This window comes from Actinocatenispora comari (genome assembly GCF_017312725.1).
GTDB classification, from domain to species: domain Bacteria; phylum Actinomycetota; class Actinomycetes; order Mycobacteriales; family Micromonosporaceae; genus Actinocatenispora; species Actinocatenispora comari.
Genome location: NZ_BOPO01000006.1, coordinates 170,999 through 224,751, shown reverse-complemented (window position 1 = coordinate 224,751; position 53,753 = coordinate 170,999). Strand labels below are relative to the sequence as shown.

General features: G+C 70.4%; 50 protein-coding genes and 1 pseudogene (1 of these 51 cut by a window edge). 40 read left to right on the top strand and 11 right to left on the bottom strand.

Annotated elements, in window-relative coordinates; translation table 11 throughout:
* On the top strand, positions 1–723 hold a 723-nt coding region (locus tag NUM_RS03900; RefSeq protein WP_207123146.1), incomplete at its 5' end, for a hypothetical protein.
* 164 nt (positions 724–887) lie between these two features.
* Positions 888–1,616, top strand: a complete 729-nt coding sequence (locus tag NUM_RS03895) for a helix-turn-helix domain-containing protein (protein ID WP_207123145.1) — start codon at positions 888–890, stop codon at positions 1,614–1,616.
* A gap of 65 nt (positions 1,617–1,681) precedes the next feature.
* Here the strand turns inward: NUM_RS03895 and NUM_RS03890 are convergent, their stop codons facing one another.
* The 4 genes from NUM_RS03890 to NUM_RS03875 are packed head-to-tail and all read right to left on the bottom strand — an operon-like array spanning position 1,682 to position 5,547.
* Positions 1,682–2,224, bottom strand: a complete 543-nt coding sequence (locus NUM_RS03890) for a GTP-binding protein (RefSeq protein WP_225918308.1) — start codon at positions 2,222–2,224, stop codon at positions 1,682–1,684.
* 52 nt (positions 2,225–2,276) lie between these two features.
* A complete protein-coding gene (locus NUM_RS03885; protein WP_207123144.1) occupies positions 2,277–2,636 on the bottom strand; it encodes a DUF742 domain-containing protein in 360 nt (119 codons plus the stop codon).
* Between the two features lie 4 nt (positions 2,637–2,640).
* Positions 2,641–3,072 carry a roadblock/LC7 domain-containing protein gene (locus tag NUM_RS03880; protein WP_207123143.1) on the bottom strand — a complete coding sequence of 144 codons (432 nt, stop codon included), beginning with the start codon at positions 3,070–3,072 and terminating at the stop codon, positions 2,641–2,643.
* A gap of 39 nt (positions 3,073–3,111) precedes the next feature.
* Positions 3,112–5,547, bottom strand: a complete 2,436-nt coding sequence (locus NUM_RS03875) for a sensor histidine kinase (protein WP_207123142.1) — start codon at positions 5,545–5,547, stop codon at positions 3,112–3,114.
* A gap of 504 nt (positions 5,548–6,051) precedes the next feature.
* On the opposite strand from NUM_RS03875, the gene NUM_RS03870 reads away from it, so the two are divergent.
* Positions 6,052–6,993, top strand: coding sequence for a nitrilase-related carbon-nitrogen hydrolase (locus NUM_RS03870; RefSeq protein WP_207123141.1), 942 nt, complete (start codon positions 6,052–6,054; stop codon positions 6,991–6,993).
* A 141-nt stretch (positions 6,994–7,134) separates the two neighbouring features.
* On the opposite strand, the gene NUM_RS03865 is transcribed toward NUM_RS03870, so the two are convergent.
* Positions 7,135–7,782 (bottom strand): prepilin peptidase, encoded by a 648-nt coding sequence (locus NUM_RS03865; protein WP_207123140.1) that lies wholly within the window; start codon positions 7,780–7,782, stop codon positions 7,135–7,137.
* A gap of 44 nt (positions 7,783–7,826) precedes the next feature.
* Positions 7,827–10,238 (bottom strand): ATP-binding protein, encoded by a 2,412-nt coding sequence (locus NUM_RS03860; RefSeq protein WP_207123139.1) that lies wholly within the window; start codon positions 10,236–10,238, stop codon positions 7,827–7,829.
* 579 nt (positions 10,239–10,817) lie between these two features.
* On the opposite strand from NUM_RS03860, the gene NUM_RS03855 reads away from it, so the two are divergent.
* From NUM_RS03855 to NUM_RS03790, 14 genes are all read left to right on the top strand, one after another.
* The gene (locus NUM_RS03855; RefSeq protein ID WP_207123138.1) at positions 10,818–12,020 is read left to right on the top strand and encodes a 3-deoxy-7-phosphoheptulonate synthase; all 1,203 of its coding nucleotides are present in this window, start codon (positions 10,818–10,820) and stop codon (positions 12,018–12,020) included.
* Complete coding sequence (locus NUM_RS03850) at positions 12,008–13,054, top strand: 2-keto-3-deoxygluconate permease (protein WP_207123137.1); 1,047 nt, start codon at positions 12,008–12,010, stop codon at positions 13,052–13,054. The genes NUM_RS03855 and NUM_RS03850 overlap by 13 nt, the downstream gene beginning before the upstream one ends.
* Positions 13,055–13,289: 235 nt before the next feature.
* The gene (locus NUM_RS03845) at positions 13,290–13,661 is read left to right on the top strand and encodes a hypothetical protein (RefSeq protein WP_207123136.1); all 372 of its coding nucleotides are present in this window, start codon (positions 13,290–13,292) and stop codon (positions 13,659–13,661) included.
* A gap of 452 nt (positions 13,662–14,113) precedes the next feature.
* Complete coding sequence (locus NUM_RS03840; protein ID WP_207123135.1) at positions 14,114–14,575, top strand: hypothetical protein; 462 nt, start codon at positions 14,114–14,116, stop codon at positions 14,573–14,575.
* Positions 14,576–14,729: 154 nt separating this feature from the next.
* Positions 14,730–15,302, top strand: a complete 573-nt coding sequence (locus NUM_RS03835) for an SAF domain-containing protein (protein ID WP_207123134.1) — start codon at positions 14,730–14,732, stop codon at positions 15,300–15,302.
* A 41-nt stretch (positions 15,303–15,343) separates the two neighbouring features.
* The gene (locus NUM_RS03830) at positions 15,344–16,264 is read left to right on the top strand and encodes a hypothetical protein (protein ID WP_207123133.1); all 921 of its coding nucleotides are present in this window, start codon (positions 15,344–15,346) and stop codon (positions 16,262–16,264) included.
* Positions 16,261–17,667 (top strand): CpaF family protein, encoded by a 1,407-nt coding sequence (locus NUM_RS03825; RefSeq protein ID WP_207123132.1) that lies wholly within the window; start codon positions 16,261–16,263, stop codon positions 17,665–17,667. The genes NUM_RS03830 and NUM_RS03825 overlap by 4 nt, the downstream gene beginning before the upstream one ends.
* 6 nt (positions 17,668–17,673) lie before the next feature.
* Positions 17,674–18,585, top strand: coding sequence for a type II secretion system F family protein (locus tag NUM_RS03820; protein WP_207123131.1), 912 nt, complete (start codon positions 17,674–17,676; stop codon positions 18,583–18,585).
* Positions 18,582–19,472: a type II secretion system F family protein gene (locus tag NUM_RS03815; RefSeq protein WP_207123130.1), complete on the top strand. Its 891-nt coding sequence runs from the start codon at positions 18,582–18,584 to the stop codon at positions 19,470–19,472. Before NUM_RS03820 ends, NUM_RS03815 begins: the two co-directional genes overlap by 4 nt.
* A gap of 124 nt (positions 19,473–19,596) precedes the next feature.
* On the top strand, positions 19,597–19,830 hold the full coding sequence (locus NUM_RS03810; RefSeq protein ID WP_207123129.1) for a hypothetical protein: 234 nt from the start codon (positions 19,597–19,599) through the stop codon (positions 19,828–19,830).
* Positions 19,831–19,905: 75 nt separating this feature from the next.
* Positions 19,906–20,310: a TadE/TadG family type IV pilus assembly protein gene (locus tag NUM_RS03805; protein WP_207123128.1), complete on the top strand. Its 405-nt coding sequence runs from the start codon at positions 19,906–19,908 to the stop codon at positions 20,308–20,310.
* A gap of 95 nt (positions 20,311–20,405) precedes the next feature.
* Positions 20,406–20,795 carry a TadE/TadG family type IV pilus assembly protein gene (locus NUM_RS03800; protein WP_207123127.1) on the top strand — a complete coding sequence of 130 codons (390 nt, stop codon included), beginning with the start codon at positions 20,406–20,408 and terminating at the stop codon, positions 20,793–20,795.
* The gene (locus NUM_RS03795; RefSeq protein WP_207123126.1) at positions 20,792–21,271 is read left to right on the top strand and encodes a pilus assembly protein TadG-related protein; all 480 of its coding nucleotides are present in this window, start codon (positions 20,792–20,794) and stop codon (positions 21,269–21,271) included. Before NUM_RS03800 ends, NUM_RS03795 begins: the two co-directional genes overlap by 4 nt.
* A gap of 18 nt (positions 21,272–21,289) precedes the next feature.
* Positions 21,290–24,523, top strand: coding sequence for a BTAD domain-containing putative transcriptional regulator (locus NUM_RS03790; RefSeq protein ID WP_207123125.1), 3,234 nt, complete (start codon positions 21,290–21,292; stop codon positions 24,521–24,523).
* 962 nt (positions 24,524–25,485) lie between these two features.
* Here the strand turns inward: NUM_RS03790 and NUM_RS03785 are convergent.
* On the bottom strand, positions 25,486–27,168 hold the full coding sequence (locus NUM_RS03785) for a tyrosine-type recombinase/integrase (RefSeq protein WP_207123124.1): 1,683 nt from the start codon (positions 27,166–27,168) through the stop codon (positions 25,486–25,488).
* Between the two features lie 92 nt (positions 27,169–27,260).
* Here NUM_RS03785 and NUM_RS03780 point away from each other — a divergent pair, with 92 nt between their 5' ends.
* On the top strand, positions 27,261–28,217 hold the full coding sequence (locus tag NUM_RS03780) for an NYN domain-containing protein (protein WP_207123123.1): 957 nt from the start codon (positions 27,261–27,263) through the stop codon (positions 28,215–28,217).
* 64 nt (positions 28,218–28,281) lie between these two features.
* Here NUM_RS03780 and NUM_RS03775 read toward each other — a convergent pair whose 3' ends face one another.
* Positions 28,282–29,205 (bottom strand): hypothetical protein, encoded by a 924-nt coding sequence (locus NUM_RS03775; protein ID WP_207123122.1) that lies wholly within the window; start codon positions 29,203–29,205, stop codon positions 28,282–28,284.
* 135 nt (positions 29,206–29,340) lie between these two features.
* Here NUM_RS03775 and NUM_RS03770 point away from each other — a divergent pair, with 135 nt between their 5' ends.
* Complete coding sequence (locus tag NUM_RS03770; protein WP_207123121.1) at positions 29,341–30,120, top strand: hypothetical protein; 780 nt, start codon at positions 29,341–29,343, stop codon at positions 30,118–30,120.
* A 461-nt stretch (positions 30,121–30,581) separates the two neighbouring features.
* Here the strand turns inward: NUM_RS03770 and NUM_RS03765 are convergent, their stop codons facing one another.
* From NUM_RS03765 to NUM_RS03755, 3 genes are all read right to left on the bottom strand, one after another.
* A complete protein-coding gene (locus NUM_RS03765) occupies positions 30,582–30,917 on the bottom strand; it encodes a hypothetical protein (protein WP_207123120.1) in 336 nt (111 codons plus the stop codon).
* On the bottom strand, positions 30,910–31,719 hold the full coding sequence (locus tag NUM_RS03760; protein WP_207123119.1) for a DNA-methyltransferase: 810 nt from the start codon (positions 31,717–31,719) through the stop codon (positions 30,910–30,912). Before NUM_RS03760 ends, NUM_RS03765 begins: the two co-directional genes overlap by 8 nt.
* Positions 31,720–31,813: 94 nt before the next feature.
* Complete coding sequence (locus NUM_RS03755; protein ID WP_207123118.1) at positions 31,814–32,401, bottom strand: hypothetical protein; 588 nt, start codon at positions 32,399–32,401, stop codon at positions 31,814–31,816.
* A gap of 285 nt (positions 32,402–32,686) precedes the next feature.
* Between NUM_RS03755 and NUM_RS03750 the strand changes: the two genes are divergently transcribed.
* The 21 genes and pseudogenes from NUM_RS03750 to NUM_RS03655 all read left to right on the top strand — a co-directional run.
* A complete protein-coding gene (locus NUM_RS03750; protein ID WP_207123117.1) occupies positions 32,687–33,463 on the top strand; it encodes a hypothetical protein in 777 nt (258 codons plus the stop codon).
* A 395-nt stretch (positions 33,464–33,858) separates the two neighbouring features.
* Positions 33,859–34,347 (top strand): pilin, encoded by a 489-nt coding sequence (locus tag NUM_RS37085; RefSeq protein ID WP_225918306.1) that lies wholly within the window; start codon positions 33,859–33,861, stop codon positions 34,345–34,347.
* Positions 34,348–34,349: 2 nt separating this feature from the next.
* The gene (locus tag NUM_RS03740) at positions 34,350–35,402 is read left to right on the top strand and encodes a type IV secretion system protein (RefSeq protein WP_207123116.1); all 1,053 of its coding nucleotides are present in this window, start codon (positions 34,350–34,352) and stop codon (positions 35,400–35,402) included.
* A gap of 124 nt (positions 35,403–35,526) precedes the next feature.
* Complete coding sequence (locus tag NUM_RS03735; RefSeq protein ID WP_225918312.1) at positions 35,527–36,570, top strand: PrgI family protein; 1,044 nt, start codon at positions 35,527–35,529, stop codon at positions 36,568–36,570.
* Between the two features lie 74 nt (positions 36,571–36,644).
* Positions 36,645–38,462 carry a VirB4 family type IV secretion system protein gene (locus NUM_RS03730; protein WP_225918311.1) on the top strand — a complete coding sequence of 606 codons (1,818 nt, stop codon included), beginning with the start codon at positions 36,645–36,647 and terminating at the stop codon, positions 38,460–38,462.
* On the top strand, positions 38,459–40,936 hold the full coding sequence (locus tag NUM_RS03725) for a type IV secretion system DNA-binding domain-containing protein (RefSeq protein WP_207123113.1): 2,478 nt from the start codon (positions 38,459–38,461) through the stop codon (positions 40,934–40,936). The genes NUM_RS03730 and NUM_RS03725 overlap by 4 nt, the downstream gene beginning before the upstream one ends.
* Positions 40,937–41,256: 320 nt before the next feature.
* Positions 41,257–42,069, top strand: a complete 813-nt coding sequence (locus NUM_RS03720) for a replication-relaxation family protein (RefSeq protein ID WP_207123112.1) — start codon at positions 41,257–41,259, stop codon at positions 42,067–42,069.
* A gap of 139 nt (positions 42,070–42,208) precedes the next feature.
* Positions 42,209–42,982, top strand: coding sequence for a hypothetical protein (locus tag NUM_RS03715; protein ID WP_207123111.1), 774 nt, complete (start codon positions 42,209–42,211; stop codon positions 42,980–42,982).
* 325 nt (positions 42,983–43,307) lie between these two features.
* Positions 43,308–44,033 (top strand): hypothetical protein, encoded by a 726-nt coding sequence (locus NUM_RS03710; protein ID WP_207123110.1) that lies wholly within the window; start codon positions 43,308–43,310, stop codon positions 44,031–44,033.
* A gap of 158 nt (positions 44,034–44,191) precedes the next feature.
* Complete coding sequence (locus tag NUM_RS03705) at positions 44,192–44,908, top strand: hypothetical protein (protein WP_207123109.1); 717 nt, start codon at positions 44,192–44,194, stop codon at positions 44,906–44,908.
* Positions 44,909–44,923: 15 nt separating this feature from the next.
* Positions 44,924–45,469 (top strand): annotated as a pseudogene (locus NUM_RS37900) (DUF3560 domain-containing protein); the annotation flags it as partial.
* Between the two features lie 93 nt (positions 45,470–45,562).
* Complete coding sequence (locus NUM_RS37075) at positions 45,563–46,495, top strand: hypothetical protein (RefSeq protein ID WP_225918314.1); 933 nt, start codon at positions 45,563–45,565, stop codon at positions 46,493–46,495.
* Between the two features lie 286 nt (positions 46,496–46,781).
* Positions 46,782–47,138: a hypothetical protein gene (locus NUM_RS03695; RefSeq protein WP_207123107.1), complete on the top strand. Its 357-nt coding sequence runs from the start codon at positions 46,782–46,784 to the stop codon at positions 47,136–47,138.
* A gap of 113 nt (positions 47,139–47,251) precedes the next feature.
* Complete coding sequence (locus NUM_RS03690; RefSeq protein ID WP_207123106.1) at positions 47,252–47,809, top strand: hypothetical protein; 558 nt, start codon at positions 47,252–47,254, stop codon at positions 47,807–47,809.
* Between the two features lie 172 nt (positions 47,810–47,981).
* Entirely contained in the window at positions 47,982–48,668 is a 687-nt protein-coding gene (locus tag NUM_RS03685; RefSeq protein WP_207123105.1) for a GGDEF domain-containing protein, read from the top strand.
* Positions 48,669–48,888: 220 nt separating this feature from the next.
* On the top strand, positions 48,889–49,806 hold the full coding sequence (locus NUM_RS03680) for a hypothetical protein (protein ID WP_207123104.1): 918 nt from the start codon (positions 48,889–48,891) through the stop codon (positions 49,804–49,806).
* Positions 49,807–49,809: 3 nt separating this feature from the next.
* Complete coding sequence (locus tag NUM_RS03675; protein WP_207123103.1) at positions 49,810–50,304, top strand: hypothetical protein; 495 nt, start codon at positions 49,810–49,812, stop codon at positions 50,302–50,304.
* A 186-nt stretch (positions 50,305–50,490) separates the two neighbouring features.
* The gene (locus NUM_RS03670; protein ID WP_207123102.1) at positions 50,491–51,582 is read left to right on the top strand and encodes a M23 family metallopeptidase; all 1,092 of its coding nucleotides are present in this window, start codon (positions 50,491–50,493) and stop codon (positions 51,580–51,582) included.
* A 114-nt stretch (positions 51,583–51,696) separates the two neighbouring features.
* A complete protein-coding gene (locus NUM_RS03665; RefSeq protein ID WP_207123101.1) occupies positions 51,697–52,392 on the top strand; it encodes a hypothetical protein in 696 nt (231 codons plus the stop codon).
* A gap of 134 nt (positions 52,393–52,526) precedes the next feature.
* The gene (locus tag NUM_RS03660) at positions 52,527–53,222 is read left to right on the top strand and encodes a hypothetical protein (protein WP_207123100.1); all 696 of its coding nucleotides are present in this window, start codon (positions 52,527–52,529) and stop codon (positions 53,220–53,222) included.
* 225 nt (positions 53,223–53,447) lie between these two features.
* On the top strand, positions 53,448–53,753 hold the 5' portion of the coding sequence (locus NUM_RS03655) for a hypothetical protein (RefSeq protein ID WP_207123099.1). Its footprint extends 87 nt past the window's final position; 306 of the gene's 393 nt are visible here — the first part of the coding sequence; it begins with the start codon at positions 53,448–53,450; its stop codon lies off the right edge, out of view.

Sequence of the window (53,753 nt, the reverse complement as noted above, 5' to 3'; positions counted from 1 at the left end):
GCACAGCTGCCCGAGGCAGTCGCGGCCGAACAACTCACGATGACTCTGTCCTATGTCCAGGGCATGCGGGTCAAGCTGGGCCTGGGCGGAGCGGTGGAGCAGCGCGTGCGCGCTGCTGGGTACGCCGGCGTTGAGGACGCCATCCGCGCCACCGCACAGCTGCCCGAGGCAGTCGCGGCCGAACAACTCACGATGACCCCGTCCCGGGTCCATAACATCCGGGCCATGCTGGGGCTGGCGGGACCAGCGATAGAGCGACGAGTCCGGGCCTTGGGTTACCGCAGCGTCAGAGACGCGATCCGCGCCACCGCGCACCTGTCCCCCAAGGAAGCCGCGGAGGCGCTCACCATCTCGTCGGAGTATGTGCGAGCGCGGCGTGACGACTGGGGCTTGACCATCAGTGAGGATGTCGCCGTCCGAGCGTACGGCTTTGCCGACGTACAGGACGCGATCCGTGTCACCTCGCCTTTATCGGCCATCGAGGCGGCCAAGCGCCTGCCGCTTTCAGCCTCACGGGTGCGAGCGCTGCGTGTCGAGCTGGGGCTGACTGGCTCAGTTGGCGAGCGTCGAGTCCGAGCGCTTGGTTTCGCTGACGTCGAAGATGCGATGCGAAAAACCGCGAACCTGCACTACATGGACGCCGCGGAGAGGCTCGGCTATGCGCCATCCACTGTGATTCAATACCGTCGAAGGTTCGGGATCAGCAAGGGGCGCAAGCGATAGGCGTTCGCATCCGGGCGGGGCACTGAAGCCAGCGTTCTACCGGCGAGGTGGGTTTGCGCAGGGCCGAGAAGCCCAACGCTGAGCCTTGACATTGCGGGACGGTCGCCAAGGTCGCTGCCATTGTCGGCTACGGTGGGCGCCGACGCGAAGTGAGGAGACGGTCCGTGGCCCGCTACACGGTCAGCCACTTTCAGCCCGAGGCGCTGCGTGCGGAGCGGCAGAAAGCAGGGTGGACACAGACGTCGCTGGCGAAGGCCGTGGGCAGGAACCGTTCGCAAATCGCACGATGGGAGTCTGGCGACCAGACACCTGGCGTAGAGGTCATCCGAGCGCTTGCTCGAGCTCTGCAGATCAGCCCAGGACTTTTGGCTCCCCTCCCAATCGATCGTCCCGTGAGACTGTCGGATCTACGGGTCGCAGCACAGCTGACTCAGAAGCAGACCGCCTGCGGGCTCGGAATCGCTCATGGCACTTACGTCAGGATCGAACGAGGCGTCACCGGGCGCATCACCGATGAACGCATCAGAAAGCTTGCTGCCTTGTTCCACACGGACAAGGAAACGATCGTTGCAGCGCTGAACATCCGGCCGCTCTGGTCTGGACGCAGCACGGTGAGATGGTCAGTCGACGATGAGCCGAGCGCCGACAGTGACCCGCTGATCACCACTGGCTCCGGTCCGGATGGTCGGCGGTGGGTGCTCAACGTCGATTTCGGCGCAGGCGTGAGGATCGACGAGAACGGCAAGATCCGAGATCGAAACGGCGCGCAGCGAGCGCTGACGCCGTCGGAGGCGCGCGCACGCGCGAACGCGCTTCGGGCCGCTGCCTCATGGGTAGAGTCGGGCCGGCTAGCGCAGTTCGAGCAGGACGAACAGGAACACCAGCCCGGGTAGACACCGGGGCTTCGAGCCGCCGGCGTGTCTGCCTCCACATCGGACCAACCGGCCATAGCGCCGGGCTAAGGGACCGCCATCGGCGCCCTGTTCAATGCATGATGCACCAGTGCGATCAGCGCTTGCAGGCTGCTGCCGCGTCGCCGGGCGTCGAACCGGATGATCGGGATCTGCGAATCAAGGTGCAGCGCAGCACGTACCTCCTCGGGCTCGTACTGGTGATCTTGCGGGAACTCGTTGATCGCGACAACGAAGGTGATCCCGCGTTGTTCGAAGTAGTCGATGGCGGCGAAACTGCTGTCGAGCCGGCGCGTGTCCACCAGCACGACGGCACCGATCGCACCGCGTGCCAGTTCGTCCCACATGATCCAGAACCGGTCCTGCCCAGGGGTACCGAACAGGTACAGCACCAGGTCTTCATGGACGGTGATGCGGCCGAAGTCCAGGGTCACCGTGGTGGTCTTCTTACCCTCGATACCGGCCAGATCGTCGACCGCGGTCCCAGCTTCGGTGAGCAGTTCTTCCGTTGTCAGGGGAGGGATCTCGCTAACCGACTTCACCAGAGTCGTCTTGCCGGTGCCGAAGCCACCAGCGACGACCACCTTCACCGACTGAGGGTCCACCTCGTCGTGGGGGTTCACCTTGTGTCGTCCTTTCGCCCTACATCGCCTTCAAGCCGTGCAGCACTTCCAACAGCACAGCCCGGGACGGGCCCGCCTTGGCAGAGGACATCGTCACCACTCCATGGTCGACGAGGTCGCTGAGCAGTTGTCTGGCCACGACCAGGGGGATGTGGAGGAAGGCCGAGACCTCGGCCATCGACAGCCAGCGTTGGCAGAGCGCGGCGATCTGGCGTTGCTCGGGCTCCAGCGCCCGAAGGTCGAGATCTGCCGCGGCAACCTTGAACTGAGTGGCCACGTCCAGCTGGCGGTGGGTCGGGCTGACCCGACCGCCAGTTAAGGCATACAGCCGGCCGACCCGGCCGGCGTCCTCGTCCACCCACTCCTCGTCGTTGGCCATCGCGTCAGTCCCTTGCCACGGCATCCGGCGGGAATCGACCTGCCGGCACGACACCGCGATCGGCCGCCTGCAGGTACTGGCCGACCCGGTCGACGAGGCGATTCATCTCGAAGGTGATTGTCCCCATGTCCACCTCCGACGAGGTGTAGGCAGCGAGATAGGCGTTGTGGCCGGCGTCGGTGATCAGCAGATAGCTGTCGGAATACTGCACGACTATCTGCTGCACGGGGCCAGAGCCGAAGATCAGCGCGGGGCTTTTGGCCACCGAGTACTGGGAACTGACGGCCGCAGCGAGAGAGTCCGCCTGGTCCTTGCTCAGTGTGTTTGACCGTTGCAGCAGCAGCCCGTCGCCGGAGACCACCGCGGTATGGAGCGTGCCCGGCACCGAATCGACCAGCTCGTTGAGCATCCACTGCAGGTCAGGGTTGTTGATCATGGTGAGTGCGTGTCGCCTCCGTTCCTGTGATTCCGGGTTTCAGGACTGCCGCCCGGACCGGCTGCCTCGCTGGAAAGCGCTGTAGATGTCTCGTGTCGCTTCTGGCGTTGGGCGCTGGCTGGTGATGCCGCCGCCGGGCTCAGGTTGTTCGGCCACCCGCAGCTGCGGCGCCATGTGGCGGCCCCGTCGACGCTCGGGCAGGGCCGGTCGCGTGTTGTCGTCCGCTGACGAGTGGTGCGCCGGCTGCTCGACCGTTGACGACCGTCCATCGAGCACATCGGCTGGACCATCCGCATGCGAGGGGTCAGGTGTGGTCCCGCTTGCCGGGCCGGCTGCGGCGCCAGGCATAGCAAGCGATCCCGGCGGGACGGGTAGGTGCCCCATGCTCGGCTGGGGTGACCCGTCGAGGCGTACCGATGGTGGGCCGCTACGCCGGGGGGCCGGGGTAGTCGGCCAGGGCTGCGTCGGCCAGTTGGAACTGTTGTCGACCGCTGCCGCTTGGTACGGCAGGGGCGGGAGCGGGTTTGGTGCTGGCGTCGGGTCGGGTGCCGCGGGCTGCTCAGCAGATCCGGATTCAGCCGAGTCCTGACGAGCATTCAGCGCGTTGGCCAGCAGTGCAGAAGGCAGCAAGACGACTGCGGTGACCCCTCCGTACGGTGACGGCTTGAGCTGGACCCGGATCCCGTGATTGCTGGCCAGCTCACCGATCACCCAGAGTCCGAGCTTTCGCAAGTCTGGCAGTGACGTCACGTCGAACTCGGCTGGCGTTTGGAGGCTGTGATTGACCCGGTCGAGATCTTGATCGGACATCCCCAGACCGCGGTCTTCGACCTCGATGGCGACACCTTGCCCGACCGTGAAGCCACGAACCACCACGACGGACTCCGGTGGCGAGAACGTCAAGGCGTTGTCGAGCAACTCCGCGAGCAGATGGCTGGTGTCTGCCACGGCGCTGCCGTCGAGGCTGACTTCGGGTGCTGACTCCAGTTTGATCCGCGAGTACTGATCGGTCTCCGACATCGCCTGACGCAGCACCTTCAGCAACTCGACCGGATGCCTCCACCGGCGGCCGGGCTGGCCACCGCCGAGGATGATCTGGTTTTCGATGTTGCGTTGTGCCTGGGTGACGTCGTGGTCGAGGGCGAACCAGCGCGTCATCTGCTCGGGATCCTCTTCTTCCTGCTGCCAGCTATCCAGCTGGTGCAGAGCGTGCTGCAGAGGCCGAAGGCTGCGCCGTGCGATGCCCTGGAGCGCTGCCTGGACGGTAGCGTTGGTCTCCGACACAGTGACGGCAGAGCGCACCGCTTCGCGGTTCGCGGCGTTCATCGCCGCCGCGACCTCGCCAAGCTCGTCGTCCCCGAACTTCAGGGCGGGTAGGTGTTGCTCGACATCGACATGCTGGCCTGCCCGCAACGCAGCCAGGATGCTCGGCAGCTGTTGGTTGACCATCTGGTTGGCCGTGTCCCGCAACCGGGCCAGCCGAGAGGTGACCCACGCGACTGCGAGGCGGCGGGACAGATACAGCGCCGCAAGGATGATGACGACCGCGACTCCGAAGCCGACGAGCGCCCACATCAGCTGCGAGTTGGCGTCCGTGTGCGCCTTGCCGGAAACATCGGCTGCCTCGGTGACTGCGAGCGCGACCAAGGCCGTCGAGACTTCTCCCGCGCTCGATCTCCACTGTTCCAGTGCGTTGGCTACGTCGGAGGGCGGGCCGCCTGACCAGGGGCCGTGAGCCAGCATGGTCGATTCGGCGCTGCTGAGCGTCTTCCACGATGTGCTCTTGACCAGGCGCGTGGCCTGGCTGCGCACCTCGGGGTAGAGGTTTGGGATCAGGTTGGTCAGCTCGGAGTGGTAGGACCCGACAAGCGAGCTGAACTGGAGGAAGTTCGCCCGGCTGAGCGTCCCGGACGCTTCAGCGCTGGACGCCAGGGCGGTAGCTCGCGACATCCAGTCACTGGTGCGGAACATCTGCGTCGCGCTGATGCCGCCTTGCGACGCTGTGGCGTCGGGCACGACCCGAGCCTGGGAGTCAAAGAGGCTCGACGCCGCATCCAGCAACTGGTTGTAGTAGTCAAACACGTCCCGTTCACTGATTGTCCGCTGGTCGATCCGGCTGCGCGTGGCCGGAAGTTGCTGCAGGGAGCGGGTCAGTGTCGCCATCCGCTCCTTGATCTGTTGCGGGGCGAGCTTGAGCGCCGAGTCCGCCGCGGTCTGCATCGCGGCGAGTGACGTGTCGGCACGGCGGCGTTCCTTCAGCAGCGCGTCGTGCTGCGTGCCTGGCTTTGCCAGCTGTTGCATGCTGAGCAGCCGTTCTTGCTGTAGCGCCGATAGGCCGGTGACCGCGGGGATGGACACGTGCTGCACGCTCACCGCGATCTGCTGCGTGACGAACGCGTTGTAGACCTGCGGAACAGCGAAGACCATCACGAGAATCCCGACCAGGATGGTCGGGGTGGCAACCAGCCAGATCACCCGCCGCTGCAGGCGGCGTGACTGCCGACGCCGGTCGCGCGTGGGTGGCGTCGGTGTTGCGGGGCTGTCGGCGGCTTGCGTAACCACGGTGCTGGTGCTCCAGACGTTGATCGCCCTCGGGTGTGTCCTGTCGGCATTCGGTACTGGCGAGCTCTACATCTTGACGCAAAGACTAGACATAGATCTCGTTTCGGGGCCGCACGGGTTGTGCGGTGAGGAGCCAGACATTAGTAGCCGCGGCGCTGGCGGTACAGGTGCGGTCCTTGCCAAGATGAGCTCATCGCACACAGGGCAGACTACCCGGATATGAGCAGAGGCATCGATGCAAGGCAGGCGACCGGTAATCAGGGCAAACTAGACTACCGCCCAGTAGGCCCGCTGATGGTCGCGGACGCCTGCGCGTACCGCTTTTCCGGCCATTGGTTGGCGAGCGCAGCGGTGTGCACGTCGGCCTCAAGATCGCGGTAGCGTCTGCCGCCACACGACCCCTCAAGGAGCATGCCGATGAGTATTCCGCCACCCCCGTACAAGGCTGCCGCGGTGCAGGCGGAGCCGGTCTGGAACGACCTGAGCGGCGGCGTCGCCAAGACCATCGATCTGATTGCCGAGGCACATCAGCAGGGTGTGTCTTTGCTGGCGTTTCCGGAGTTGTGGATCCCGGGGTACCCACTGTGGATTTTCTTGGGTCACCCGATGGGTGGGCTGCCGAACCTGGGGCCGGCGCTGATGGCCAGTTCGCTGGAGGTGGGCGGTGCTGCCTGGCAGCAGTTGTCCCAGGCGGCGGTCGACAAGCAGGTGACCGTGGTGCTGGGTGCGAGCCTGGTCGACCACGGGCGCGTGTTCATGGGGCAGGCCTTCTTCTTCGCGGACGGGAGCGCCGCGCGATGGAGGGAGAAGATCGAGCCCACGTCGTTTGAGAAGACGCTGTTCAAGGCTGGCGACGAGGCCGGCGTCGCGGTCCACGACGTACCCGGCATCGGTCGGCTGGGCGCGCTGCAATGTTTCGAGCACTTGCAGGCCGAGAACCGGATGCGGCTGCAGGGCCAGTATGAGCAGGTCCATGTCGCCTCCTGGCCGGTGCTGGCGGGCCCGGCGCCGGAGACCTACATCCTGTCGGTGGATGCCAACCTCGCGGTCAGTAAGAGCTACGCGATCGAGAACGGCGCGTGGACCCTCGCGCCGATGGGCATGTTGTCTGACAGGGCTGCCGCGCAACTGGCGGCTGGGGATCCCGCCCGGCAGGCGATTCTCGCGGGTGCGGGTCAGGGCTACGCGCAAGTGTTCGCCCCCAACGGGATGCCTGTCGGCGCGCCACTCAAGCCCGACGAGGAGGGCCTGGTCATCGCCGAGATCGACCTGAACCTCATCTCCGGCGCGAAGCTCTTCTACGACCCGATGGGCTCCGAACGGTCCCGTCAACTCCGGCAGGAGATCGCCACTATCTGAAAATTTGCCATCTGGGGGCGCTCGGCGTGCACGGGCGCTCTCGCCAACTCGGCTCGACGGAAACGGCGGACGCGTTAGCTTTCAACCCCTGGCCCACTCGCCATAGCGGATGGGCTACTGGCCCGGCGGTTCGGTTCGTTGCTAGGTCAGATAGGCGATCACGGCGGCGGCGCACAGTGCAGGGCCCGCCGGGATTGTCGCGCGAAGGCTCCGGGTGCCGATGAGCGCGATCAGAGCGGTGGCCAGGGTAAACCCGACGGCGGCCAGGACGAAGACGGCGAGGTGGTGGAGCCCGAGCCAGGCTGTCACGGCGGACAGGATCGCGGCGAGTTTGATGTCTCCGGCGCCGATTCCTGACCGTGCGACCGCCAGCAGGACAGCTGCCCCGGCGATCGCGGCGCCGGTGACGATGGCTCGGATCAGGGCGGTCAGTGAGTCGGGCAGGTGCAGCGCGACGGCGGTGGCCGCGGTGACAGACCACACGAGCAAGATCGGCGCGATCAACAGATCGGGCAGCCGCCGGGCGCGCAGATCGCTGATCGCCAGGGCGGTTCCGGCGGCGATGGTGGCGAGCGCGACTGGCAGCGGTGGCGTGGCGTCGAGCCGTATCGTGGCCAGCGCGCCGAGGCACAGTGCCACGGCGCAGCCGGCGGCCGGCCAGCCAACCGGGGCGGCGGCCCGGTCTGGCCCGCGGGGAGCCGCCGGTTCGACCGTGCCCGCCGCGACGGCCAGCGGACAGCAGCAGACGGCGGTGACGGCCGCGCACAAGGCCATCACAGGCCACGACACGTTCTCACGCTACGGCTCGGTGATTGGTGTACAGGGCAGATCGGTCAGGATCGTGTCGGTGTAGGGGCGGTGGGCGCGGCGGTGAGGTGATCGGGCCGCAGCTGCTTGCGGTTGCTCAGGCCGAGGAGGCGCAGCACGTCGCCGACGTGGGCTTCCGCGGTACGCACGCTGATCCCCAGTTCGGTGGCGATGTCGCGGTCGGTGCGGCGGTGGCCGCTGGCGTCGGGCAGCATCAGCTGGGCCACTTCGTGCTGCCGTTGGGTGAGGGTGCTGCTGGGCGTCGGCCTGCGGGGTAGCCGGTCGGCGAGCGCGTACTCGACGGCGTAGTGGTAGCGGCGGCGCCCGTCAGTCAGGGCGCGGTTGAGGGCACGCGTGTCGAGGACCTCGGAGACACGGGTGAGGATCCTGTTGTGGATGGCGGCCAGCGGTGCCAGGCCCTCGATGCGCACGCCGATCTCGTCGCGGCGGTGCTGGGCGGCGGCGGCGAGCCACGCAGCGCGTCTGGCCTGCCGTCTGCTGGGGTTGGCGGCATCCAGGCTGTCGGCGCTGATCGCGGCCGACATCAGCAGCGCCCAGGTCAGACCCCACACGTCACCGATGTCGGACATCAACATCAGCGCACGGCGGCACCTCTCGTTGGCCTGCTCGTAGCGTCCATCGACCAGCGCGGCGAATGCCCCGTCCCACTGCGCCCAGCTCTCGGTCCAGGGGGAGCCGGCCGCCTGGGCGTCGGCAAGGAAGATGGACGCAGCGTCCTCGGCGCGCGGGTCGTTGAGCGCACTCAGCGCCATCGACCACATGAGGGTGACCATGAGGCGATCGCCGCACGAGGCCGGGTCGCCGTCGAGGGCGGTGCGGGCGGTGGTGAGGATGTCAGCGGTCTGGGGGTCGGGGTCGCTCAGGCCCAGGGCGCGGGCGGCGCCGTCGGCATACAGCAGGGGCGGGGACGGGTCGAGGTGCCACTGCTTGTGCAGCTGGTAGCAGTTGGTGATCAGCTCGAACGCCCGGTCGGTGGCGCCTTGGGTGAGGGTGATCCACGCGTCGCCGGCCATCGCGGCGGCCAGTTGCAGGGCCTCGTCGGCGGTGGCGACGGTGTCGGGGCCGCCGGCGTCGAGGACACGATCGGTCAGCACCCGCGCGGTGCCCAACCAGCCGAACAGAAACGGTGCTCGGGTCCGGGTCATGTCGGTAACCAATGCGCGTGCGGTGGCCAGGTCGGCATCGGCGAGGGCGTAGTCGACGGCGGTCTTGATGTGGTCGAGGTCGTCGTTGACGGTGCGCAGGATCGCGATCTCGTCCTCTGAGGCGTAGTGCGTGGCCGCGTGGGCGAGCCGGGCGCGGTAGTGGCCGCGATAGGCGGCCCGTGCGGCGGGGGCGTGGCCGGATGTCGCGAGGTGCTCGGCCGCGTAGGCGCGTGCGGTGGCCAGCAACCCGAGCCGCGGGGTCCCGGTGTGGTCGAGATCGGCGGTCAAGATGCGCTTGTCGCGCAGCCCCTCGACGGCCCGAGCCACGGCGAGGCGATCCAGCCCGCCCTCGGTGCACACGTCGACGATCGTGGGCAGGTCGGTGGCCTTCGGGAACAGGCTGATCCACTGCCACACCAGCTGCTCCGCCGAGCTGCACAGCAGCCACGACCAGTCGTAGATGCGGCGCAAGGTGCTGTGGCGATCGTCGCTGGGGTCAAGGTCGACCACGACCTCCCACGGGTTGGTCGTGACCGCTTCGATCAGCTCATCCAGCCGCATCGTCGCCGCCCAGCGACTGATGATCTCCACGGCCAGCGGCAATCCGTCGACCGCATCGACCAGCGTCGCGACCTGTCCAAGGTCCAGCCCACCAGCCATCTCGCTGCCCCGCTGCGGAGCGTCAGCGTCGGTGGACGAGCCGTCGGTGAGCGGGGCATAGGTGGACCCGCCGGCGTGTGCGTAGGCGAGAAACACCGCCACCGCGTCGTCGGTCGGCAGCGGCGCAAGATCCAGCACGTGTTCGCCGGCCTCTGGTAGGTGCAAAGGCTGCCTGCTGGTGGCAAGGATCCGCAGCGTGGGGACCGCCGCCAGCAGCGCGGTCACGGCCTCACGCACCGCTGCCATCAGGTGTTCGCAGTTGTCCAGCACCAGCAGCGCGGCGTGGCCACTTAGGTGGCGGGCCACCACGTCCAGACCGGATTGCTGGTGGTACAACTGCACGCCCCGGGCGATCGAGGTCCACAACTGCTCGACCGTGGTCTGCTGCGGCAGCGCCGCGAGCTCCACCATCCACGCGCCGCCCGGCATCGACTCGGCGATCCGGCGCGCGACGCGGATCGCCAGCCTCGTCTTGCCGACCCCGCCAGTACCCGTCAGGGTCACCAGCCGATTGCGGGACAGCACCGAGACGGCGCGCTGCTCGTCCTCGGCTCGGCCGATCAGCGGTCCATAGTCCAGTGGCAGGGCAACCGATCGGCCGATATCAGACACAGAGCTAACGATAAACCACTGTGTCGTTACTTTGCGCGACCTCAAGATGCCGGAAATTAGGATAATTGCGTCAATCAACTCTGGCGCGGGATGACGCGGGATGCGTCCTCGCTGGATTCGGGCTGGAACTTTGTCATCCAGATGTGCGACAGCCCGTCCATGACGGCCAATGTCATTGCAATGAGTAACAGTTCACTGAATTTGGTCACAGCGTGTTGCTGGTCTACGGAGTTTGGCGTGCCCTGTACGGAGATCGTTGGCCCGGTGTCCTGACTGGTACGGCCTCGATCGAGACCACGCCATGTCTCGTGCACTACGGAGAGGCACCACTGTCCGTATCTCTACGGATGCTTTCCGAAGTCGCAGTCGGCGACGCTGGGCATCGGTCGCTCGGACCGACCTCGAGCGGCCAGCACCAAGACCATCGCACCCATTCGGGCACAGCAGCGCTCCCTGCACGCGCGTGCCCGGATCCCCACCGCGAGATCGGGCCGTCGGATCCGCCCAGCCCCGGTCCGACGCCCGGTCCCGCGCCCCCGGGGGATGACAGCGCCAGCACCTCGGAAAGGGGAAACCTCGATGACCACCACGCCAGCACCAGCGGCCAGGCCGACAGCGATCGTGCGGGACGGGATGCTGCCCACTCCGGCGCAGCTGGCCAGCGGCATACCCCTGGGCATCCGTACCTCCACCCTGGTCGCCGACACGCGCCGGCAGATCATCGACATCCTCACCGGCGTCGACCGCCGGCTGCTGGTGGTTTGCGGGCCCTGCTCGCTGCACGACCCCAACGCAGCGATCGACTACGCCCAGCGGCTGCAGCTGATCGCCGAGGTGTTCACCGACGACCTGCTGGTCGTGATGCGCGCCTACGTGGAGAAGCCACGCACCTCGCTGGGGTGGAGGGGCATGGTCGCCGATCCTGGCCTGATCGGGACCGGGGAGCTGCGCAACGGGCTCGTGCTGGCCCGCGCCACCCTGCTCGGGATCCTGCGCGAAGGCATGCCCACGGCTACCGAGTTCGTCGATCCCACCGTCGCGGCCTACCTGCACGACACCGTGTGCTGGGGCGCGATCGGGGCCCGCACCGTGGAGAGCCCGACTCACCGGCAGCTCGCCGCGACGCTGTCGATGCCGATCGGGTTCAAGAACCGCCTCGACGGGGCGATCCCACCAGCCATCAACGCCGCGGTCACCGCAGGCACCGAAGACCACGTCCTGGCACTGGATTCCACCGGAACCCCTAGGAACCGACTTGCTGCGGGAAACCCGTGCCCGCATCTGGTGCTGCGCGGCGGTGAGTCCGGCCCCAACTACGCCCCGAGCATCGTCACGGGCGTCGCTGAGCAGATGCGCGAGCATGGGCTGCCGGCGCTGCCGGTCGTGGATGCCGCCCACGGCAACAGCCACAAGGATCCCGGCCAGCAGCAAGTCGTGCTCGCCGAGCTGGCTGGCCTGATCGAGGATCCGGCCTACCCGGTCGCCGGGGTGATGATCGAGTCCAACATCGTCGGCGGCCGGCAAGACGTCGATCCCGGCCTCCCCCACGCTCTGGTCTACGGCCAGTCGATCACCGACGCCTGCATCGGTCTGGACGACACCCGCCCCCTGTTGACCCGCCTCGCCCAAGCGTCGCTGCGCAGGCACCTGCAGATCAAGGCACGAGCGCGCCGCAACCAGACCGACAGGCGCAGCACCCGCGCCGCTGTGCCCTCCCGCCGCGGCGACAGCACGGGCCCCGACAGCGTGGGCATCACGGCGGTGCCGTCGTGCGCGCGGTGAGCGCGCTGCGCCGGTTGCCCGGCGCCGCGGTCCTGCTCCCACTCACGGCAGGGATGGCCGTGGCGGCGGTCTCCGGCGGCCGGAGTGGACTCGGACCGTTCACCACGGGCATGTCCGGCGGCGCGATCAGCTACGTCAGCTTGCTGTTGGTGTGCATCGGCGCCCAGATCAGCCCTGGCAGCCTGCGCCCGGTCGCGTCCCGCATCGCTGTCGTGCTCGCCGGAGCGACCCTCATCCCCGGCGCCGCCGCCCTCGCCTACGCCCGGCTCGCCGGGCGAGACGGCATCGATGGAGTCTCGTCGCTGGCGGTGGCCGCTGCCGCGGTCTGTACCAGCAACGCACTTTGGCTTGTGCTCGCACGTCGCTACGGCAGCGACACCGATGCCTGGGGCGGCGCCGTCGCCTCCATCCTCAATTCCGCGCCGATCGCGCCGATGCTGATCCTCGCCGCGGTGTCCCGCCACCATGCGCTGCCCTGGTGCGGCATGATCGACGCCCTCGCACCCCTGGCCCTCGGTGTGGTGGTCGGCAGGCTGGCGCCTGTTTGCAGGACCGCGCTGGCCGGCGCGATTCCGGTCCTGGTCATTGCCCTGTCGTTCGGCCTGGGCACCCAGGTCCACCTACGGAACCTGGGCGGACAGCTGGTCGCCGGCGCCGCGCTTGGAGCAGCCGCAGCGATCGTGTCGGGAGGATTGGTCGCTCTCGGATGGCGCTTTGTGCTTCACCGCCCTGCAACGGTGGGATTCGGGGCCGCCGCCTGCACAGTCACGGTCCCGCTCACCCCTGCCATCGTGGCCGCTGCGGACCCCCGCTGGGCGCCGCTGGTACCGGCAGCGACCGCGCAACTCGCCGTCGCGTTGATCGTGTCCACCCTCGCCGCGCCCGCACTGACTGCCGCCGCCCACGCCTGGACACTGCGCGCCCACCACCGGCCCGCGCACCTCGCCGGCCACCCACGGCCCGCTGTCCGCACGGCCGTGGTCGCGCGGACAGCACGCGGTCTGCCTGACCTGATACCGATAGACCACACCTGACACAGCCGTGACATCTACAAGGAGCGTTTCGATGAGGGTCGCAATCACGAGAACGACGAGCATGTCGCTTACGGCAGCCGTTGTGTTGGCCGCGGGACTACTGGGCGGATGCTCCAGCCATCGTTCGGACGCGTCTTCGTCTACACCCGGCAGCAGCGGCCACTCAACAGCCTCCACGCCCAGCCGGGCGGCTCGTGTCTCTGCCGAGAGCGCCGCGCTAGCAGCGTACCGCGGAATGTGGCATGCGTTCGTCCATGCCAGTCACACGTCAAACCCGCAAGATCCGCAGCTGCCCCGCTACACGTCGGGCAACGCACTGAAGATCATCACGGCGGATCTGAGTAAGAGCCGACGCAGCCACCAGATTGGCAAAGGCAATGTGGCCCTGCACCCCACCGTGACCGGAGCGAGACCGGCGTCTGCTCCTACTGAAGTCGAGATCCGGGACTGCCTCGACGACAGCAACTGGCTTGAATACAAGGAATCCGGTGGCCTCGTGGATGACGTTCCGGGCGGCAAGCACCGCGTGGAGGCTCTTGTAACGAGCAAATCCGGGACCTGGACGGTGACGGCCTTCGCGCTGCATGGAGTGGGAACATGCACCTGAGACGAGCCACCTTGATCGGACTTGGGGCCGTCGTGTTGGCCGTGTCCGTACCAACTGCCGCGGCAGCGCAAGGCGTGGCCGGCGGAGTCGACTGCCGACAGGTCTGGACTGGGTGCAACATCCATGCTCACGTGGATGGACACGACGGCCGCTCCGTAGCCGGCGGTGACGGCGGTGCCTCGGCAGGACAGTCTGCCGCTGGGGACACGCGCTGTGAGAACCCGTCGCATCAGCAGATCCCTTGCAACGACGCCAAACTGGGGTCGGTGGGGTCGGATGGCTGCTACTACAAGCCGACGACGCGTCCAGCGGGGCGGAAGCAGCCGTCGGGTCAGGGTGGCTGGTACACCAAGACCTGTACGGGCAACGGTGTATCGGGGCGGGAGTCGTTGTCGCATCCGGTGTGGCGTGCGGGTTCCACGGGTGGGCAGCCGTTGCTGTCTCCAGAGCAAGTGGCGCAGCTGGCTGTGCGCCGGTTGAACCTGCCGAAGCCGGTGATCGCCATGAATCCGCGGGGTACGGTGCGCGGGTTGGTGGGCGTTCCGGTGTGGCTGTGGGTGCAGGCCTGGCCGACGAAGACGGCTTCTGCCAGCGTTCCGGGCGTCTCGGTGACCGCCACGGCCCACCCCATGCAGGTCGTCTGGTCCAGCGGCGATGGCGGCCGAGTGGTGTGTGCAGGCCCGGGTACCCGCTGGCAGGCGGGTAATGACCCGAGGATGGCGTCACCGGACTGTGGGCATGTGTTCCGGGAGGCGTCCACCTCGCAGCCCGGGCATCGCTTCTCGGTGACCGCGACGATGCGGTGGCAGGTGAGATGGCAGGGCGCGCACCGGTCGGGCACGGTTCCTAGTTTGTCCACATCGGACTCGACGTCGGTTGAGGTTGCCGAGTCACAAGCGGTCAATACGCGCTGATCACCAGAACAGTCCTCTGTGGATGTTCGGGTCGTTGTTGGGGGATGTCATGGTCGACATGGACACATCACAGCTCAACGCTCGCCTCAATCATCACGCGGCGGCCGGGCCGTCCTCCGGGCGGAACGGTGTGCGCCGTCGAGGGTGGCTGCGGATGTTGCTGGCTGCCGTGCTGGTGGCTGCCGGCGCAGTGGTGGTGGCGGTCGTGCTGGGCGCCCAGAATCCGCGTGGCGCGGTGGTGGCCGCGGCGAGGGATATCGATGCGGGGCAGACGATCACGTCGTCTGATGTGCATCGGGTGCAGGTTGATGCAGACTCCTCGGTCTCCCTGATCGCTTGGGCGCAGCGCGACCAGTTGGTGGGGCACACGGCGGCGGTGCCGGTGGTCTCCGGGCAGCTGATGAACGCCGGGCTGGTGGGAGCTTCGCGCTGGCCGGGCGCGGGGTATGCGGTGGTGGCCGTGTCGGTCAAGGCCGGGCAGGCGCCGCCGCGGCTGCCGGTCGGGCAGACGGTGCAGGTGTTGTTCACCGCGGCGCCGAACCTTCAGGCGGGTACGCGGGATTCGTCGGCGGCACCGACGGGTGTGGTCGCGCAGGTGGCGTCGGTGTCGGCCGCCGCCGACGGCGGGCAGGGTGCCCGGGTGGTGTCGCTGCGGGCTCCGGTGGAGACCGCGCAACGCATCGCCGCTGCTGCCACGGTGACGCTGCTGGCAGTCAACCCGGATTGAAACTACGAGTACTTCTGGAGCGCGCGGACGGGGGATGCGTGGTGAGTGTGGTGATGATCTGCCGTGCCAAGGCGGGTGGTTGTGTGACCACGACGGCGGTGGCGATCGGGGCCTGTTGGCCGGATCCGCGGCCGGTGACGGTGGTCGAGGCCGACGTGTCCGGTGGGTCGCTTGCGGCCCGGGCGCGGCTGCAGCCCTCGCGCGGGGTGATGCAGTGGGTGGCGGCGGCCGAGTCCGGTCGGCCCGCCAGCGTTCTGCTGGCCGAGTGCCGCCTTCCGCTTCCGGGCCTTGGCATCGGCGTCGTGTGCGCGCCCCCGGATCAGCTGAGATCGCCGGCGACGACGGCGATCAAGGCGGAGGCAGCAGTCGAGGCGGTGTCGTCGACGCGTGCCGCGATCCGGGCCTTGACTGGCCAGCCACGGCTGCTGCAGGTCGGGGCCGAGGCCGTGCTGCTTGTGGATGTGGGCCATCTGGAACCGGAATCATCGGCGTGGCCGCTGGCCTCGCAGGTTGACGCGGTGGTGGTCTGCGTCGCGCCGAGGCTGGACGGACTGGCCGCGGGATTACGCCTGGCCGGTCAGCTGACGCGTCGTTGCCACAGCGTGCGGCTGGTCACGGTCGGCGACGGCGATTATCGCGACAGCGAGATCCAGCAGGCGTGCCCGGTTCCGATGCTGGGGCACGTTCCTGACGACCCGCGGTCCGCGCAGGCGCTGTGGCAATCGGGGATCGGCGCACGCAGCCGCATCGGGCGCGCCGTGCGGCCGATCGCTGCGCGATGCGCGCGGCTGCTTCCCGCATCGCCGATCGCCGCCCAGCAGCACGAGCCTGTACCGCTGCGACACCGAGAGAGCGGAGCAGCAGAGCCAGCCAGATCTGACGATCCGCCGCCCCCGGCGGCCCCGGCGTATCTGGCTATGTACGACTCGACACCAGCAATGAACATGGGGGATTGGTCATGACCACCACCGACGACACCAGCACCACCGAGCAACCCGCCCCCGACCGCCGCCGCCACGATCAGCAGGCCGATGTCTCGCCGGGCACGGGCTTGGCGGAGCGCGATGTCGGAGTCGAGCAGATCAGCGCACTGCGCGCCCGGCTGACCGAGCGCCTCACCGATCAGGCGCAACGCGCCGAAACCGCCGGGCACCCGCTGACCGGGGCAGCGCGCCGGCAGGCGATCGAGCAGCTGATCGAGCAGCTCCTCGACGAGCAATCCACTACCCGGCTGCAGGCCGGGGGCCGGCCGCTGGACGGACAGGCCCGGTCGGGTCTTGCGGCGACGTTGCGGGCGGGGCTTTCCGGGCTGGGCCCGTTCGAGCGGCTGCTGGCCGACCCGGATGTGGAGGATGTCCGGTGCAACGGCGCCGACCAGGTGTGGGTGCGCTACGCCGACGGCCGCCACCAGCAGGTGCCGCCGGTGGCGGCCAGCGACAGCGAGTTGGCCGATTGGGTGCGTCGGTCGATCGCGGGGTTGGAGGGTGAGCAGGAACGCCGGTTCGATCGGGCGCATCCGATCGTGTCGGGGCAGCTGCCGGATGGGTCCCGGCTGCACGCGGTCGCCTATGTCGGGCGGCGGGTGTATGTGGCGCTGCGCCGGTTCCGGCTGGCGCAGGCCACCCTGGACGAGCTGCGCCGCACCGGAACCGTGGACGCGACCGTGTCCGCCGTGTTGGCCGCGGCAGTGCGCGCCAGGCTCAACATTCTGATCTCGGGCGGGACCGCGCTGGGCAAGACGACGTTGTTGCGGGCGCTGGCGGCCCAGATCGACCCGGCCGAACGGATCATCACCGTGGAGGACGCCTACGAGCTGGGACTGGAGCGCCAGCAGGCCGACGCGGTCGCGTTGCAGGTGCGTGAGGCCAACATCGAGGGCGTCGGGGAGATCGACAGCGCCGATCTGGTGCGCAGCGCGCTGCGCATGTCGCCGGACCGGGTGATCGTGGGCGAGGTACGCGGCGGCGAGGTCGTGCCGATGCTTTTGGCGATGAGCCAGGGCTGCGACGGGTCGATGGGCACCGTGCACGCCTCGACCAGCCAGATGGCCCTCGGCCGCCTCGCGACCTACGCCCGCATGTCGGCGCAGCAACTGCAGCCCGACGCGGCGGCGTCATTGATCGCCGACGCGGTACACCTGGTCGTGCATCTGGACTACATGCCGGGCACGAACACCCGGGTCGTGTCCTCGATCCGCGAGATCGCCGGCCACGACGGCGCGACCGTTGCCTCCAACGAGATCTTCCGACCAGACCGTGACCGGCGCGCCCGGCTGGCGCCGGGGGCGGTATCCGACCGTCTGGCCGACACGTTGATCACCGCCGGGCTGGATGAGCGGATCCTGCGCTCCTGCGAGGGATGGTGACCGGCCATGGACGGCGAGGTTCGGATGGTGGCCGGTGCCGCAGCCGGGGCGCTGATCGCGGCGGGCGTCGTGCTCGCGGTACTGCCACCGGCACACACCCGGCGAGATGCCGGCGACCGGTCTCTCGCAGCGCGGGCTTCACGGCGCGGCGGGGGGATCGTGGTGTGGCTTCGTGCCCGCCGGTGGCGGTTGCTGGGTGCGGGGGCCGCTGGGATGGTCGCGGTGGCGGCGACCGGCTGGCCGGTCGCCGCAGTCCTGGCCGCGGCCGGCGGGTCTTGGCTTCCGGGCATGCTCGGCCCCGACCGGGGAGGCCAGTCCCGGCAGCGCACCGCCGAGGCGCTCGCCGGCTGGACCGACGGGCTGCGCGATGTGCTGTCGGCTGCGGCCGGGTTGCAGCAGGCGCTGCTGGCGACCGCAGGCACCGCACCGGCCGCGATCCGCGACCCGGTCCAGCGGCTTGCCGGCCGTATCCGGGGCGGGCAACGGCTACCCGACGCGCTCCGGGCGTTCGCCGGCGAGATCGACGACCCACTCGGTGATCTGATCGCCGCCGCGCTGATCGGCGCCGCGCAGCATCAGGCGCGGCAGCTGGGGCCGCTGCTGGGCCGGCTGGCCGACACCGCCCGCGCGCACGCCGCCGCCGCCCAACGCATCGCCACTGCCCGCGCCGCGTCGCGCACCACCTTGCGGATCATCACCGGCACCGTGGTGGCCGCGGTCGTGCTGTTGGTCGCCGCCGACCGTTCGTTCCTGGCCCCGTACCAGTCGCCGGTCGGGCAGCTGGTGCTGCTGGCCGTGGGCGGGCTGTTCGCCGCTGGCCTGGCGTGGGTCCGTAGGCTCGCCACCCCGCCGACGCCGCCGCGAACATTGAACCTTGCGGGCCACGACGCGGCGACCGGGGCGGAGGCCGGCGCATGAGCTCGCTCGGGTTGGCGGCCGGGGCGCTGATGGGCGGCGGCGCCGCACTTGCCCTGTTCACCCTGCTGCCCGCGCGCCGTGACCTCGCGGCTGATCTCGCCGCGCTCACGCAGCGCCCCGCGCCGGCGCCGACGGCTGCACCCACGGGCGGCGAAGGTCGGCTGGTGGTGCGGCTCGGCCGTGCCGGCGCGCCGCTGCTGGCCCGACTCGGGCTGCCCCGGACGCGCACCCGCCGGAGCCTGGCGCTGCTGGAGCGGCCGGCTGGTGATCATCTGGCCGAGCAGGCCACCCTCACCGCCGCGGGTGCGGCCCTGGCCCCGTTGCTGGCCCTGCTGGTCGGGGCGAGAAGCCCCGTGCTGCTTGTCGTGATGGCCGCTATCGGCGCCGCGTGGGGTTTCTGGCTGGTCGACCGGCAGGCCCACCGCGCGGCGGCGGCACGCCGCGGCCAGATGCGCGCCGTGCTGTCCTCCTACCTGGATCTGGTGGTGTTGGCCGTCGACGGCGGCGCCGGCATCGACCAAGGCCTCACCGACGCCGCCGAGACCTGCACCGGCTGGCCCGGGCAGCGGCTGGCCGCCGCGCTACGCACCGCGCACCTGACCCGTACCAGCGCCTGGGATGCCCTCGCCCGCATGGGCGCCGACACCGGCATCGACGAGCTGACCGACCTGGCCGCCACCGCACAACTGGCCGGCGTCGAAGGCGCCCGCGTCCGGGCCTCGCTGTCGGCCCGCGCGGCGAGCCTGCGTACCAGGCTGCTGGCCGAGGCCGAAGCCGCCGCCAACCGCGCCACCGAAAAGCTGTCGATGCCCATGTTTCTGCTCGCGGCGGGGTTCCTGGTGCTGCTGACCTATCCGGCGATGTCGGGGCTGATGCTCACGCCCTGACCACCACGCGCACACGCTGCCGCGCCATCCAGTACGAACACCGGGGGGAACGATGACACGCCACATCACATCACCAGCCCAGACCACCCGCAGCCGGCCGCACGGCCCGTGTGCGGGTGTGCCGTTGGCCGCCCGCGCCCGGGCGCTGTGGCACGCGGCGCTGACCGCGCTGTCGCGGGCGCTGCCCGCCCGGGTGCGCGTTCACTGGCGGCTGCTGCGGCACACGCCGGACGCCGGCGCGGAGACCACCGAGGTGGTCATCGGGATCGCGTTAGCCGCCGCCGCAGCCTTCACCGTCTGGCGGTTTCTAGGACCCAAGCTGCTGGAGGTCGCCCAAAGCGCGATGTCCGGGCTGTGACACCACAGCGGGCCGCCACTCACGCAAACCACGGGGAGGCACACGATGCTCGGACAGACACGATCGGCGCAGCTCGTGGTGCGCCGACTGCGCGACGACCGCGGTTCATCCACAGTGGAGGCCGCGCTGTGGATGCCGGTGTTGTTCGCGGTCATCTGGCTCGCAGCGCAGCTGGCGTTATGGCTGGTGGCGCAGCACGCCGCGACCGCCACGGCCACCACCGCTGTGGACCAGGCGCGGCTGCGTGGCGCCACCACCGCTGACGGCACTGCCGCCGGGCGCCGACAACTCGACACCACCGGCGTGCTCAGGCAGCCCTCCCTGCAGGTGACGCGCTCGGCGAACACCGTGACCGTCACCGTCACGGGCAGCGCGCCGCGGATCCTGCCGATCCGGCTGCACGTATCGGCCACCCAGACCGGGCCGGTCGAACGCGACACCCGCCCCTCCGGCACAATCAGCCCGGCAGGCACCCCATGACCGTCCAGCTCGCCCGCCGGCCGTGCAATCCACGCCGATACACACCTCACCGGCCGATGCGCCGCTTCCCCCCGCTCCACAGCGATGCGGGGTCGGTGACCGTCGAGGCGATCCTGATCCTGCCGCTGGTACTGATCAGCGTGCTGGGCATCGTCGCCGCCGGCCGCGGCACCCACGCCGCCACCATGGTCGCCGCCGCCGCCCACGACGCGGCCCGCGCCGCCTCGATCGACCGCGACCCGGCCGCCGCCCGCGCGGACGCCACCCGCACTGCACTGCGATCCCTGCATCGTGGCGGGACCAGCTGCCGCACCGCGACGGTGTCGGTCGACACCAGCGCCTTCACCCCGGGCGGCGTGGTCACCGTCCGCGTGACCTGCCACGTGGCGCTGGGATCGCTTGGTCTGCCAGGCATCCCCGGCGACATCGCCATCGCGAGGTCGGGCCGAAGCCCCCTCGACCAGTACCGGGGAGTCAACCCATGAACGCCCAGCACACAGACCACCTCGGCTGCCTCCCGAACCATATCCCGGCACGGCGGCGGGTAGGGCGGCTTGGCAGTGACGATGGGCAGATCACCGTCGCCTACCTGATCCTGCTCCCAGCTCTGCTGGTACTGGCAGGGCTGGTGGTCGACGGCGGGGCCGCGCTGGATCTGCACACCCAGGCGCTGGATGTTGCCGAGTCCGCCGCCCGCGCCGGCGCCCAACAACTCGACCTGACCGCCCTGCGGGCCGGGCACACGCTCACGCCGCGCCTGGACCCAGGCGCCGCCACCGCCACCGCCGAGCGGTACGTGCACTCCGCCGGCCTGGCCGGCACCGCCCAGGCCACCACCAGCCAGGTCCACGTCGAGGTGACCGCGTCCGGCCGGACCCGGCTGCTGGGCGTGATCGGCATCGACAGCTTCCATGCCCACGCCGCCGCGTCGGCCCAACCAGACACCGGCACCAACAGCTGAAACGTTCGGAGGTGAACCATGGCGCGGCCCCGCAACCCCTACGAGCTGGCTCGTGAGAAGTACCCGTGGGCCTACCAGGACGACCCCGGTCCCAGCCGTGCCCGGCAGTTGGCCGGCGATCTCGCCAACCTCGCCGTCACGGTGGTGCTGCTGGTCGGGCTGCCGATCGTGATGCTCCAGCTCGCGCCCTGGCCGCCGCTGCCGATCCCGCACCATCTCGACCTGACCCGCGACGGCATCCAGGGCTGGTACAACGGCGCCCCGTGGGAAGACCCCCGCCTGGTCATCGGCACCGGCGTGACGGTCGGCTGGATCTGCTGGTCCATCCTGCTGCTCGACACCGCCTACACCCTGCTTCTCGCCGGCGTCGACGCGGTCCGATACCGGCGGCTGCGCCCTCGCATACCTGGCCGCTCACCGACCCGGGTCGCGGCGCGCATGGTCGTGGCCGGGCTGATCGCCGTCACCGTCGCGATCACCTCCCGCCTGACCGCCGCCCATGCCGCCCCGCCGGCCCCACCGGCCGCGGTCGCCGCGCAGCACCAGCCGCACAGCATCGACCCCGACCAACCCGTCACCCTCACCATCGCCGCCCACACCCACCGCGTGCACACGGTGGCGGCCGGGGACACGCTGTGGGATCTCGCGCGCCGCTACCTGCATGATCCGCAGCAGTGGCGGGCGATCTATCGCGCCAACCACGGCCACCTGCAGCCCGACGGACGACGGCTGGAGCGTCCCGATCGGCTGATGCCGGGATGGCGGCTGCAGATCCCGACCCGGTCCACACCAGCCCGGCCGGAACACCAGCGGTCGCCGGCACCCGCCTCGCCGGCACGGCCGGGCAGCCACCACCGCGCCACCCCCGTGCCGCCGACACCGCCGGCTGCGAACCGTGGCTCGCCGGATGCGACGCATCTACCCACGCACCCGACGTCCGGGTCGGCGGGACGCACACCGGCGCCGCCTCCATCGGCCTCAACGCTGGGGCCGGCGACGGCGGGCCGGCACTCGGCGGGCCGAGGTTCGGCGGGTGTGACGTTGCCGGGCGGCAGCATGATCGGGATCGGGTTGGCCAGCGTGATGCTGGCCGGGATCACCGCAGCCGCAGCGCTGCGCTGGCGGCGCCGCTACCGGCCCCACCAGCAGCAGTCCTTGACGGTGGCCGACACGCCCCTGGTCCGGGCGTTGAGCGCGGTGGTGCCCGCCGGCCGCCTCCCCGAACCGGGCCCGGATGAGGTGCCGGGCACAGCGGATGCTCACACAGGTCCAAATCCAGGCACAGCTCGCGCGGTGGTCGCTGCCCCGCTGCTGGCAGGCGACGACGATGACGCCGACCCTGACCAGTGGGACCCCGACGAATTCAGCGACACCGATGCGTCCTGCGACCCCGCGCCGGATGGGGTGGCGGAGATATCCGGCGCCGTGGGTGTCGATGACCGCCAGGTCGGGCCGGAGGTGGCGCTGCTCGACCGGCCCCTGACGGTGTTGGCCGGTGACGGGGCATTGGGCGCCGCGCGGGCGCTGGTGGCCGCGCATCTGACCGGCGGCATCCCGTCCGGGCATCTGATGCTCAGCGCCGAGGATCTCGCCGGACTGGCCGACCTCGACCCCGCGGACGCAGGGTCACTGCCGCCCGTGGTCGGGTTGAGCATCACCGCCACCCACCGCCAGGCGCTGACCCTGGTCGACGCCGAGCTGATTCGGCGGGGCCGCACCACGCAGGCGCAACCGGATCTGACCGCTCGGCCTGAGGCGGCCGAGCGCGCCGTGGTGTTCCTGGTCGATCCTGACACCGCGCAGCGCCGCCGGTTGACCGGCCAGCTCGCGCAAGACGGCGTCCACGCCGTGGTGATCGCCACCGCGCCCGACGCCACGGGATGGCCGCCGATCACCGTCGATGGTCACGGCCGCGCCCGCGACCAGGGCGAGCACCCACAAGCGGTGCGCCGGGTGGTGGAGATGCTCACCTCGGCCGATCTGCGTGACCTGCTGGCCACCCTCACCACCACCCCACAGCCACCCGCCGACCCGCCTTCTACCGCGACGCCGGCGGAAGCCACGCAGGGAGCCACGGCGCAAGCGGATGCAGAAGCGGCGAGCCCGACATCGGCTGCCGGTGACAGGGCCAACGGGCGAACAGACGCCGCGGCCGGCCGCCGGCACAACACCGACGCTGACCCCACGCTCCCGCAGGGGATGCACCAGCACGACCTGAACCGGCCCCGGGCCGAGCAGACCGGGAACCTCGCCGCCGGCAGGAGCGCGCCGCCGGCATCCCGGCCGCAGCAGCCGGACGCCTCACCGGCGAGCGGGGCGCCGCGGCCGGAAGAACAGGGCGGCATCGGGCAGCAGGACGCGGCGTCGAGCGCCGTCTCGTCGGCGCGCACACAACAGGACACCGTGCCGGTCATGGCGCCCCAGACCGACGGCACCGATTCCTCTGACCACCCCGACCGGCAATCAGAGTTGCCGAAGGCGCGGGTCAGTGTGCTGGGAATACCCACCATCCACGGCCCGGACGGAGAACCGATGAGTGGGTTGCGGGCCCGCGCGGCGCAGATCCTGACCTACCTGGCGCTGACCGACCGGCCGGGTGCCAGCACCGAAAAGCTGATCGACGCGACGATCGAGGGCCCGGTGCGGTACAAGGACGGCGCGAACCGCATCCACACCGACGTGGCGAACCTGCGCAGCGTGCTGGCCGCGGCCTGCGGCGACCAGCACGCCCCGCGCGCCGGCTACATCCGCAAGTCCCACGACCGGTATGTCATCGATGCCGACCGGGTCGAGATCGACCTGTGGCAGATGCGCGCGGCGATCAACCAGGCTGCCGCCGCACCTGACCGGCCGCGGCGCATCGCCGCGCTGCAGACCGCGATCGGCTTCTACCAGGGCGAGTTCGCCACCGGCATCGACCAGCTGTGGGTGGCCACCGGGCGCACCGGTGTGGCCAACGAGGCGCTGGGCGCGGTCACCGACCTCGCCGAGCTGTATCTGGACACCGACCCGCACCGGTCGCTGGGGCTGCTGCGCCGCGCGATCGGCTGGTCGCCGTTCACCGAGGACTTGTACCAGCGGCTGATGCGGGTGCACCACCGGATGGGCAACCCCGACGGCATCCGCACTGCCCTGCGCACCCTGACCGTCCGGCTGGCCGAAATCGGCGCCACCCCGGAGAAGGAGACCACGCAGATGGCCTCGCAGCTGCTGTCCACCCTCGGCGGCCGGACCCGCCCCACCCCAGCCTGACCCGTGGCCGCAGCCTAGGATCAAGCGGGTGCGGGGCCGGACTGCGTATGCCGAGCTCGCCGGCCCCGCGCACACCTGCCCACCCTGCCTGACGTCGTTCGCAGGAAGTGGCACGTTGTTGGCGGGCTTCAACACCAGCCTGCGCAACATTCATGATCAATGGTCGTCGCAGGCGACCGCGCCGGCCGTCTGAGGTGGTCTACACGGCGAGGGGCAGCGCGGGCGCCCGGAGCGCGCTGCGTTGTGGGCGGCCGGCAGCCGACGCTGGCAGCCGCCGACGTGGTGCCGGTCGCAGCGGCCGGGCCACCGCGACCGGTTGAGACGATCCTCGACTCTGGCCGTGCTGGCGGTGCGAAGCTGGCCACGTCGCGGTGTGGTGGAGCACGGGTCGGATGGTGGCGGGCGGCACCGGCCACGATCGGCTCGGCCGGGCCGTGCTCGGCGCCGGCCGATCCGGCGAGATTGTCGGCGCGTCGCCGAACCATCCGATCCACGACCGTGCGGCACCCGTTGCGCGGCGCGGCAAGACGGGTGCGGCCGGGCATACTGGCGCCGAGGGCGGCGCGGCCGGGCGTGGCCGTGGCTCGGCAGCGGCCCGCGCGGCGGTGGGGCCGGGGCGGGGTGGATCTGCTGACGCGACGTGCTGGTGCGCCAAGGACTGGGCACGCATGGCGTGGGCGGCCGGAGGGCAGGGGTATGCCCTGTAGCCGGTGCACTGCAGGTTGGTGCAACGGCCCGCCGCGCCCGGCGCGTGTGCGGCGAGGACATCGGTGGCCAGCTGCCACAGCAGCCGATCCTGAATGTCAGCCGGCGGCTCGATGCGCACGCGCCGCTCGCCCGAGGCCATGCCGGGACGCCTGTTCGAAGCGCCCCGGCCGGGGCCGTGATGAACGTCGGTCGTGTCGTGGGATGCCGTGGTGGTCATGGGCCGCATACCTTTCCTTGCACGATGACTGGATTGATCAGTGGTTGCGGGGGACCAGATCGATAGCGCGGGTGACCGCGTCGCGGCCCAGTTGCGGCAGCACCATGGTGTAGATCTGGGAGGTGGTGTCCAGGTCGGTGTGCCGCAGCATCTTCTGCACCACCGTGATGTCGACCCCGGAGGCCAGGGCGAGGGTCGCCGCACCGTGGCGAAGGCCGTGCAGACGGATCGGTGGCAGCCCGGCCTGGGCGATCATGCGGGCGAACTGACGCGACAGCCTGACCGGATGCAGGGGCAGCCCGGTCGGGTCGGTGAACAGCAGATCGTTGTCGTGCCAGCCTGATCCGGCCGACTCCCGCTCGAACCCGCGCTGCATCAGATGCGCCGAGAGCTGCTCGACGACCTCGTCGGGGATCGGGATGGTCGCCGACGAGCCTGCGGTCTTGGTCGGGGCCATCACCGGCGTCCAGCCATCCAGAGTCAGCTGCCGGCGGATGGTCAGCGTCCCGGCCCGCCGGCTCAGATCGGCCGGCGACAGCCCGCACGCCTCCCCACGCCGCAACCCGACGAACGCCATCAGATACCACAGCGCATACAGCCGGTCGCTGGTCGCGTAGTCGAGGAACTGACCGGTCAGCTCCGGGGTCCAGACCATGATCGCGTTGTCGGGCACGCGGCGGGTTTCGCGCCAGTGCTCGACGCGTTCCTCGGTCCACAGCAACTGTTCGGGTTTGACGACCTTCGGCAGCCGCCGCTCCAGCCCCGCGGTCGGGTTGGTCTGTAGGTAGTAGTAGGGGTCACGCATCGCCTCGTTGCAGATGTTGCGGACCAGGCCGCAGATGCGGGCGATGGCGGTGGGCCCGATCTTCTTGCGGTAGAGGGCGAGCTGCCGGTCGGCCGAATCACCACTTCGACGCAGCGCGTCGAGCTGTTCGTTGAATTCGAGGATCTCGTCGACCATGTCCAGGATCTGCCCGCTGTGCAGACGATCCAGCCGGATGTCACCCAGGTACGGCTTGATGTAGAGGCGAAGCTGGGACTCGTAGCTCTTGCGGGTGTTGGCCGCCCAGTCCCTTTTCGTGGGAAACCACGCGTCGGCGAACTCGGCCACGGTCGGGATCCGGGCCGACCCCAGCGGGGTGTTTAACCGGCGCCGCACCTCCTCGGCGCTGGGCAGCGGCCACCCATTGGTGATCGACCGGGCGATCAGGTCCCCGACCGTGGTCGCGGCCCGCCGATCGTCCGGCTCTGCCAGGTCCAGCAGTCCACGGATCGCGGCCAGTTCGGCTTCGGCGGTCGCGACACTGTCGACCGCCCGACGTCGGGGCCGGCGGTTGCCATCGGCGTCACGCGGCAGCTCGATGCGGTAGTTGGTCGTGCCGTGCCCGACCTGCCCGCGCTTCGGGCAGGCGGCACCCAACGATGTTCCGGTGCTGTCGGTGCACCAACAGCGCACATAGATCGATCCTTGAGCAGCCATGCGAGATCTCCGATCAGTTGAGCTGCGCGAATGCTCGCGCCGACAGGGCCGCTTGGGCCAGCTCGGGCCCGAGAAGTGGACGCCTGGCGCCCGAGTGCCGGGATCCGCACCCGGCGGGCGTCGCCGCGTTCGTCGGCGTCGAGTCGACGATCGCGCCAGCACCTGAAGCGGCGCGCTGTACATGCCGCGGTCGGCTACACGCGGTGGCCGGTGGTTGCGGTCGACGCCGGGTACGCTCACCGGCGTGAGCCGCCCATTACCGCTGCTGCGCCGTTGCGCGGTTCGTTGACGCTGGTTACCTGTACCCGGCTCTCGCGGCTGGGCTGTACGGCGTGCGAGCTGAGGAGTTTCGCCGCAGCGGGTTCCGGGTGGTGGCCGAGCCCCTGCTGCAGCTGCTGCGACAACGCGTCGAGCAGACGGTCCTCGAGGCGCAGCTGCTGCGCATCTACTGGTACGACGCCGCGCCCGATCAGGTGCATACCGTCGAACAGCGCGAGATCGCCGCGCTGGCGGGTGTCAAGGTGCGGCTGGGATGGCTGACCCCGCAGGGGCAGAAGGGCGTCGACTCGCTGCTGAGCGGTGATCTAGCCAAGCTCGCCGACCGCCAGTCGATCGATCACGCGATCGTGCTCACCGGTGACGCCGACATGCTCACCGCCGTCGACGACGCCCAGTCGATGGGTGTGCAGGTGCATCTGTGGGGCATCGATCCGGTCTACGGCGTCAACCAGTCGATGCGCCTGGTGTGGGAGGCCGACAGCCATACCACGTTTGATGCCCACGCCTTCGCTGACGTGTACACGCGACGCCCGCTACGTCACTCGGGGATGCGCACGGGTCAACCGATCCCCGCGAGCGCGACGCCGCCGAGCACACCGACCGAACAGATGCCCACCCCGGCTGATCTGACTCACCTGCGCCGGCCGCCAGAGCCGGTTTCTGCCCAGCTGGCGGTCGATCGCTCCGTGCGGCCCTCGTTGCCGGGCCCGGTGCCGGCAGCTTCGGACATCAGCGAGACGGAACGCCACGAGCTGACCGAGGTCGGAGAGTGGGTCGCTCAGGTGTGGCTGGTCGAACGAGGCCGCGACAACCTCAGCGAACTGCTGCCCGGCCCGATCTTGCCACCGGTAATCAACCACGAACTGATCACCAAGGTCGAGCAACACCTGCAACGTCCCCTGCGCGGCGAGTCCAACGAACCACGCCGCCGTCTCGTGCGCGACGGGTTCTGGGCTCGCCTCATTCGCGAGTTCGGCCACCTCGGCGGCGAGAACCCGCCCAGCCGCTGAACACGCGCCGCCCCGACACCCGGCCGGACCCGAACGCCGGCGCCCCTGGCCGATGGGTGCGGCGTTACAACGCCGACGCCGCCGGGACACTCGGCGTCTGCCGTGACGGCAGCGGCTGGCTGGTCTCGGTGACATCGCGCCACGTCAGATGGTTGTGCTGGTCGATGACCTGCTGCAACTGTGCCACTGCTCTGGCTTCATCGTTGTGGTAGCAGCGGCGGAAGATACCGTCCGGTCCGTCCTGGGTAGCGACCCGTCCATCGTCGCCGGCGTCTTCGAGTCCGAGCCGAATCCGGTCGCGCCCCCGGGAGCCTGACTGCCAGCATTCGACCAGGCGGGTCGGGGCAGGTTCAGCGATCCGACCGCGGCGGTCGGGTAGCCAGACGGTGGTCGAGGCGGCCCGAGCGGATCGGGGTACAGCAGCCACGGTCAGCTCACGGCGGGCCAGCCGGCCGTGGCCGTCAGCCCAGATTCCGTGCCAGCGCGGCTCGGAGGTCGAGTGTTGGACGGCGGCCTCTGGCCAGTTCCCCAGAATCAGCAGCACACAGTCGGTCTGGCGAGCCCGGGTCTGCAGCCGGATACGCATCTTCTGCGTCAACGGCGTGACGGGCTGGGCGACGACCATCCTCATCCCTTCGGCCAGTGCGGACAAGACCGCCGCCCACCTCTCGCCGGGGTCAGGCACCAATGCGGTCCGCTCACACGCGACCCCGAGCTCGTGGGCAACAAGCACCCCCCAGCGCGGCACCCCGACCACGCCTACCCACCCGCCATGCTCGGTGCCAGCGGCCGTCAGAGCCATCGCCAGGGAGGTGGCGCCGATGCCGTGGCCGATCGCAGTCACCCGCTGTCGCGACAGCCCGCCGGGAAGCAGCGCGCGAAGAGGCTCCGGCACCGGCAGACCTCCCATGGTCCCGCGCCGAAGCTGGCCATCATCGATGAGTTTCCGCAGCTCAGCCCCGTCCACCATTCCGACAGTTTCGAACATGCGTTCCCCAGGGGCAACGTCGAGGTGTTGCGAGCTTGTGCGGGGGGCCTCTGCGTCACGGCGACACCCCCGTCGCATCCGAGGTAGGAGCCGAAAGACATCATCACATCGAGGTAAGCTGCTATAGTCGTCAGGGTGAGCATGGACGCATACGCGGCGACGGCCGCGATCCTGGACCCACGGCGCCGATCCCGCGCGACGCCCGCCTCCGACGACGCACACAGTGACCAGGACGACGCGAAGATCTCGGTCCTGTCCGAACGGGAGCGCGTGCTCGGCCACCTACAGCTGGTCGCTGGAAAACAGAATGCCGACCCCATCCTCGCCGCATTGCAGGACCTTGCTGCAGTCCGGCGCGAGGTTGACCGGAGTACACGACAACTGATGGCCTACGGCCGTCGGTTCTTTCATCGCCCCTACACCTACAAGGAGCTGGCGGAGGCGACCGGAATGTCACAGACCAACGTGCGAACTGGATTCAACGAAAGCGACGTCGACGCGGTCGCGCAGACTATTGGACAGACACCATATCCCGAGCTCGCCCTGACAAGAACCGACCCTGACCCGGTCGACCCGGCTGCCATCGCCGGCATGCTGACTCGACTGGAGCCCTATTTCGACGATCCGACTCTGCCCGCGAGGGTCGCTGAACTTCTGGAAGCACGGGGTTACCGAGCGCATGTCCCCGAGGCACGGGAAGCCGGGAAGGTCGCGACCAAGCAGTATGTGCGCTGGGTGAAGCGGTGGCCCGACGGAAGCAGCAGTAGCTTGTATCAGGAGCGCGGCGTGCTCAGTACCGCTCCCAAGGTGACCGCCCCGGGGCGCCAATTCTACTCGGAGTGCGCCAAGGATGGTCTGGCCGGCATTGAGGAGAAGCTGGCAACCTTCGACGAACACATGACCCGCGACGCCTAGGTCGCCTTCGACGATTTCACTTCGCGCCGGACCGGATTTCCCGGCGCGAAGTGATTCACCCTTCCCTGGGATATGTCGTCATCTGGCTGCGGTGCCGCACAATCTTCAGCGACCGCTAACGCCGTTAGCGACCGATAGAGCGGCGGCGCGACGCTGAATCAATGAGCATGTCCATTGTTTTCTTCGACACATTACTCGCCCGCCAGTGCGCCAGCGCATGGCGTTGGGTTTGCACCCGTTCCGAGAGAAAAGTCAACTATAGTTCCAGAACACGCTCCGAGGCGCAATGCGAACCCGTTCCTGCAGGCCCACCGCAGCCGGGCGCGAAGGACGCGGCACGGATGTTCTTCGTGAAATCGTCGCTCATTGCGAGCGTCTCCGCTCGTGATGCGCCAACCCTTTGGGAGCCACCCTTGTCACGTTCATCGGTCGTCGGCGCAGCTAAGCATCCGTGGGAGCCGCTAGCCGACTTCACGTCGCAACGAGGAGAATCGCCGCAGCCACCTGCCACGGTTGTCGGCGATGGGCTCGGACAGAGCTGGCCCTTGCGCCTCTGCCGCCTTCTTTTCCGCGGGCTCGCGGCTGAGACCGAGCGTGGCGAGAAGTGTCGCGCTGGGCACCCGATAATGATGGCCCGTTCGCAGGACCGGTACCGGGAACTGGTTGTCACGTACGAGGCGGTAGGCGAGGGTGCGGCCGATTCCCAACGCGCGGGCGGCGGTGGCCAGGTCGACGACGGTGGGCGCGTCGAGTAGTTGTCGGATGCTGATCGGTGTGTGGAAGTCGTGGCTATCCATGCTGCTCTCCATTCGGGTTGAGGGTGTCGAGTAGTTGTTGGTGGTAGGCGGGTTCGAGGTCGATGCCGAGGTAGCGGCGGCCGGTGGTGAGGGCGGCGTAGCCGGTGGTGCCGGAGCCGCTGAACGGGTCGCAGACCAGCTGACCCGGGCTGGTGCCGGCGAGGACGGCGCGGCGGGCGAGGTCGGCGTAGCCGCCGGTGGGATGAGCGCGGGTGCGGGGGCGGGAGGGCAGGGTCCACACGTCGCCGGCGCCGGCGGGCCCGGCTTCGGCGCGTAGCGCGGCGCGGTCGAAGCGGTAGCGGGGGGAGCGGCTGAGAAGGAACAGGGCGTCGTGGCGGTTGTGGAGTCGGTCGGTGGCGCTGGTGGGGGTGGAGTTGGGGCGGTGCCAGATGATGTGGTTGCGCAGGATCCACCCGTCGTCGATCAGGCCGAGGCACACCCGCCACGGCACTCCGAGTAGGCACTTGGGCCGGTAGCGGCTGGCAGGTGGCCGGTGCGTTCCGTAGTGCGGCATGCGGACCTGCCTGCTGGCGGGGGAGGGTTGCCCGGCGTGGTAGTTGCCCCAGGAGCCGCCGTAGCTGTCGCCCAGGTGCAGCCACACCGTCCCGTCGGCGGCCAGCACCCGGGCCAGCTGCGCGAACACGGCACGCAGGTGGGTGAGGTAGTCGTCGAGATCCGGCTCGTGCCCGTACTGGCCAGTCGCGTGGTAGTCGCGCAGCCCCCAGAATGGCGGGCTGGTGAACACCAGATCCACTGAACCGTTCGGCACCGTGGCCAGGGCCGCGGCGGCGTCCCCGACCATCAGCCTCAGCCACGCTGCGTGATCGTCGAGGAGGGTGGGGGGTGTGGGGGCGGCGGGGGGAGAGGGCCGCCGCCCCCACTGGTGGGGAGTGGTGTCAGGCATCGTTTCCGCCTTCCAGGTGCGGGGCGGTGGCGACGACCAGCCAGCAGCTGGTGACCGCTGTCGGCTCGGTCGGGGCGCCCGGCTCGTGGCTCGTCTGGGGGTCGGGGGTGTGGTAGGTGAACCGGTCGCCGGTGGCGCCGGCGGGGTCGGTGATGGCCTGGATGTGGTGGATGGGCAGCAGCCCGGCGGCGGTGAGCTCGGCGAGGATGGGGCCGCGGTCTGCGCCGCGGTGGGCGGGTACGACGGCCACCAGGCAGCCGCCGTCGCCGACCTGGGCGGCGAGCTCGGCAAGGCCCGGCCCAGCCGGGGAGCTGGTCGGGTCGTGGGCGGTGATGACCAGGGCGGCAGGGGCGCCGTCGGGGTCGGGGCGGGTGCGGTAGCCGCGGGAGAGGGTGGCGGCTGCGGCGGCGAGGGTCGCGTCGGCGGTGGCGTCGTGGATGGTGTCGCGGCGCCGGCTGTAGATCGCGATCAGCCTGAGGGCCAGGGGGTAGCTGAGGCCCCGGGAGGGGCTGGGGTGGTCGGGGTTCAGGCTGGTGCGCCAGGTGGCCTGGGCCGTGTGGCGGTGTCGTGGAGTGCTCATGTCCCCCAATGAGCGGGGCGGCAGCGCCGAGATCTCAGCCTGTGCGTAGCCGTGCGAAAACAGCGCCAGCAAACCCGGCGCCGAGTTCGAAATTTGCCGATAACGGGCGTGGGCAGTCGGCCCGTGAGGCCGACAGGCCGGGCCGTTGTGCGTTGCTGTGCGATGCGCACTGCCGCATAACCGGTCTGTTGTGCGGTTGCTGTGCGGACCCGGGCGCCTGCTGAGGCGACCGGCCCCACCACCACACGACGCACGGTGGGGCCCCGAGCCTTCCGGGGGTTTGCTATGACACGCACCCATTCCACTGGCGACTGGCCCACTAACGCCCTCGACGCCGCGCAGACCGCGTTCGACTGGCTGTCGACTGGACCGCATCCGGTCTCGGTGGAGTGCACCGGGCTACCCGGCCTGCCACCCGGCCCGGTTCCCGTGAGCCAGTTGCGCCAACTGCTGCTGTCGGCCGACACCCCGCGCGAGTCCCGCGACGCGGTCTGGTCCCAGGTGATCGCCCGCGCCCAGTCGAGCGGGCCGGAATGGACGGTGGCTGCGGTCGGGCTGGCGCTGCCGGGGCTTCGGGCCGCTGCCGGCCGGCTGGCCGCCGGCTGGCACCGCGACACCGGCGATCTTGACGCCGAGATTCTGACCGCGTTTCTGGTCGCGTTGCGCGCCGCGGACCCGACCGATCGGCGGCTGTGCGCCCGGCTGGTACGCCGCGCTACCGCGGCGGGCCGCGCCCTGCGCCACGCCGACGCCGCGTCCGCCACCCCGCACTCCGACTACCCACAGTCACAGGCGCCACAGCGTCCGTACGGGCATCCGGACCTGCTGCTGGGCCGGGCCGTGGCCGACGGGGCGCTCTCGCTCGATGAGGCGGACCTGATTGGCGCCACCCGCCTGGAGGCGCAGCCGGTCGCCGGATGGGCCGCCCGCCACGGCGTGCCGGTCAGCACCGCGGTCAACCGTCGCTGGCGGGCCGAGGCCCGCCTGATCCAGCTCATCCGCGAGGGAGCGGTGACCGGGATCGTCCGGCCGCCAGAGATCGATCCGGCCGGTATCGGCTGACCCTGCCCTAGCGCGGCCAGGCTCGATCCGAGAAGCGCAGGGGCCGGCACTTTCGCACAAACCTGCGGACAACCCCTGCGAACAACCTCTGTGGATAACGCCTGTGGATAACGTCGTGAGCTGGGCTGTTAGTAGGTGTGCGGACTTGTGCGATGCCCGGCTGAGATCTCAGCCCCGTCTGTCGGGGCGTTGGGGGATATCGCAGGCCGCACCCGGCGCACCATCTCGGGCCGCGGCGCGATCCCCGGACAACGATCCGCCGGCATCCGAAGCCGGGCGCAGGCGCGGGGCCGTGGTCGACGCCGACCACGCCCCTGCTTCCGATCGGCGGGCCGCCGGGGCCGTGATCGCCTCCCGGCGCCCGCGTGGCGGGCCAGGGGGATGGAGGCACCCCGATGCTTGCCACCGCCGCACTCACCGAAGTCTCGCAACTGCTGTCCACGTTCACCGACCTGTACGGCGGTCTCGCCGCCCACACCGCGACCGGCCACACGGTCTTGGCCCTCCCGTCACCGAGCGGGTCGGGCGTCGCACCGCTGGCCCCACCGCGGCATGTGCCGGATCTGCACATGCCGGGGTGGCCGCTGGCGCAGCTGGACTTGTCGAGCCATTCACTGGCCGGTGAATGGCTGGCCGACAAAGCGAAGAAACCGAACTCGCTGCCGACGATCATCAGCAAACTGCGCCTGTGGATCATGGGCCTGCTGGCCGGGGTCGCCACCCTGTTTCTGGTCGTGGGTGGGGTGCGGTATCTGGCTGCCGGCGGCGACCCGTCCGAGGTCGAGCGGGCGAAATCGTCGCTGAAATCCGCCCTGATCGGCTACGCGCTGGCGGTATTGGCGCCGGTGCTTCTGACAGTTCTCCAGTCGATCATCGGAGGCTGAGCATGCCGTCGAACGTGAACGGCCCGATGGTCAACGCGATGATGACGGTGGTCATGCAGTGGCTGGCCGGGCATCTGATCAAGCCGCTGCTGGACACGCTGTTCGCCTTGTTGAAAGCGACCTCGTTTTCCAGCCCGGACGTGACCGTGATGCCGGCCGTGCAGCACATGGTCGGCAAAACGACCTGGATCGTGGCCTCCGCCTACGTCCTGGCATTCGTGACGGCCGGGATCATCGCGATGTGTCGCGACAGCCTGCAGGTTCGGCATTCCGCGGCCAGCCTGGCGCCACGGCTAGTGGTTGGTCTGGTGGCGTCGGTGATGTCGCAGAAACTGCTCTCCGGGGTCATCGAGATCACCAACGCGCTGGTCGCGCAGCTGACCGGAGACAAGATCACCGGCGGTAAAGCCGCCGAACAACTGGCACAAACGGCCCGCGATTCGCTGAACACCACCGGCGCGGTCCTGGGGCTGTTGCTGGCGATCTCCCTGGCCGTGTTCTGCATCGCGGCCCTGCTGACCTATTTGGTGCGACTGGGTGTGCTGGTGCTGGCCGCCGGGCTGGCCCCGTTGGCGCTGGCCTGTTTGGCGCTGCCGCAGACCGAATCGGTGGCCCGGCTGTGGGGGCGCATCGTGGCAGGTTGTCTGATCGTGCAGGTGCTGCAATCGCTGCTGATCACCATGGCGCTGCAGATCCTGACCGACCCGAAAGCCAACGAGCACCTGCAGATCAACACCCCCACTGCGAATGCGTCGCAGGTGATGAACGTGTTGATGGTGCTGGTCGTGCTGTGGGGCGCGGTACGTATCCCCACCCTGGTCTCCCGCGCCGTGTTGGGCACCACCGGATCGGGCGGGTCGCTGGCTGGCACGGCGATGCGGGTGGTGGTGGTCAACACCGTCGGTCGTGGATTCACGATGCTGCGCCGCGCCGGGACCGCCACCGCCGCCGCCAGCGGCGCCCGGACCGTGTCGCGGGCACCGCAGGCCACGACAACCACGACCCGCCGCCCGGCCACGCGCGCCCCGCACATCCCGACAGGAAAGCGGCCATGAACACCACCTCGTCGACTCGATCGACCGGCGTGCATCGCCTCGCGGAATCGAGGGATCGGCACGCGCCCCACGCCGCGAGCGACTTCTGCCGCCCGTTCTCTGCCCAGGAAAGTGAGTGATCACCATGGCCCCGCCCAACAGTTCAGGCGAGCATTCCGTCGGGGCGCCGGTACCGGCCGATCTGGATACCCCCGACACGATCGCCTACGGGCTCACCTTCCGGCAGCTGGCCATTCTCGGCGTCGCCGGGGTCATCGGCTGGCTGGTGTGGCAGGCGCTGCACACCATCGTTCCGGTCCCGGTCCTGATCGCCGCCGCGATCCCGGCAGCCGGGGCGACGGTGGCGATCGCGATGGGCCGCCGCGACGGGCTCAGCCTCGACCGGTGGCTGTTCGCCGCGATCCGCGGCGTGCGCGCCCCGCGGCGGCTGGCCCCGCCCGGTAGCGCGCCCGGCCCGCTTCCCGGCTGGGCACCTGCGACCACGGCGGCGCATCCGGCGCCGGCACTGCTTCGGCTGCCGGCGGCGGGGATCGGCGCGGACGGGATCGTGGCCACCGGCGACGGCGGGCACGCCGCCCTGGTCGCCGCCTCGACGCTGAATGCGTCGCTACGCACCGACGACGAGCAGCTGGCGTTGGTCGGCGCGTTCGGCCGGTGGCTCAACTCGCTGTCCGAACCCACCCAGATCGTGCTGTCGGCCCGGCCGGTCGACCTGCACGACCGGGCCCGCGCCCTGGCCCAGCGGGCAGGGCAGTTGCCGGACCCGGCGCTGGAGGCCACCGCCCGCGACCACGCCGCCTGGCTGGCCGAGCTCGCCGAGACCCGGCATCCGCTGCGGCGCACCAGCGTGATCGTCTGCCGCACCCCGGGCCCAGCCCGCGACGCCCAGCGTGCCGCGACCCGCACCACGCGCGCCCTGTCCGGGCTGGGGTTGGCGGCCAAGCCCTTGAACGCCGACACCGTCGGTGCGGTGCTCGCCGCCGCAGTCGACCCGTTCAACCCGCCCGCCGACGACCACCGCGCCCCTGCCCACACCCCCGTGCGCTACCGCAGCGCCGACACCACACCGGCCAGAGCCGGCGACACCCCGCCGCCCCGGAGCGCAGACCGGGACCCCGGTGCCAACCAGCGACGGGGTGACGGCACCGATCGAGGAGGTTCGCAATGACCACCAGCATCCTGTCGCGGCTGTGGAGCCGCCGCACCAGCACGCCCACCACCACCGCCGAGGCCGCCGGGCTGATGCCGGCACCGGCCGGAGTGGAGGTCACCGGCCGACACCTCGCGGTCGGCGACGGCTACGCCACCACGCTGGTGGTCACCGGCTACCCGGCCGAGGTCGGCCCGCACTGGCTGGAACCGCTGCTGACCTGGCCCGGCCGCCTCGACGTCGCCCTACACATCGACCCGGTCGCCCCCGCTCTCGCAGCGCAGCAGCTGCGGCGGCGCCGCGCCCGGCTGGAATCGGCGCGCTCTATCGCCGCCTCCCGCGGCAAGCTGCCCAACCCGGTCGCCGAGGCCGCCGCCGACGACGCCGCCGATCTGGCCGAACGCGTCGCGCGCGGCGGCACCCGCCTGTTTCGCCTCGGCCTGTACCTGACCGTGCACGCCGCGACCCTGCCCGAGCTGCAAGACGCCGCCGCCCAAGTCAAGGCATTGGCCTCGTCGCTGCTGCTGGACACCGCCCCGGCCACCTGGCGGCAGCTGCAGGGCTGGTGCACCACCCTGCCGCTGGGCGACGACGCCCTGGGCATGACCCGCGTGATCGACACCGACGCCCTGGCCGCATCGTTCCCGCTGTCGAGCCCGGAGCTGCCCGGCCCGCTACCGGGCGAGCCCGCCGGCGGCGGCGTCCTCTACGGCGTCACCCTCGACTCGCCCGGGGTGGTGTGGTGGGACCGGTTCGCCCAGGACAACCACAACGCGATCGTGCTGGCCCGATCCGGCGCCGGCAAGTCCTACCTGATCAAACTGGAAACCCTGCGCTGGCTCACGCAGGGCGCCACCGCGGTGATCATCGATCCCGAAGACGAGTACCGGGACCTCGCCGGCCAGGTCGGCGGCACCCTGATCGGGCTCGGCGAGCCCGGCGTGCGGATCAACCCCCTGGAGATCCCGCCGACCGAACGGCGGCGAGATGCCCTGACCCGCCGCTGCCTGTTCTGCCACACCGTGGTCGCCGTCCTGGTCGGCGAGACCCCACCGCCGGCCGAACGCGCCGCACTGGACCGGGCCGTGGCCGCCGCCTACGCCGCGGCCGGCATCACCCACGACCCGCGCACTTGGCGCCGCCCCGCCCCGCTGCTGGCCGACGTTGCCACCCAACTGACGGCCGATAGCGACGAGGCGGCGCACACCCTCGCTGCCCGGCTGGCGCCGTTCACGACCGGATCGTTCTCGGAGCTGTTCGACGGGCCGTCCAGCCACCGACCGGACGGGCACCTGGTCGTGTGGTCGCTGCGGGCGCTGCCCGACGAGCTGCGCCCGATCGCCACGCTGCTGGTACTGGACGCGATCTGGCGCGGTGTGGATGTCACCGAGACGGGCCGGCCCCCGATGCTGGTCACCGTCGACGAGGCATGGAACCTGCTGCAAAACGAGCACGGCGCGAGGTTCCTGTACCGGCTGTCCAAGGCGATCCGCAAACGCGGCGGCGGGCTCAGCGTGGTCACCCAGGACGTCGGGGACGTGCTGTCCACCGAACTGGGCCGCGCGGTGGTGTCCAACGCGGCCACCCAGATCCTGCTGCGCCAGGCGCCGCAGGCCATCGACCAGGTCGCCGACACCTTCGACCTCACCGACGGCGAGAAGCAGCTGCTGCTGGCCTGCCGCAGGGGAGAGGGACTCCTGGTCGCCGGGACCGACCGGGTGGCCTTCCAGGCCGTCGCGTCCCCGGCAGAGGACCGGCTGTGCCGCACCGACCCTCTCGCTGCCGGCGCGCCTGCCGCTAACCCCGGGGATAGCGCGCTGGACGACGGCGATCTCGGAGCCCTTCCCGCCGACGAGCAGACCTTCCCCGGCCTGGATAGCGCCGGGCTGGATGAGGACGACATGCCATGACTACCACCACAACCACCACTGCCCAGCACCTCCCAGCACACGCTGCCACCATCCACCTGCCGACGCTGCCGGACTGGCCGCAGCTCGCCGCCCTCGTTGGCCGGCCGGCCGTGTGGGCGATCGCCGCGACACTGCTTGTCGTGGTCTGCTCGGCAGGACCGGTGTGCCGCGGGCTGCGGCAACGCCGCTTCACCCGACACGGCCGCCGGCTGCTGATCCAGCCGCCGCCGCAGGTCGACCCCGACGGCGTCAGCCAGCTGTGGGCCACCCTCGCCGGGGTGCTCGCTGCGCCCCGCACCCGCCGGTGGCTGTTCGGGGTCCCGCACGTGGCGCTGGAGTACACCTGGTCCGGCCGTGCCCTGACCATCGGGTTGTGGATCCCCGTCCAGGTCCCGATGCGCGCCGTGATCGCTGCGGTGCAGGCGGCCTGGCCCGGCGCCGGCTGTCAGCCCGCCACCGATGCGCCGCCTCTTCCGGGCGGGGTTTGGGCGCGAGGCGGGGCGCTGATCCCGGCGCTGCCCGGCACCTACCCCCTCGAGGTCGCCCACTCGACCGACTCGCTGCGCCCGCTGCTCGCCGCCGGCGCCGGCCTGAAGGCCAACGAGGCGGCGTGTGTGCAGATCCTGGCGCGTCCGGCCACACCGCGCCAGCACCGGCGCCTGCGCACCGCCGCAGCCGGGCTGCGCACGGGCCGTCCGCACGCCTCGGCGCCGGCAAGCCTGCTGCGCCTCGGCCTGGATCTGGCGACACCCGGCGGCACCCACCGACACCACCACCGAAGCCCCACCACCATGGCGGATCCATTGCGGGAGCGGGATGCGCGGGCCGCGTTGGACAAGACGGCGCTGCCGCACTGGCAGGTCGCGATCCGCTACGCCGCCGCCGTGGCCCCTGCACGCACCAGCACCGAGCGCCGGATGCCGGGGGTGGTGCGGGCACGGTTGACCACCATCGCCCACACCCTCGCGGCAAGCTTCGCGGTCTACACCGGCCGCAACCACCTGCGACGCCGCCGCCTCGCCCGCCCGGCCCCGGTGCTGGCCGCCCGCCGCCTGGCCTCCGGGGCGTTGGTGTCGGTACAGGAGCTCGCCGGCCTCGCGGCCCTGCCGTTGGATGTCGCCGTGCCGGGCCTGGATCGGGCCCGCGCCAAGACCATCCCCGCCCCGGTCGCCGTACCGGCGGGCGGGCGCAACACCAAGAAGCTGGGCACCGCAGCCGCCGGCGGACACTCCGTCGCGTTGCCCGTGGCCGACGCCCGGCAACACCTGCACGTACTGGGCGCCACCGGCTCCGGGAAATCCACCCTGCTGTGCAACATGATCTGCGACGACCTCGCCGCCGGCCGCGGCGCCGTCGTCCTGGATCCCAAGGGGGACCTGGTCACCGACATCCTCGACCGGCTGCCCGCCTCCGCAGCCGACAAGGTGTGGCTGCTCGACCCCGACCAAGACCACACCCCGGTGCTCAACCCGCTCGACGGCAACGACCACGACCTGGTCGCCGACAACATCTGCGGCATCTTCGCCCGCATCTTCCAACGCCACTGGGGCCCCCGCATCGACGACGTGCTCCGCGTGGCGTGTCTGACCTTGCTGCGGCATGCCAACGCCACCCTGACATTGGTGCCGCCGCTGCTGCAGAACAAGCAGTTCCGGGCACGGATGACCGCCGACCTGACCGACCCGGACGGGCTGGGCGGGTTCTGGGAATGGTACGAGGAGATGAACCCGGGGCTGCGCGCCCAGATCATCGGCCCGGTCCTGGCCCGCCTGCGCGCGGTGCTGCTGCGCGACTTCGCCCGCCGCACCCTCGGCCAACCCCGCTCCACGCTGAACATGTCCCAGATCCTCGACCACGGCGGGCTCCTGCTCGCCCGCCTGCCCAAGGGGGCGCTGGGGGAGGACACCTGCCGGCTTCTCGGCTCGTTCGTGCTGGCGCAGGTGTGGCAGACCGCCACCACCCGCACCGCCATGCCCGAAGCGAAACGCCGGGACGCGTCGCTGTATGCCGACGAGTGCCAGAACTTCCTGACCCTGCCGCACTCGGTGGACACGATGCTGGCCGAGGCGCGAGGCTACCGGTTGAGCCTGGTACTCGCGCACCAGGACCTGTCTCAGCTACCGGCCGAGACCGCCGCGGCGATCTCCACCAACGCCCGCAACAAGCTGTACTTCGCCTGCGGCCCCGAAGACGCCCGCATCCTGTCCCGGCACACGCTGCCGGAGCTCGACGACCACGACCTGTCGCACCTGCACGCCCACACCGCCGCCGCCCGGCTGATGGTCGCCAACCAGCAGACCGCCGCGTTCACCCTCGCGACCCCGCCCCCGCGGCGGGTGCTGGGCGCCGCCGACCACCTGCGCCGCTGTGCTGCGGCCCGCGCTGCCACCGACGAGCAGCAGCAGGTCGCGGCGCTGCACCAGCAGGCCGGCTTCACCACCACCGAGCCTGAGATCGGTGATGATGCGCAGTGAACGATGCACCCGACCGCGCAACGCCGCATTCACCCGTTCGAGGGGTGGCTGAGTACCCTCCCGACCACGGCACAGACCAGGTCACCGACGGGCCTACCGACCCTCCTGCCCACCCGAATCCGGTAACAGCGCAGGTCAGAGGCCAGATGCGGGCGTCTCGGCGAGTCCGACTCCCCCTACGGGGGACCCCGGACCCTCCACATCACCCTGGTCTGTCTGCCGCCGGGTCCGCTGGCCCGCTCGGTTCCGGCCGGCCGGCTCCCGCCGGCTGGCCGGACGGTCTGGCGGCGGCCTCCGGCGCCATCACCGGCCGCGATCGAATGCTGCTGGAGCTGCTGGACCAGCACGGGACCCTGACCACCGGCCAGATCACCGCGATCTGCTTCGGCGCCTACAGCACCGCCGACCGGCGGCTGCGCCGGCTGTTCCGGCTCGGGTTGCTGGATCGGTTCCGGCGGTACAACCCGCACACGGGCAACGTCACCGGCTGGCACTGGACGATCGGCGTTCTCGGCGCCAGGCTGATCGCGCTGTCCGCCGGCCGCCCCGCACCGGCGCGGGCGGCGGTGACCCACCGGCGTGACCAGCTGATCGCCTCCCCGCGGCTGGAACATCTGCTGGGCGTCAACCAGACGTTCGTCGACCTACGCGCCCACGCCCGCACCCACCCCGGCGCGCAGCTGACCAGGTGGTGGTCAGAGCGGCGGACCGCCGAAGCCTTCAGTCACCGCATCCACCCTGACGGGCACGGCGTCTGGCGCGCTGGCGGCCACACCGTCGGCTTCTTCCTCGAACACGACACCGGCACTGAAACCCTGCGGCGGCTGATCGACAAACTGCCCGCGTACACCCGCCTCGCGCAGGCCGGGGGACCAGCCTGGCCGGTGCTGTTCTGGCTTCCCACGACCACCCGCGCCAAGCACCTGCACGACGCGCTCGCCGACCAGCCGCCCTTACCGTTCGCTGTCGCGATCGCCGCCCGGGTCCCCGGTCGACGTCGTGGACTGATCGTCACCGGGCCCGACCCCGCCGGGTGCCTCTGGCGCGTCCCGGGCCATCGAGAGCTGCTGCCACTGGCCCAGGTGCCCTGCCCGCACCAGCTTCCCGGGCCACTCAACCCTGGCCTGGAGTAGCCCGCCACACCACGGCCCGCCACACCACGGCACGGCACGCGACGGCACGGCAGATCAAGGCCGACACGCCATGCATCCCGCCATCGCAGATCCGCCACGCCCAGATTGCTGCCGATCCGCTACGTCCTGAGGAGCCGCCATGCGTCCCGTTGTTCTGCTCTGCCTGCCCGACCTCACCCCGCACACCCCACTCTCCGCCGCTATCGGCGCCGCACTGTCCCGCCACCCCGATCGGACCGCCGGAGCTGACCCGCCGGCACCGCGCTACTCGCCGCGCCCGCCGCGCACAGCCGCCCGCCCCGGCGGGCAGCGTTGGAGCTTCGCCACCGGATTCTGGCCCACCCACCCGGGCACCGACCGCGCCCTGCTGGTCTCGGCGCGGCCCGACGAGGCACCCGGCCGGTGGGCGTGCGCCGGCGGCCCGATCGCCGTCGTGGACCGCGCTCTGGCCGCCCGCCGCGCACAGCGAGCCGCCGAAGTGCTCTGGCGGCTGTTCGACGCCGTCACCTGGAACACCCCACCCGCACGCCGCTGGGAACTGTTCGCCACCCGACACGAGGCCGATCCCCAGGTGGTCACTCTGGATGCCGCGCGACGGGCCTTCGGCGCGCAGCCCCGCATCCGGGCGATGCGCGACTTCGACCTACGGGCCGACACCCTCACCGTGTTCGCCCGCTTCACCCCCGACCGGTACGCAACCGCCCTGGACCACCTTCAACCCGGCAGCGCCGCGTTCACCGCCCGCCGCATCACCCGCGCCGTGGCCGGTGATCGGATGGTCTGCCCCGGCGGGCGGCTGCTGCGCCCGGTTGCCGACACCCCCGACGCGCTGGCGGTCTACCGCGCCGCCGCCGATGCCGTCCTGGCCGGCCTGCCCCCATCCACGATCGTGGTGGCGGTGCACTACCACTAACCGGGGACAGCCGCGTCCCCGATCGACGACGCGACCTTCGCACACCTTCTAACAGTGCAGGTCAGGGCTCTCCCCGTAGCTGCGGACAGGGGTTGTGCTGTGCGATTGGGCCGCTAATCTGCCGGCTCACCTTTTCCCCATTTCCCTGACGGTTGCTGCGTTGTGCATTCCCAGTTCTGGCCCTCACGGTCGCCTTGTTGTCCACACCCACCACCGGTGGCTTGTCGACACAGCGATCTGGTCGCACTGGCACTACCCACGCCGCACCGTCCCCGCCGACTGTTCGGCGGTCAGTCTGCCCACCAGGGCAAGGAAGGAGCCGGCCATGTCCACCGCTGCGGGCAGCGTGCCCACCACCCGCACGATTCCTACCACCCCCACCGGCCCGCGCCGGCACGATCCCCGCACCGTACTGGTCGGGTTCGTGTGTATGGCCGAACGGCCCGACTGGTACACCGTGAGTGAACGGCTCAACGATCTGGCCGGGTACTCCACCGTCGGGCTGGCGCCGGTCTACCGAGCGCATCGGTGGACCCGCCGCGAGCGGCTGATCAACCCGACCCGTCAGGGCCGGTACTGCTATGCCGCCGGAGGGCGGGTGGGATCGCTGCGCCTCGACCGCATCCGCGCTCAGGCCGGCCGCAACGCCGACTACGAGTGGTGGACCTGGGCGCAGGTTACGGCGGGAACGCCGAGGGCACGCACCAAGGATGAGATCACCCAGGCCAACCCCCGGGCGGACGAGAAGACGATCACCAAGCTGTTCGAACAGCAGCCGAGGGTCGCCGCGATGCTGGAGTACAACGCCCGCACGGACATCCCAGTCAGGCTGGCACCCGAAAACCTGGACGTGTTTCAGGCCGGATGCGGCAAATACTGGCGGTTCCAAGTGATGTCGTCGGTGGTCGGAGACGAGATGTGCAGCCTCATGGGCGACTTCTGGTTCCCGCAATCCGACAGCTTGGCCGATCGGTTCGCCTACCTCACCAAGGCGAACCATCACCTGGACTGCATGGGTCCGGGCAGTTGGTTGGTGTGCGCCCGCCTGTAGTACCCGGCGGCACTCCAACACACCCCGCATCACCACTCATCCCCCATCACCGCGCCACAGCGCCGACCCCGACCGGGCCGGCGCTGTCGTGTGCCCGCACACCGGACACACGCAGATCGCCATCCACCAGATCCGCATCAGAGAAGGAGCCGACACCCATGACCGTCACCCCGGCGCCACCTGCCGATCAGCCGTCGGTCCGGCTGCGCTGTGACTGCCGCTGTCCCGTCCATCACGTACGCCTGCGCACCTGGTACGACGACGGTTGCCGCTGCGCCCTGAGCTGCGCGACCCAACCGCCCACCATCGTCACCCGCTACCTGCACGGCGTGCTGTTCCAGAACCCGGACGACCTGACCCTGTCGTATGCCAGCTGGCACGACGACGGCCGCGTGGACTGGGCCAGCCTGCACGAGTTCGGCATGTGTGCCGACAACGCCCACATCGCGGGCGTCCTGCAAGCCCAACTCGCCGCGCTCAGCGCCTGCCTCCCCGACCTCGGCGACCTCGCTCCCGCCGCGCCTGGCACCGCGCCCTTGGCCCGGGCCAGCTCCCCACGGTGCGACTGCGGATGCCCACTGCACCACGGATGCCCGCGCAGAACCTGGAACACCGCGCGGTGCCGGTGCGCACTGCACTGCACCACCCAACCCACCAGCTTCATCTCCCGTGCCTGGAACCGCTTGCTGTTCCTGGACACCAACGACAGCAGGCTGCTGACAACCATCTGGAGCAGCCCGGGACGAATCAGCTGGGGAAGCTGCATCCAGGTCACAGCCCGCGATGACGACTGGTCGACCAGCGCCGTGGTGCAACCACAAATGGCCGCGATCGCCGCCTGCCTCCGCAACATCCGACCCGACCTCGCCTACTAGCGGTCAGGAGCGACAGTGATCATCATTCGCCATACACATCGCGACGGCACGATCCTGGAAGGATCAACCAAAGGCGACGGGGTGTACGAGATCGTCCGGCAGCACGGGTTCACCTGGCGCCGTTCGGTCGGGATTTTCATCCGCGGTAGCCGCGACAAGGACGCACAACAGCAGAACATCAACGCTGCGGCCGAGGCGCTGCGCGCGGCCGGGCACGAGGTCACCATCGAGGTCGACAACCAGTGGCGGCCAGCCGCCGAGCGGGAAGCCGACCGCGCCGCCCGAGCCGCTGACCGGGTCGAACGGCTGGAGGCCGGCGCCGCGAAGGCCGCTGCCGGTGCGGCTGCGGCACACGCCGCGGCGCACGAGATCGCCGCGCGGCGCCCGTTCGGCCAGCCGGTGCTGGAGGGCCACCACTCCGAACGGCGGCACCGGGCCGACATCAAGCGCGGCAACGACCTCGACCGCCGCGGTCGCACCCTGGACGACAAGGCTGGCCGCAAGGCGGACCGGGCGGCCGGCGCCGCGGCGAACGAGGCGGCCAAGCACAACCCGCATGCGATCGTGCGGCGCGTCGAGACGCTGGAGGCGAAACGGCGCACCTACCAGCGGCGGCACGACAAGGCCACAGCGGGCGGCGAGTACCAGCAGCGGATGGCCCGCGAGATCGCCCGTCTCACCGACGACATCGACCACCAGCAGCGCACGATCGACGCGATGCGCGAGGCAGGGGAGTACGACCCGTGGCAGCGCGACCACTTCCAGAAGGGAGACCGGGTGCGCCTCGCGCGGTTCGGCGGCTGGTACACCGTCACGCGCATCAACGCGAAGTCCGTGTCGATCATCGACCAGGAACAGCAGCGCACGATCGGCTACAACGACATCGGCGGACGGCGCCGTGGCGGGCTGCAGCTCGACCAGCCCAGCGGGCAGCCGTGGCCGGTGGAGCTCGCGGTCAAGGTGGCGCGCTGGTCGAGTCTGGCAGCTCGGGCGTCGCGACGAGACCACGAATACAGCGATCTGGCCCGCAACGTGAATGCCGCGATGCGGATGGTGTACGGGCTGCCCGTCACCGCCTCCGACGCGGAAGTGAGGGCGTTCCCGACACCCGCCGAGCTGGCGCAGCAGCGGGAGCTTTCGGCCCGCCTCCTCGCCGTCTACGAGCGGCTGGACGCCGGCGAACCGTGGCCGGATGTCGCCGCGTCGCTGCCCGCCTACGAGCTTGCGCCGGCGTGGCGAATCCCGACCGACCGCCAGCCGCAGGACGTGCGGATCGACCATCTGAAGGTGGGGGATCTCGTGGCCGGGGTGTGGGAACACCACGGTGGCGGCCGTCGGCTGTGGCGCACCTTCGCCGGGCCGATCGCCTCGGTGGATGCGCAGGACTGCCACGGCGAGCACGGCACCCACTACACCCTCACCACCGACGACGGCGCGGTGTACGAAGGGCGAGGCCAGTCGATCTGGCTGGCGGTCCACCGAAACGAAACCGCCGCCGGCCCTTCAGGCGCGACAGCGGCGCCCGACTGCGCGGCGTCGACCGAGCCGACGGTCGAACCCGATCCGAACCATCACAACGCCCGATAGCCCGCGCCCCCGCGGACGGCGGCGCCGGATGCCCGCTGGTGCCTTGCACCGGCCCTGGCCGCGCGACCTCCGACCGCGCCGGCCCCTGGGCCGGCGGAAGCACCGTTCACCGGCCTTCGACTGCCGGCCCGCCGCAGACCACGCGTTCGTGCACCGCCAGCCGATCCGGCCGCGCGCAACGCCTTGCCACACCATGCCGCAGCCGGGTCACCCGGGCAACACGTCCGGGTACCGGCCCTGCGGCCAGACCCGGCGCCTGCCGGCGCCGAGAACAGGAAGGCCCGACATGACTGATACCTCAACCACCGCCACCGGCTCGGCGGTGGCGTGTGACTGCGGCTGCCCGATCCACCACGGCAAGCCCCGCACCGTGTGGAGCGACCGGCAGTGCCGGTGCGTGCTGGTGTGTGCCACGCAGCCGACCACGGTCGTGGCTCGGGAGGCCGACTGCGTGCTGTTCCTGGATCCCGCCCACCATCACACGGTGCTCAGCGCCTATCTGCTGCCGATGGGCCGCATCGACTGGCCCAGCTGCGCACCCATCGCCGGCGGCGACGATCCCCGCGCCAACCGGATTCTGGCTCCGCTGCTGGCCTCGATCATCAACTACCTCAACGCCGCGCTGCCGGTGCTCGACCTGTAACCCCCCACAGCAGCCAGATTCCTGCACCAGTTCCCAGGCCACGTCGCGTGCCGCCCCGCACCAGGACGTGGCCTTCTCCATGCCCGAATCCATCTGCTACCGAGGAGTTCGTCATGCCCGCACTTCCGCGCCGTCTGCGTTGGATACTCCGGCCGCCGAAACAGGTTGCTGAGGTACTACCGCTGGCCTTGTGCCCGCTGGACCATCCCGCAACCACCGACAGCGGCGCCCGCGTCGTACCCCTACATGTGCTGCCCGACGGATCGGTGGAGGCCTACCAGCAGAGCCTGACCCTGCTGCGCCTTCCGGCCGTCACCCTGGCCCAACCCGACCGGCGCATCGAACTGCCCGACCGGGTGCGGCTGGCGTGGCGGGAGTCGTTCATCGTCGGCTACCTGCACGGTGCCACATCCACCAGCCCGCTGTTCGAGGGCGCCTTCCACGAGCCCGGCAACGCCGGCGCCTACGCCTGCGGCTACCAGTGCGGAACCGCCCGGCCGGCGGGCCCGCACCTGACGGGCAGCCCCCTGCTGCAGCGTTTCGCGCTGACCGTCTACGGGGCGGTGCTGATGGGCGACTGCGCCGACACGGTGTCGGCAGCGACGCCGAAGGCCACGCCCGCCACTCCCAACCCGACGCCGACACCCATGCCGAAGGCGACGGCGTCGTGACCCGTCGCCCGCACGGCGTTTCACGCCGCGGCCGATCGCCGAGGTGAGCCGGTCAGCACGGGCTCACCCGCTCCATGCTCTGCCCGTCCGCGGCGTCCGCCATCCGGCGGGCGCCGCGCCTGCTGCGCCCTGGCTTTCCGGCGCGCACGGCCGTTCAGATCGGAGATCTGTCATGTCGATACGACACTCCACGACCACCGCACTGGCGGTTGTCCTGGCCGCCATCGGCGGCTACCTGCTCGCGGCCCGCCACCACGCCACCGCCACCGACCGGTGGCGCGAGGCGGCCCTGCACGACCCGCTGACCGGCCTGCCCAACCGGCGGGCGGTCTACGAGCAGCTGATGCCCGCCCACCCCGAGGCGTGTATCGCGATGGTCGACCTCGACCACCTCAAGGCCGTCAACACCCGCCACGGGCACCACATCGGCGACCGCATGATCGCCGCCGCAGGGGTCACCATGCGGGTCTGGGCACAGGTCAGCCGGGCACACGTGGCCCGCCTGGCCGGCGACGAGTTCCTGATCGTGCTACCCGGCACCACTGACACGGCCACCGCGCAGCGGCAGATCGACGACCTGCTGGACTGGCTATCCCAGCCGATCCAGATCGACGGTGTCGAGCTGACCCTCAGCGCCACCGCCGGCATCAGCACCCGCACCGGCAGCGACGAACAAGACCGCGCCCGCGCCGGGCTCGCCCTGCGCAGCGCGAAACGCCGCCGCGGCATAGCGCTGGTCTACGATCCCGACCGCGACGGCAGCCCCGCACCCGACGGCGCCCGACCGGCAGTGCGGACCCGAGAACTGCCGAGCCCGCCGACCGAAGTGAACACCCGCCCCACGACCTCGGCGCGGTAGCGCTCGGCGTGCGGCATCCGCACGCCTGCCCCGTGGCCACGCCAACCGGCAGCCACGCGCTGGCCGCCATCTACTCCGACCCGCTTCACCGGGGGTCGCGTTTTCCCCTGTGCATCACGCCGTTCGCTCGACCGGTCTCGCCTTGCTGGTGGTGCTGCCGTCGAGCAGCGCCACTACGTCGGCGAGACCGGTCGAACCTTCCCGCAAGGAGACCAGCCTCATGCCCGACAGCAAACCCATCCCCGCCGGCCTGCATCACCTGCCCACCCACGGCGGCCGGGCCGTACCGATCGCCACCGCCCGCCACGCTGACGGCCAACCAGTCTTCGGTCTGCTCGACGACCAGCGGCTGCGGGCCTGCCTGGCCGACCGGCTGTGCGGCATCTGCGGCACCAGCTTGACCAGCCAGCCCACCATCGTGGTGCTCGCACGTCCCATCGACGTCCGCTACGGGGTAGTCGCCGAACCCGGCGCCCATCCCTCCTGCGCCGGCTACACCCGCACCGCCTGCCCCATGATCGCCGGCCAGCTCGCAACCTACCGGGCCAACCCCGACACCCGGCCACGCTGCCAGCACCCCGACTGCTGGTGCCAGCACGACGTCGACCATCCAGGAAGCCAACACCGGGCCGGGCATGGCGCCGACCGCTGGCTGGAGATCCGACTCGACATCGCCCACTACCGCACCCGGTCCACCGCACCGCGCACCGAGGACATCGGGGTCATGGTCAGCGCCCAGCTGCTGGCCATGGCGCGCCGCGTACGCAGCATCTCCCCGCCTCATGTCACCAACGACCACGACCCGGCGATGCCCACCCTGCGCGCCACGCTGCGGGCAGCGATCGGGTTGGAGATGTTCACCGCCACCCTCACCACCCCCACCGAGCAGCGCGACGCCGCCCGCACCGTCGAGCAACTCACCGGCGACCAGGGAGACCTCTTGCTGTGCGGAGGGCCCGGCACCAGCGGGCGCTTCGTCGCTCTGGCCCGTGCCGCCGCCCGCGCTGCGTATCAACCAGGCGGCGTCATGGTGCTGGGCATGCACTTGTGCCGACAGCCGCACGACAACTGCCCCAACACGAATCGACCGCAGACGTCACAGCCGGGACCGAACCGTCGCCCCGCACAGGACGCGTAAGCGATGATCGTTCTGATACCACGCCTGTCGATCGTGCATGAGGCAGACGTGTTCGACGGTTTGGCAGCGATCGCCGAGCGCAAAGGGCTGCAGGCCGAGGTCGACGGCCTGGGGGAGTACCGCCCGCGCAGCCGATGCGAGCACACGTTGTGCGGCACCGTCCACTACCGGGTGCGTCTGCGCCTGTTTCCGGTCACCGACCGGTATCGGCTACTCGGTCGCCACGGCCGGCGCATCCGCGCGGTCTGCTGGCATGGACACCGCGACGTGATGCGTGAGCTGTTCGATATCTGGCCGCGCGCCACGTTGATCAGTGCGCTGGCCATCTACCGGGGCGCCGATGACTTCGACGTCTCGCACCACAGCACACAACAGGCGTACTGCGATGGTGACGCTGAGGGCCCGCCGATGCGCAGCTGCGACTGCATGAAGGACGAGTGGTACGGGTCGGTCGACTCCGCCACGTGGACTCCCGACCTGCTGGACGAACAGCAATAGACCGCCAGCGCATCGCGCAACCGCACCACCAGAACACCCACCATCCACAGTAGACACACAGTTTCGAGTTCGGCTGCCCGGCAGTGTCGCTGGCCGCTGTTCACCATCACCACGGCCCCCGGGAGTCGACGCCACCGGCATCGGCATACCCGGGGGCCGGGTCGCGTCGGCTGATTGGAGAACGCCATGCTGCGCACTGTCGCCGCCCTGTTGGGCGGATCGGTCCTGACCATGTTCCTCGGCGTCGGCGCGCTCGGCACCATGTTCGGCGAGGACACGGCCACCAGCTCCTGCACGGTGGCATCCGCGCCGGGCCGGATCGGGCACTACGACGCGACCCAGACCGCCAACGCCGCCACCATCATCGGTGTCGGGCAGCAGCTGCATGTCCCGCAGCGCGGCTGGGTCATCGCGGTGGCCACCGCGATCCAGGAGTCGTCGTTGCATAACCTGGTCGGCGGCGACCGTGACTCGGTCGGGTTGTTCCAGCAACGCCCCAGCCAGGGCTGGGGCACCCCCACCCAGTTGCACACCCCTACCTATGCGGCCACCGCCTTCTACCGCGCCCTGCAGCGCGTTCCTGGCTGGCAACATCTGTCGCTGACCGCGGCGGCGCAGGCGGTCCAGAACTCCGCCTTCCCGGATGCCTACGCCCAATGGGCGTCCGACGCCACCCGCCTGGTAGCCACCATCACCCGCAAGCCATCGACGGTCGGTGCGGCCGACGCCGCCGCCGTCCAGACCCGCCCATCCACCCACGGCACTACCGGCACCGGGCCGTCCTCGGCTAGTGCTGTCCCCGCTGGATGTAGTGCTGCAGCGTGGATCAGCCCGGTTATCGCCCCCATCTCCTCAGGCTTCCGGCCACCCGATCGCCCCGATCACAACGGCACCGACCTGGCCGCGGCCCGCGGCACCACCATCCACGCCGCGCACGCAGGCGCCGTCACCGTCGCCCGCTGCGACCCCGCCACCGGCAACTGCACCATCAACGGGTCGATCAGCACACCGGGCTGCGGCTGGTACGTCGAGATCCGCAGCCCCGATCACATCATCACCCGCTACTGCCACATGGCCACACGCCCCTCCGTCCACGTAGGGCAGAAAGTGGCTACCGGGGCGCCGATTGGGGTGGTGGGGCAGTCCGGCAACGCCGACGGCCCACACCTGCACTTCGAAATCCATCTGCGCGACGACCCCAACCCGTCCGGCGCCGTGGACCCGGTCGCCTTCTACCGCAGCAAACACCTGGTACTAGGCCAGAAACAGGCAGCCTGACGCGGCCAACGCCGCTGCCTGCTCTCACCGAAAGAAGCCCAGCCAACGCGCGCCGGAAGCGGCGCCGCGCTGATGTCTCCACCCTGTGACCGAGTGAATAGGACGGCATGTGTCATGACACGCCACTACCGGATCACCGCGACCGGATACCACGACGACCATCAGTTCGACACCGACGACCCGCAGCAGGCGATCGACACCCTGCACCAGTGGGCGTTCGAGGCGACCGCCTGCCTCGACACCGACGAGCAAGCCGCCCGCTACGCCTGGGTGTATCGCGTCAGCCCGGCCGACCTGGACGGGATCACCGTCGAGGTCCGCGGCTACCAGATCGCCGTGAGCGTCACCGACACCGACGCCCCGGACCCGGCCCACTACCTGCATCCGGCCGCCCTTGCCAGCGAGAGCCCGCAGGTGCATGCGCGGTTGGCGCTGACCGAACTGGTCGGCCCCAGGCACTCGACCATCGCCGCGCGGGTCGCCGAGCACGGCGCGCTGGCCACCCTCGCATGGCTGACTGACCACGACGATGCCGCCTGGCTGCGCCATAGCATGCCGTATCGGCATCCGACCACCATCGACACCACCGCGATCCTCGACTACGCCGCCCGGCACGGATTCTGCTATCTCACCCCCACAGGATTCGGGCTGGCCGCTGCGGCTCCCGCACCCGGTCTACGAGGTATCCGGCGGGGCGTTCACCATCCCACTGGGCCTGTGGGTGCACGGCACCAGCCGGCTGGACCTGCTCGCCACCGACGGCGGTATCGCCGTGGTCGGAGGCGAGGACCCCAGCGACTCCTGCGGTGAACTGGCGCAACGCTGCGCACACGCGCTGACCACCCAGCGAGTCACAGTATGTGCCGGGTTTAAGCGGCACCGGCGCCGCCGCACACCGCGGAGCCACCCTCGCCGCGGAGGCAGGGTCGACCACCCGCAGCGTCGTGGTGCTGCCGACCGGGCCCGGCGGGCGCCTGAACCTCACTCAATGCCAGCGCCTCGCCGCCTCCGCAGAACACGCCGCTCTGGTGTCGTGCTGGCGGATCGACCACACCGACCTCCACCAGGCGGGCACTGCCGACCGGCAGGACATGCTCGCTGCGGCGATGTGCGGGCCACTGCTGCAGATCTGCGGCACCGACGCGCCCTGGCAGCTGGCACCAGCGCGGCTGGCCGCAGCCCTGCACCACCAGGTGGTCGCCATCCCCGGCGCGCTCGATTCTCCCGGCACCCGCGGCCCTCATCGACTGATCGCCGAGGGAACAGCGGGCCTGGTCACCGACGCCAGCGACCCGTTCGGCCTTGGGCACGAGCCGGCCGGGGCGCTCGCCGGTCGTGCCAGCGTGGTCGAGGCTGATCCCGGCCTCGACCACGACCGGCGCTGCGGCTGCGGTGGACGCGCGTCCACGGCATCGACCACACCGACTGAGCGTCCAGAGCGGAGAGCCACAGCGAGACCGCCGCGGAGCGCCAGTTTCGGCACTCGCTGCGGCTGGTTCGTGCGCGGAAGAGCTCGGTCGTGCACCGCTGCGACACCGAACCGGCCGACATTCTCAACCAGATCGCCGATCGCTCGCCACCGCGGTCACGGCGATGGCGAGCCGGCCACCTGCCGACGCGCCGAGCTCGACTGCGGCTGACCGCGACAGACACGCCGGCTGCTGCGTGCAACTGGCCACCACACCATCACGGGTCTTACCGCGGCGCATGGGTCGTCTGGTGGGGCCGTCGTGCTGCGCCCGCGCCCCGAGCCCATCCCGACGATCTCGGAGCACGGGGCCACTGCTGAGAAAGGACAACAGACCGTGCCTCACGCCAACGCCGCAGGTGATACGCCGCTACCCACCGACTCGCAGGAGGTGGTCATGACAAACCCGTGCACCCCGTCCATCCATCTGAGCACGGTCGGACCGGCCCGCGACCGCATGCAGGCCGTCGAGATGCACACGCCTGTCGGTGAGTGCAGCCTCGGCAGGTTGTGGCAGATGGTGCCCGGCCGCTACACGGTGCTGCCGATCGGCTGCCCGGTCGCCACACCGTTGCTTGCTGATCCGCAGCCGCTGATCGGCTGGCTCATCGACCGCCTCCGCCACCCGGACCGTGCCGCCGCGATGGCCCGCCGGTGGGCCGACGCGGTGAACGGCCCGTCGCCGTGGGCCGAGTACCTGCGG

What these genes read in the sequence shown, in the direction of transcription:
- NUM_RS03870 (WP_207123141.1), top strand. Translation starts at nt 6,052, where the DNA reads ATGAGTATTCCGCCACCCCCGTACAAGGCTGCCGCGGTGCAGGCGGAG.
- NUM_RS03825 (WP_207123132.1), top strand. Translation starts at nt 16,261, where the DNA reads ATGACCACCACCGACGACACCAGCACCACCGAGCAACCCGCCCCCGAC.
- NUM_RS03885 (WP_207123144.1), bottom strand. Translation starts at nt 2,636, where the DNA reads ATGGCCAACGACGAGGAGTGGGTGGACGAGGACGCCGGCCGGGTCGGC.
- NUM_RS03695 (WP_207123107.1), top strand. Translation starts at nt 46,782, where the DNA reads ATGACTGATACCTCAACCACCGCCACCGGCTCGGCGGTGGCGTGTGAC.
- NUM_RS03765 (WP_207123120.1), bottom strand. Translation starts at nt 30,917, where the DNA reads ATGGATAGCCACGACTTCCACACACCGATCAGCATCCGACAACTACTC.
- NUM_RS03720 (WP_207123112.1), top strand. Translation starts at nt 41,257, where the DNA reads ATGCTGCTGGAGCTGCTGGACCAGCACGGGACCCTGACCACCGGCCAG.
- NUM_RS03760 (WP_207123119.1), bottom strand. Translation starts at nt 31,719, where the DNA reads ATGGTCGGGGACGCCGCCGCGGCCCTGGCCACGGTGCCGAACGGTTCA.
- NUM_RS03815 (WP_207123130.1), top strand. Translation starts at nt 18,582, where the DNA reads ATGAGCTCGCTCGGGTTGGCGGCCGGGGCGCTGATGGGCGGCGGCGCC.
- NUM_RS03740 (WP_207123116.1), top strand. Translation starts at nt 34,350, where the DNA reads ATGCCGTCGAACGTGAACGGCCCGATGGTCAACGCGATGATGACGGTG.
- NUM_RS03755 (WP_207123118.1), bottom strand. Translation starts at nt 32,401, where the DNA reads ATGAGCACTCCACGACACCGCCACACGGCCCAGGCCACCTGGCGCACC.
- NUM_RS03820 (WP_207123131.1), top strand. Translation starts at nt 17,674, where the DNA reads ATGGACGGCGAGGTTCGGATGGTGGCCGGTGCCGCAGCCGGGGCGCTG.
- NUM_RS03775 (WP_207123122.1), bottom strand. Translation starts at nt 29,205, where the DNA reads ATGTTCGAAACTGTCGGAATGGTGGACGGGGCTGAGCTGCGGAAACTC.
- NUM_RS03730 (WP_225918311.1), top strand. Translation starts at nt 36,645, where the DNA reads ATGCCGGCACCGGCCGGAGTGGAGGTCACCGGCCGACACCTCGCGGTC.
- NUM_RS03855 (WP_207123138.1), top strand. Translation starts at nt 10,818, where the DNA reads ATGACCACCACGCCAGCACCAGCGGCCAGGCCGACAGCGATCGTGCGG.
- NUM_RS03845 (WP_207123136.1), top strand. Translation starts at nt 13,290, where the DNA reads ATGTGGCATGCGTTCGTCCATGCCAGTCACACGTCAAACCCGCAAGAT.
- NUM_RS03795 (WP_207123126.1), top strand. Translation starts at nt 20,792, where the DNA reads ATGAACGCCCAGCACACAGACCACCTCGGCTGCCTCCCGAACCATATC.
- NUM_RS37075 (WP_225918314.1), top strand. Translation starts at nt 45,563, where the DNA reads ATGGCCCGCGAGATCGCCCGTCTCACCGACGACATCGACCACCAGCAG.
- NUM_RS03750 (WP_207123117.1), top strand. Translation starts at nt 32,687, where the DNA reads ATGACACGCACCCATTCCACTGGCGACTGGCCCACTAACGCCCTCGAC.
- NUM_RS03725 (WP_207123113.1), top strand. Translation starts at nt 38,459, where the DNA reads ATGACTACCACCACAACCACCACTGCCCAGCACCTCCCAGCACACGCT.
- NUM_RS03880 (WP_207123143.1), bottom strand. Translation starts at nt 3,072, where the DNA reads ATGATCAACAACCCTGACCTGCAGTGGATGCTCAACGAGCTGGTCGAT.
- NUM_RS03710 (WP_207123110.1), top strand. Translation starts at nt 43,308, where the DNA reads ATGTCCACCGCTGCGGGCAGCGTGCCCACCACCCGCACGATTCCTACC.
- NUM_RS03690 (WP_207123106.1), top strand. Translation starts at nt 47,252, where the DNA reads ATGCCCGCACTTCCGCGCCGTCTGCGTTGGATACTCCGGCCGCCGAAA.
- NUM_RS03715 (WP_207123111.1), top strand. Translation starts at nt 42,209, where the DNA reads ATGCGTCCCGTTGTTCTGCTCTGCCTGCCCGACCTCACCCCGCACACC.
- NUM_RS03680 (WP_207123104.1), top strand. Translation starts at nt 48,889, where the DNA reads ATGCCCGACAGCAAACCCATCCCCGCCGGCCTGCATCACCTGCCCACC.
- NUM_RS03675 (WP_207123103.1), top strand. Translation starts at nt 49,810, where the DNA reads ATGATCGTTCTGATACCACGCCTGTCGATCGTGCATGAGGCAGACGTG.
- NUM_RS03835 (WP_207123134.1), top strand. Translation starts at nt 14,730, where the DNA reads ATGTTGCTGGCTGCCGTGCTGGTGGCTGCCGGCGCAGTGGTGGTGGCG.
- NUM_RS03735 (WP_225918312.1), top strand. Translation starts at nt 35,527, where the DNA reads ATGGCCCCGCCCAACAGTTCAGGCGAGCATTCCGTCGGGGCGCCGGTA.
- NUM_RS03670 (WP_207123102.1), top strand. Translation starts at nt 50,491, where the DNA reads ATGCTGCGCACTGTCGCCGCCCTGTTGGGCGGATCGGTCCTGACCATG.
- NUM_RS03685 (WP_207123105.1), top strand. Translation starts at nt 47,982, where the DNA reads ATGTCGATACGACACTCCACGACCACCGCACTGGCGGTTGTCCTGGCC.
- NUM_RS03790 (WP_207123125.1), top strand. Translation starts at nt 21,290, where the DNA reads ATGGCGCGGCCCCGCAACCCCTACGAGCTGGCTCGTGAGAAGTACCCG.
- NUM_RS37085 (WP_225918306.1), top strand. Translation starts at nt 33,859, where the DNA reads ATGCTTGCCACCGCCGCACTCACCGAAGTCTCGCAACTGCTGTCCACG.
- NUM_RS03665 (WP_207123101.1), top strand. Translation starts at nt 51,697, where the DNA reads ATGACACGCCACTACCGGATCACCGCGACCGGATACCACGACGACCAT.
- NUM_RS03705 (WP_207123109.1), top strand. Translation starts at nt 44,192, where the DNA reads ATGACCGTCACCCCGGCGCCACCTGCCGATCAGCCGTCGGTCCGGCTG.